The organism is Micromonospora sp. LZ37 (assembly GCF_059359015.1).
Map to the genome: position 1 here is coordinate 335,870 of NZ_JCADBL010000001.1, position 56,145 is coordinate 392,014.

The 56,145-nt window shown below is 73.6% G+C and carries 51 protein-coding genes and 2 pseudogenes (1 of these 53 running past the window's edge); 33 read left to right on the forward strand and 20 right to left on the reverse strand.

Translation table 11 applies throughout. The features are described from left to right. A protein-coding gene (gene glmS / locus AC5L3Z_RS01610; protein ID WP_494838923.1) for a glutamine--fructose-6-phosphate transaminase (isomerizing) crosses the window boundary here: on the forward strand, positions 1 to 1,782 show its 3' portion. It extends 132 nt beyond the left edge of the window; only the last 1,782 of its 1,914 coding nucleotides appear in the window; its start codon lies beyond the left edge, outside the window; it ends in the stop codon at positions 1,780 to 1,782. Positions 1,783 to 1,857: 75 nt separating this feature from the next. Here the strand turns inward: glmS and AC5L3Z_RS01615 are convergent, their stop codons facing one another. Together AC5L3Z_RS01615 and AC5L3Z_RS01620 are read right to left on the reverse strand one after the other, a co-directional pair. Beyond that, the gene (locus AC5L3Z_RS01615) at positions 1,858 to 3,417 is read right to left on the reverse strand and encodes an alpha/beta hydrolase (protein ID WP_494838924.1); all 1,560 of its coding nucleotides are present in this window, start codon (positions 3,415 to 3,417) and stop codon (positions 1,858 to 1,860) included. Continuing rightward, on the reverse strand, positions 3,414 to 3,710 hold the full coding sequence (locus tag AC5L3Z_RS01620) for a type VII secretion target (protein WP_494838925.1): 297 nt from the start codon (positions 3,708 to 3,710) through the stop codon (positions 3,414 to 3,416). Before AC5L3Z_RS01620 ends, AC5L3Z_RS01615 begins: the two co-directional genes overlap by 4 nt. 174 nt (positions 3,711 to 3,884) lie before the next feature. Here AC5L3Z_RS01620 and AC5L3Z_RS01625 point away from each other — a divergent pair, with 174 nt between their 5' ends. From AC5L3Z_RS01625 to ung, 7 genes are all read left to right on the forward strand, one after another. Then, the gene (locus tag AC5L3Z_RS01625) at positions 3,885 to 4,253 is read left to right on the forward strand and encodes a holo-ACP synthase (protein ID WP_334529490.1); all 369 of its coding nucleotides are present in this window, start codon (positions 3,885 to 3,887) and stop codon (positions 4,251 to 4,253) included. Between the two features lie 57 nt (positions 4,254 to 4,310). Further along, the gene (locus AC5L3Z_RS01630; RefSeq protein WP_494838927.1) at positions 4,311 to 5,783 is read left to right on the forward strand and encodes an NAD(P)H-hydrate dehydratase; all 1,473 of its coding nucleotides are present in this window, start codon (positions 4,311 to 4,313) and stop codon (positions 5,781 to 5,783) included. 83 nt (positions 5,784 to 5,866) lie between these two features. Continuing rightward, positions 5,867 to 6,205 (forward strand): PepSY domain-containing protein, encoded by a 339-nt coding sequence (locus AC5L3Z_RS01635; protein ID WP_494838928.1) that lies wholly within the window; start codon positions 5,867 to 5,869, stop codon positions 6,203 to 6,205. Positions 6,206 to 6,250: 45 nt separating this feature from the next. After that, on the forward strand, positions 6,251 to 7,369 hold the full coding sequence (gene alr / locus AC5L3Z_RS01640; RefSeq protein WP_494838930.1) for an alanine racemase: 1,119 nt from the start codon (positions 6,251 to 6,253) through the stop codon (positions 7,367 to 7,369). A 4-nt stretch (positions 7,370 to 7,373) separates the two neighbouring features. Continuing rightward, complete coding sequence (locus AC5L3Z_RS01645) at positions 7,374 to 8,465, forward strand: alpha/beta fold hydrolase (RefSeq protein ID WP_494838932.1); 1,092 nt, start codon at positions 7,374 to 7,376, stop codon at positions 8,463 to 8,465. Further along, positions 8,462 to 8,944: a tRNA (adenosine(37)-N6)-threonylcarbamoyltransferase complex ATPase subunit type 1 TsaE gene (gene tsaE / locus AC5L3Z_RS01650; RefSeq protein WP_334615361.1), complete on the forward strand. Its 483-nt coding sequence runs from the start codon at positions 8,462 to 8,464 to the stop codon at positions 8,942 to 8,944. The genes AC5L3Z_RS01645 and tsaE overlap by 4 nt, the downstream gene beginning before the upstream one ends. 54 nt (positions 8,945 to 8,998) lie before the next feature. After that, positions 8,999 to 9,700, forward strand: a complete 702-nt coding sequence (ung, locus tag AC5L3Z_RS01655; protein ID WP_494838935.1) for a uracil-DNA glycosylase — start codon at positions 8,999 to 9,001, stop codon at positions 9,698 to 9,700. Between the two features lie 56 nt (positions 9,701 to 9,756). Here ung and AC5L3Z_RS01660 read toward each other — a convergent pair whose 3' ends face one another. After that, complete coding sequence (locus AC5L3Z_RS01660; protein ID WP_494838937.1) at positions 9,757 to 10,467, reverse strand: helix-turn-helix domain-containing protein; 711 nt, start codon at positions 10,465 to 10,467, stop codon at positions 9,757 to 9,759. A 206-nt stretch (positions 10,468 to 10,673) separates the two neighbouring features. Here AC5L3Z_RS01660 and tsaB point away from each other — a divergent pair, with 206 nt between their 5' ends. From tsaB to AC5L3Z_RS01680, 4 genes are read left to right on the forward strand one after another with little or no spacing between them, the layout of a single operon-like run. Then, positions 10,674 to 11,351 (forward strand): tRNA (adenosine(37)-N6)-threonylcarbamoyltransferase complex dimerization subunit type 1 TsaB, encoded by a 678-nt coding sequence (tsaB, locus tag AC5L3Z_RS01665; protein ID WP_494838939.1) that lies wholly within the window; start codon positions 10,674 to 10,676, stop codon positions 11,349 to 11,351. Next, complete coding sequence (rimI, locus tag AC5L3Z_RS01670; RefSeq protein ID WP_494838941.1) at positions 11,348 to 11,800, forward strand: ribosomal protein S18-alanine N-acetyltransferase; 453 nt, start codon at positions 11,348 to 11,350, stop codon at positions 11,798 to 11,800. Before tsaB ends, rimI begins: the two co-directional genes overlap by 4 nt. A 6-nt stretch (positions 11,801 to 11,806) precedes the next feature. Continuing rightward, positions 11,807 to 12,853, forward strand: a complete 1,047-nt coding sequence (tsaD, locus tag AC5L3Z_RS01675) for a tRNA (adenosine(37)-N6)-threonylcarbamoyltransferase complex transferase subunit TsaD (RefSeq protein ID WP_494838943.1) — start codon at positions 11,807 to 11,809, stop codon at positions 12,851 to 12,853. 23 nt (positions 12,854 to 12,876) lie between these two features. Continuing rightward, positions 12,877 to 13,131, forward strand: a complete 255-nt coding sequence (locus AC5L3Z_RS01680) for a hypothetical protein (RefSeq protein ID WP_494839574.1) — start codon at positions 12,877 to 12,879, stop codon at positions 13,129 to 13,131. Between the two features lie 50 nt (positions 13,132 to 13,181). Here AC5L3Z_RS01680 and AC5L3Z_RS01685 read toward each other — a convergent pair whose 3' ends face one another. From AC5L3Z_RS01685 to AC5L3Z_RS01720, 8 genes are all read right to left on the reverse strand, one after another. Further along, positions 13,182 to 13,919, reverse strand: coding sequence for a DUF4142 domain-containing protein (locus tag AC5L3Z_RS01685; protein ID WP_494838944.1), 738 nt, complete (start codon positions 13,917 to 13,919; stop codon positions 13,182 to 13,184). Between the two features lie 157 nt (positions 13,920 to 14,076). After that, complete coding sequence (locus AC5L3Z_RS01690; RefSeq protein WP_494838945.1) at positions 14,077 to 14,370, reverse strand: DUF1707 SHOCT-like domain-containing protein; 294 nt, start codon at positions 14,368 to 14,370, stop codon at positions 14,077 to 14,079. 44 nt (positions 14,371 to 14,414) lie between these two features. Continuing rightward, positions 14,415 to 15,596, reverse strand: a complete 1,182-nt coding sequence (locus AC5L3Z_RS01695) for an ROK family protein (RefSeq protein ID WP_334529522.1) — start codon at positions 15,594 to 15,596, stop codon at positions 14,415 to 14,417. Between the two features lie 44 nt (positions 15,597 to 15,640). After that, complete coding sequence (locus AC5L3Z_RS01700; RefSeq protein WP_334529525.1) at positions 15,641 to 16,900, reverse strand: sugar ABC transporter permease; 1,260 nt, start codon at positions 16,898 to 16,900, stop codon at positions 15,641 to 15,643. Continuing rightward, positions 16,897 to 17,718: an ATP-binding cassette domain-containing protein gene (locus AC5L3Z_RS01705; RefSeq protein ID WP_494838947.1), complete on the reverse strand. Its 822-nt coding sequence runs from the start codon at positions 17,716 to 17,718 to the stop codon at positions 16,897 to 16,899. The genes AC5L3Z_RS01700 and AC5L3Z_RS01705 overlap by 4 nt, the downstream gene beginning before the upstream one ends. 119 nt (positions 17,719 to 17,837) lie before the next feature. Continuing rightward, the gene (locus AC5L3Z_RS01710; RefSeq protein ID WP_494838949.1) at positions 17,838 to 18,938 is read right to left on the reverse strand and encodes a sugar ABC transporter substrate-binding protein; all 1,101 of its coding nucleotides are present in this window, start codon (positions 18,936 to 18,938) and stop codon (positions 17,838 to 17,840) included. Positions 18,939 to 19,197: 259 nt separating this feature from the next. Then, entirely contained in the window at positions 19,198 to 19,680 is a 483-nt protein-coding gene (ybaK, locus tag AC5L3Z_RS01715; RefSeq protein WP_494838951.1) for a Cys-tRNA(Pro) deacylase, read from the reverse strand. A gap of 37 nt (positions 19,681 to 19,717) precedes the next feature. Then, entirely contained in the window at positions 19,718 to 20,938 is a 1,221-nt protein-coding gene (locus AC5L3Z_RS01720) for a THUMP-like domain-containing protein (protein ID WP_494838952.1), read from the reverse strand. A 356-nt stretch (positions 20,939 to 21,294) separates the two neighbouring features. Between AC5L3Z_RS01720 and groES the strand changes: the two genes are divergently transcribed. The 3 genes from groES (at position 21,295) to AC5L3Z_RS01735 (ending at position 25,137) form a co-directional block, all read left to right on the forward strand. Next, complete coding sequence (groES, locus tag AC5L3Z_RS01725) at positions 21,295 to 21,609, forward strand: co-chaperone GroES (protein ID WP_018222648.1); 315 nt, start codon at positions 21,295 to 21,297, stop codon at positions 21,607 to 21,609. 70 nt (positions 21,610 to 21,679) lie between these two features. Then, positions 21,680 to 23,326 carry a chaperonin GroEL gene (gene groL, locus AC5L3Z_RS01730; RefSeq protein WP_494838954.1) on the forward strand — a complete coding sequence of 549 codons (1,647 nt, stop codon included), beginning with the start codon at positions 21,680 to 21,682 and terminating at the stop codon, positions 23,324 to 23,326. 137 nt (positions 23,327 to 23,463) lie between these two features. Beyond that, positions 23,464 to 25,137, forward strand: coding sequence for a molybdopterin-dependent oxidoreductase (locus tag AC5L3Z_RS01735; RefSeq protein ID WP_494838956.1), 1,674 nt, complete (start codon positions 23,464 to 23,466; stop codon positions 25,135 to 25,137). A gap of 150 nt (positions 25,138 to 25,287) precedes the next feature. Here AC5L3Z_RS01735 and AC5L3Z_RS01740 read toward each other — a convergent pair whose 3' ends face one another. Next, positions 25,288 to 25,671 carry a WhiB family transcriptional regulator gene (locus AC5L3Z_RS01740; protein WP_334529555.1) on the reverse strand — a complete coding sequence of 128 codons (384 nt, stop codon included), beginning with the start codon at positions 25,669 to 25,671 and terminating at the stop codon, positions 25,288 to 25,290. A gap of 254 nt (positions 25,672 to 25,925) precedes the next feature. Between AC5L3Z_RS01740 and AC5L3Z_RS01745 the strand changes: the two genes are divergently transcribed. Continuing rightward, positions 25,926 to 26,750, forward strand: coding sequence for a helix-turn-helix transcriptional regulator (locus tag AC5L3Z_RS01745; RefSeq protein ID WP_494838958.1), 825 nt, complete (start codon positions 25,926 to 25,928; stop codon positions 26,748 to 26,750). A gap of 26 nt (positions 26,751 to 26,776) precedes the next feature. Here the strand turns inward: AC5L3Z_RS01745 and AC5L3Z_RS01750 are convergent, their stop codons facing one another. After that, on the reverse strand, positions 26,777 to 27,187 hold the full coding sequence (locus tag AC5L3Z_RS01750; protein ID WP_494838959.1) for a DUF5319 domain-containing protein: 411 nt from the start codon (positions 27,185 to 27,187) through the stop codon (positions 26,777 to 26,779). A gap of 194 nt (positions 27,188 to 27,381) precedes the next feature. On the opposite strand from AC5L3Z_RS01750, the gene guaB reads away from it, so the two are divergent. The 4 genes from guaB (at position 27,382) to AC5L3Z_RS01770 (ending at position 33,114) form a co-directional block, all read left to right on the forward strand. Further along, a complete protein-coding gene (gene guaB, locus AC5L3Z_RS01755) occupies positions 27,382 to 28,944 on the forward strand; it encodes an IMP dehydrogenase (protein WP_334529562.1) in 1,563 nt (520 codons plus the stop codon). Between the two features lie 27 nt (positions 28,945 to 28,971). After that, positions 28,972 to 30,090, forward strand: a complete 1,119-nt coding sequence (locus tag AC5L3Z_RS01760; protein ID WP_494838960.1) for a GuaB3 family IMP dehydrogenase-related protein — start codon at positions 28,972 to 28,974, stop codon at positions 30,088 to 30,090. A 48-nt stretch (positions 30,091 to 30,138) separates the two neighbouring features. Continuing rightward, positions 30,139 to 31,551 (forward strand): M1 family metallopeptidase, encoded by a 1,413-nt coding sequence (locus AC5L3Z_RS01765; protein ID WP_494838962.1) that lies wholly within the window; start codon positions 30,139 to 30,141, stop codon positions 31,549 to 31,551. A gap of 150 nt (positions 31,552 to 31,701) precedes the next feature. Further along, positions 31,702 to 33,114 (forward strand): M1 family metallopeptidase, encoded by a 1,413-nt coding sequence (locus AC5L3Z_RS01770; RefSeq protein WP_494839575.1) that lies wholly within the window; start codon positions 31,702 to 31,704, stop codon positions 33,112 to 33,114. 4 nt (positions 33,115 to 33,118) lie between these two features. Here the strand turns inward: AC5L3Z_RS01770 and AC5L3Z_RS01775 are convergent, their stop codons facing one another. After that, complete coding sequence (locus AC5L3Z_RS01775) at positions 33,119 to 34,231, reverse strand: LCP family protein (RefSeq protein WP_494838964.1); 1,113 nt, start codon at positions 34,229 to 34,231, stop codon at positions 33,119 to 33,121. Positions 34,232 to 34,367: 136 nt separating this feature from the next. Between AC5L3Z_RS01775 and AC5L3Z_RS01780 the strand changes: the two genes are divergently transcribed. Then, complete coding sequence (locus AC5L3Z_RS01780) at positions 34,368 to 36,065, forward strand: FAD-dependent oxidoreductase (RefSeq protein ID WP_494838966.1); 1,698 nt, start codon at positions 34,368 to 34,370, stop codon at positions 36,063 to 36,065. On the opposite strand, the gene AC5L3Z_RS01785 is transcribed toward AC5L3Z_RS01780, so the two are convergent. After that, positions 36,062 to 36,340, reverse strand: a complete 279-nt coding sequence (locus AC5L3Z_RS01785) for a hypothetical protein (RefSeq protein WP_494838967.1) — start codon at positions 36,338 to 36,340, stop codon at positions 36,062 to 36,064. The genes AC5L3Z_RS01780 and AC5L3Z_RS01785 overlap by 4 nt on opposite strands. Positions 36,341 to 36,533: 193 nt before the next feature. Here AC5L3Z_RS01785 and guaA point away from each other — a divergent pair, with 193 nt between their 5' ends. Continuing rightward, a complete protein-coding gene (gene guaA / locus AC5L3Z_RS01790) occupies positions 36,534 to 38,090 on the forward strand; it encodes a glutamine-hydrolyzing GMP synthase (protein ID WP_494838969.1) in 1,557 nt (518 codons plus the stop codon). 130 nt (positions 38,091 to 38,220) lie between these two features. On the opposite strand, the pseudogene AC5L3Z_RS01795 reads toward guaA, so the two are convergent. After that, positions 38,221 to 38,505, reverse strand: a pseudogene (locus AC5L3Z_RS01795) (PspC domain-containing protein); the annotation flags it as partial. Between the two features lie 144 nt (positions 38,506 to 38,649). Between AC5L3Z_RS01795 and AC5L3Z_RS01800 the strand changes: the two are divergent. From AC5L3Z_RS01800 to AC5L3Z_RS01810, 3 genes are all read left to right on the forward strand, one after another. Continuing rightward, complete coding sequence (locus tag AC5L3Z_RS01800) at positions 38,650 to 39,597, forward strand: NUDIX hydrolase (protein ID WP_494838971.1); 948 nt, start codon at positions 38,650 to 38,652, stop codon at positions 39,595 to 39,597. Positions 39,598 to 39,707: 110 nt separating this feature from the next. After that, the gene (locus AC5L3Z_RS01805; RefSeq protein ID WP_494838972.1) at positions 39,708 to 40,616 is read left to right on the forward strand and encodes an NUDIX hydrolase; all 909 of its coding nucleotides are present in this window, start codon (positions 39,708 to 39,710) and stop codon (positions 40,614 to 40,616) included. Between the two features lie 348 nt (positions 40,617 to 40,964). Further along, complete coding sequence (locus AC5L3Z_RS01810; protein ID WP_494838974.1) at positions 40,965 to 41,891, forward strand: CDP-alcohol phosphatidyltransferase family protein; 927 nt, start codon at positions 40,965 to 40,967, stop codon at positions 41,889 to 41,891. 60 nt (positions 41,892 to 41,951) lie between these two features. Here AC5L3Z_RS01810 and AC5L3Z_RS01815 read toward each other — a convergent pair whose 3' ends face one another. From AC5L3Z_RS01815 to AC5L3Z_RS01825, 3 genes and pseudogenes are all read right to left on the reverse strand, one after another. After that, complete coding sequence (locus tag AC5L3Z_RS01815; protein ID WP_494838975.1) at positions 41,952 to 43,199, reverse strand: phosphatidylserine decarboxylase; 1,248 nt, start codon at positions 43,197 to 43,199, stop codon at positions 41,952 to 41,954. A 582-nt stretch (positions 43,200 to 43,781) separates the two neighbouring features. Beyond that, a pseudogene (locus AC5L3Z_RS01820) lies at positions 43,782 to 44,015 on the reverse strand (hypothetical protein); the annotation flags it as partial. After that, positions 44,012 to 45,595, reverse strand: a complete 1,584-nt coding sequence (locus tag AC5L3Z_RS01825) for a PspC domain-containing protein (RefSeq protein WP_494838977.1) — start codon at positions 45,593 to 45,595, stop codon at positions 44,012 to 44,014. The gene AC5L3Z_RS01825 and the pseudogene AC5L3Z_RS01820, both read right to left, overlap by 4 nt. A 198-nt stretch (positions 45,596 to 45,793) precedes the next feature. On the opposite strand from AC5L3Z_RS01825, the gene AC5L3Z_RS01830 reads away from it, so the two are divergent. The 8 genes from AC5L3Z_RS01830 to AC5L3Z_RS01865 all read left to right on the forward strand — a co-directional run bounded on the left by AC5L3Z_RS01830 (position 45,794) and on the right by AC5L3Z_RS01865 (position 55,544). Continuing rightward, complete coding sequence (locus AC5L3Z_RS01830; RefSeq protein WP_494838978.1) at positions 45,794 to 47,032, forward strand: PspC domain-containing protein; 1,239 nt, start codon at positions 45,794 to 45,796, stop codon at positions 47,030 to 47,032. Then, the gene (locus AC5L3Z_RS01835; RefSeq protein ID WP_494838980.1) at positions 47,032 to 47,718 is read left to right on the forward strand and encodes a response regulator; all 687 of its coding nucleotides are present in this window, start codon (positions 47,032 to 47,034) and stop codon (positions 47,716 to 47,718) included. Before AC5L3Z_RS01830 ends, AC5L3Z_RS01835 begins: the two co-directional genes overlap by 1 nt. Before the next feature lie 179 nt (positions 47,719 to 47,897). After that, entirely contained in the window at positions 47,898 to 49,073 is a 1,176-nt protein-coding gene (locus AC5L3Z_RS01840) for a thioester domain-containing protein (protein ID WP_494838981.1), read from the forward strand. Positions 49,074 to 49,797: 724 nt separating this feature from the next. Then, positions 49,798 to 51,438 (forward strand): peptide ABC transporter substrate-binding protein, encoded by a 1,641-nt coding sequence (locus tag AC5L3Z_RS01845; protein ID WP_494838982.1) that lies wholly within the window; start codon positions 49,798 to 49,800, stop codon positions 51,436 to 51,438. Between the two features lie 148 nt (positions 51,439 to 51,586). Further along, positions 51,587 to 52,513 carry an ABC transporter permease gene (locus AC5L3Z_RS01850; RefSeq protein WP_494838983.1) on the forward strand — a complete coding sequence of 309 codons (927 nt, stop codon included), beginning with the start codon at positions 51,587 to 51,589 and terminating at the stop codon, positions 52,511 to 52,513. Continuing rightward, positions 52,506 to 53,483 carry an ABC transporter permease gene (locus AC5L3Z_RS01855; protein ID WP_494838984.1) on the forward strand — a complete coding sequence of 326 codons (978 nt, stop codon included), beginning with the start codon at positions 52,506 to 52,508 and terminating at the stop codon, positions 53,481 to 53,483. The genes AC5L3Z_RS01850 and AC5L3Z_RS01855 overlap by 8 nt, the downstream gene beginning before the upstream one ends. Before the next feature lie 26 nt (positions 53,484 to 53,509). After that, a complete protein-coding gene (locus AC5L3Z_RS01860; RefSeq protein ID WP_494838985.1) occupies positions 53,510 to 54,538 on the forward strand; it encodes an ABC transporter ATP-binding protein in 1,029 nt (342 codons plus the stop codon). Then, on the forward strand, positions 54,531 to 55,544 hold the full coding sequence (locus AC5L3Z_RS01865; protein ID WP_494838986.1) for an ABC transporter ATP-binding protein: 1,014 nt from the start codon (positions 54,531 to 54,533) through the stop codon (positions 55,542 to 55,544). Before AC5L3Z_RS01860 ends, AC5L3Z_RS01865 begins: the two co-directional genes overlap by 8 nt. Before the next feature lie 146 nt (positions 55,545 to 55,690). Here AC5L3Z_RS01865 and AC5L3Z_RS01870 read toward each other — a convergent pair whose 3' ends face one another. After that, complete coding sequence (locus tag AC5L3Z_RS01870; protein WP_494838987.1) at positions 55,691 to 56,068, reverse strand: chorismate mutase; 378 nt, start codon at positions 56,066 to 56,068, stop codon at positions 55,691 to 55,693. Positions 56,069 to 56,145 lie beyond the last annotated feature (77 nt).

The following is a 56,145-nucleotide window of genomic DNA, read 5'->3' on the forward strand; positions in this document are numbered from 1 at the left end:
GAGAAGAAGGCCGGCAAGCTGGCCAACCTGGAGAAGGTCCTCTCCGAGCGCGCCGCCAGCAACCCCGAGGACTGCGCCGCCAGCCCGATCGGCATCGGCGACGGCACCACCGGCATCGGGCACACCCGCTGGGCCACCCACGGCGGCCCGACCGACCGCAACGCCCACCCCCACCTGGCCCCTGACGGCCGGGTCGCCGTGATCCACAACGGCATCATCGAGAACTTCGCCAAGCTCCGCACCGAGCTGGAGGAGAACGGCGTCCAGTTCACCAGCGACACCGACACCGAGTGCGCCGCCCACCTGCTCTCCGCCGCGCTGGCCGACCTGCGCTCCGCCGGCGAGGTCGACAGCCCGCAGTTGCTCGCCTCCGCGATGCGGGTGGTCTGCCAGCGGCTGGAAGGGGCCTTCACCCTGCTCGCCGTCGACGCCGGCATCCCCGGCGCGGTGGTCGGCGCCCGGCGCAACTCGCCGCTGGTGGTCGGCCGGGGCGACGGCGAGAACTACCTCGCCAGCGACGTGGCCGCGTTCATCGAGCACACCCGCGAGGCCGTCGAGCTCGGCCAGGACCAGATCGTGCTGATCACCGGCGAGAGCATCGAGATCACCGACTTCGCCGGGCACCCCGCCGCCGGCAAGGACTTCCACATCGACTGGGACTCCTCCGCCGCGGAGAAGGGCGGCTACGACTGGTTCATGCTCAAGGAGATCGAGGAGCAGCCGCAGGCGATCGCCGACACGCTGCTCGGCCGGCTCACCGAGACCGGTGAGATCGCCCTCGACGAGGTCCGCCTCAGCGACCAGGACCTGCGCGACGTCGACAAGATCTTCATCGTGGCCTGCGGCACCTCCTACCACGCCGGCCTGGTCGCCAAGTACGCCATCGAGCACTGGACCCGGATCCCCTGCGAGGTGGAGCTGGCCAGCGAGTTCCGCTACCGCGACCCGGTCCTCGACCGGTCCACGCTGATCGTGGTGATCTCGCAGTCCGGCGAGACCATGGACACCCTGATGGCGCTGCGGCACGCCAAGGAGCAGAAGGCCCGCGTGCTGGCCATCTGCAACACCAACGGCTCGACCATCCCGCGTGAGTCCGACGCCGTCCTCTACACCCACGGCGGGCCGGAGATCGCGGTCGCCTCCACCAAGGCGTTCCTCACCCAGGTGGTCGCCTGCTACCTGATCGGCCTGCACCTGGCCCAGGTGCGCGGGATCAAGTTCGCCGACGAGGTCGGCGCGGTGGTCGCGCAGCTCCAGGAGATGCCGGGCAAGCTGCGCGAGCTGCTCGACCGGATCGAGCCGGTACGCGAGCTGGCCCGCGAGCTGAAGTCCGAGCCGACCGTGCTCTTCATCGGCCGGCACGTCGGCTATCCGGTGGCCCTGGAGGGCGCGCTGAAGCTCAAGGAGTTGGCGTACATGCACGCCGAGGGCTTCGCCGCCGGGGAGCTGAAGCACGGCCCGATCTCGCTGATCGACAAGGGCACCCCGGTGATCTGCGTGGTGCCCTCGCCGGTGGGTCGCGGCATGCTGCACGACAAGGTCGTCTCCAACATCCAGGAGGTGCGGGCCCGGGGCGCCCGCACCATCGTGATCGCGGAGGAGGGCGACCAGGCCGTCGTCCGCTACGCCGACCACCTGATCTACGTGCCGCGGACGCCGACCCTGCTCGCCCCGCTGGTCACCACCGTGCCGTTGCAGGTGCTGGCCGCCGAGATCGCCGCCGCCCGGGGCCACGACGTGGACCAGCCCCGCAACCTGGCGAAGTCGGTCACCGTCGAGTAGGTCGCGCCCCAGCTCCCCCGGGCTCCGCCCGCCGCGTCGGTGGCGGGTGGGGCCCGTCCGTCTCCGGGCGGGAGCTCACCGGCCCAGCACGATCCGGGCCATCCCGTCCAGCGCCGGGTTGCCGGGCTCCCAGTAGCCGGTGTGGCCGTACCGGCCGCTGGGGAAGGTGCGGCCGCCGAAGCCCGGATCGCTCGGATCGTGCCCGAACCACAGCTCATGGTCGGACGGGCGGAGCAGCGAGACGGCCGTGGCCAACGGGGACGCCGCGAGCACCGCCCGGCCGGCCAGCTGCCCGAGCGGCTCGACCAACCGGATCACGTCGTCCGGTGCGGTGCTGGACCAGACCTGCCCGGGCGGCACGCGCAAAGCCTCGGCCCGGTCCACCCCGACGCCGGGTGAACCGACGAAGACCAGCGCGTCCGCGCCGAGCCCGTGATCCCGGGCCGCGGCGCCCACCACCACCGACCCGTAGCTGTGCCCCAGCACCGTCTGCCGGGCCGGCGGGCCCTCGTGGGTGGCGCGCAGCCCCTCCTGAAAGCGGTGCAGCGCCGGGGCGGCGTCCGTGGCCTGGGTGGAGCGGGCCGCCTCGGGCAGGAAGTCCGGCGCGTCGTAGTCCAGCCAGAGGACCGCCGCCGTCTCCTCGCCGGGGGCTATCGTGGCGCACCGGGCGAGCACCCGCCCGGCCCGGCTCAGCTCGCCCGGCGCGTCGCCGAGGTCGGCGGTCATCCCCGGCACGTACGTCAGCACCCGGTCGGCCCGGTCCGGGTTGCCCAGCGCGACGATCGCCCGCCCGTCGCCCGTCCGGTCCAGCCCCAGCAGGTACGGCCGGGGCGTCCGCTCCGCCGCCAGCCGCCCGGCGAGCGCGTCCACGCCGCCGAGGTGCTCCTCGACCCGGCGCAGGGCGGCCAGCTCCCACGCCCCGCGCGGGGAGCGGTCCAGCAGCTCCCGCCGCTCGGCGAGCAGCGACTCCCGGTGCCCGGCCAGCAGCAACCGGTTCGCCTGGTCGCGGGCCGCGACCGGCACCCCGTCGAGGCGGCCGACCAGCCCCGACTCGTGCACCGTCAGCCAGCGCCGCTGTGCCGGGGTGAGCCCCGCCCACCAGGCCCGGACCGTCGCCGGGTCGGCCTCGGCGGCCGGCCGCCCGGGCGGCGGTGGCTCCGACCAGCCGGCCCGGGCGGCGGCGGAGAGCTCGTCCAGCCGGGCGGCCGCCTCCCGGTCGGCCGCGTCGGCCAGCGCCAACGCGTCCCGCAGCGCCGCGGCCACCTGGTCCGCCGCCGCCGAACCGGCGCCGGCCGCCCCGCCGCGCCGGTCGATCTCCACCCCGCTCCGGTCGGCCAGCGCCACCGCGTCGGCGAGCCGGGCCTTCGCCACCCGCAGCCGGCTGGCGAACTCGGCGAGCACCTGGTCGGTCTCCAGCACGGCCGGTAGCAGCCCGGCCAGCTCGTCGCGGAACGCGCCGAGTCGCCCGTCGGCGGCCGTGGCGGCCCCACCCGACCAGCCGTCGCGCAGGGCCGCCGCTCGCTCACCCAACCCGGCCCGGCGCCGCTCGACCGGGTCGGTCAGCCCGCCCCAGGCCGTCGCGGCCCCGGCCCACGCGCCCGGTGAGGCGCCCCAGAGCTGCGCGTACCCGGTCATCGCGGCACGGCGGTCAGCCGGCCGGCGGCCCGCTCGTCCACCGCCTCGTACTCCTGGGCGGCCGTGCGCAGCCCGGCGGCGGCCTCGGCGACCCGGGCGCCCAGCGCGCCGTGCCAGGCGTGCACCGCCGACTCCAGCCGGACCAGGGCGGTGGCGGCCCGCCACCCGGGCGCCGCCACCACCAGCCCCGGCACGCCGGCCACCCCGTGCGCCAGCCGGTACGCCTCGTCGGCGAGCCCGCCCGCGACCCCGCGCAGCACCCCCGGTCGCACCTCGAACGGTTCGTCGTACATCCCCGCGCCCCTCCCGCCCGCCACCTCGACGCCGCCGACGGTAGGCGGCGCCACCCGCGGCGGACAGGCCCTGTGGACAGCCGGCGGTGGTCGTACCCGAGGGTTTTCCACAGGCATTGCCCACAGCGTGGCCGGCGGCTAATCTGCCGCCTCGGCCGCCGGTAGGGTGAGCTGGTGATCGTCGCGGTCGGCATCGACGTCGTGCTGGTGGACCGGTTCGCCCGGGCCCTGGCCCGGACGCCGCTGCTCGCCGACCGGCTCTTCACCGAGGCGGAGCGGTACACCCGGTCCGGCAACCCCCGGTCCCGGGAGTCGATGGCCGCCCGGTTCGCCGCGAAGGAGGCGGTGGCCAAGGCGCTCGGCGCCCCGGCCGGGTTGAGCTGGCACGACTGCGAGATCGTGCCCGACCCGGACGGCCGGCCCTGGCTGACCGTCTCCGGCACGGTGGCCGCCGCCGCCGCCGAACGCGGGATCAACCGCTGGCACCTCTCGCTGTCCCACGACGGCGGGATCGCGTCGGCCATGGTGGTCGCCGAACGGTGATCCCACCGGGCGGGTCGACCGGCGCCGCCCGCAGGTGAGGGGAAGGACGGGGTCGGCATGAAACCGGTGTGGCGGGTCGCGGACGTCCGCGCGGCGGAGGCCGGCCTGATGGCCACGCTCCCGCCGGGCACGCTGATGCAACGGGCCGCCGCCGGGCTGGCCCGCCGCTGCGCGCTGCTGCTGGCCGACCGGGGCGGGGTGTACGGCTCCCGGGTCCTGCTGCTGGTCGGCACCGGCGACAACGGCGGCGACGCCCTGTACGCCGGGGCGCTGCTGGCCCGGCGCGGCGCCGCCGTGTCGGCGCTGCTGGTGACCCCCGGCCGGGCGCACGCCGAGGGGCTGGCGGCCCTGCGTGCCGCGGGCGGCCGGCTGGTCGACCGACCCCCGGCCATGGTGGACCTGGTGCTCGACGGCATCGTCGGGATCGGCGGCACCGGTGGGCTGCGGGAGACCGCCGAGCAGCTCGCGGCCAGCCTGGTGCGGTACTGCGGGCGCGACGGCACGCGGGCGACGGTGGTGGCGGTGGACGTGCCGAGCGGGGTGGCGGTGGACACCGGGCACGTGCCGCTGACCGCCTCCGGTCGCCCCAGCGCGGTGCGCGCCGACGTGACGGTGGCCTTCGGCGCGCTCAAGCCCGCCCTGGTGGTCGGACCGGCCGCCGTCCTCGCCGGGCACGTCGAGCTGGTCGACATCGGGTTGGCGCCGTGGCTGCGCGGGTCACCGGCGCTGCGGGTGACCGAGTGGTCGGACGTCGTCGAGTGGTGGCCGCGGCTCGGCGCCGCCTCGGAGAAGTACACCCGGGGCGTGGTGGGGGTGGCGACCGGGTCGGCGACGTACCCGGGCGCGGCGGTGCTCTCCGTCGGTGGCGCGCTGGCCGGTCCGACCGGCATGGTCCGCTACGCCGGTGGGGCCCGCGCGGAGGTGCTGCACCAGCATCCGTCGGCGATCGCCACCTCCCGCGTCGCCGACGCCGGCCGGGTGCAGGCCTGGGTCTGCGGCTCCGGGCTCGGCACCGGCGAGGAGGCCGCCGCCGAGCTGCGGGCGGTGCTCGCCGCCCCGGTGCCGGTGGTGCTCGACGCGGACGCCCTCACCCTGCTGGTGGACGGTTCCCTCGCCGGCCGGCTGCGCGACCGGGACGCGCCGATCGTCATTACCCCGCACGACCGGGAGTTCGCCCGGCTCTGCGGGGAGCAGCCCGGCGCGGACCGGGTCTCCGCCGCGCTGCGGCTGGCCGCCTGGATGAACGCGACGGTGCTGCTCAAGGGGGACCGGACGGTGGTCGGCACGCCGGACGGGCGGGCGTACGTCAACCCGACCGGCACCGCCGCGCTGGCCACCGGGGGGACCGGCGACGTGCTCGCCGGGCTGCTCGGCTCGCTGCTCGCCGCCGGCCTGGCGCCGGAGCGGGCGGCGGCGGCCGCCGCGTACCTGCACGGGTCGGCCGGGCGGGAGGCGGCCCGGGGCGGGCCGGTGACCGCGTCCGACGTGGCGGCCGCGCTGCGCCCGGTGGTGGCCCCGCTGTTCCGTTGAACCGGGGCGGGGCCGGGGCCGTACTCCCCGGCGTGCGGTGCGTCGGGCGACGCTGCCGGCCGCACGCGTACCGAGGAGGAACCATGCGCAGAGCGCTCCTGCTGAGCGTCGCCGTCGGCGGCATGCTGCTGGCCGGGACCGCCGTCGCCACGGCGAAGGACGGCCGGGACCGGGTGGCCACCCCGCCCGGCGGGGCCGCCTTCGAGCTGCGGATCGACCCGGAGCTGGACGCCCGGTTCGGCCCCCGGCCGGTGAACGCCGTCCGGGCCGCGGAGATCGTCACCGCCCGGTTCGGCGGCCAGGTGACCCGGGCCGAGCTGGACGAGGAGAACGGCCGGCCGATCTGGGAGATGACGTTGCGCGGGGCGCGGGTCGGTGAGGTCGACGTCGACGCGATCGACGGGACCGTGTCCGGCGGCTGAGGCCGGAGCGCCGTCCTGTGATCACCCGGCAAGTAGGCTGGGCGCATGTGGCAGGCCGAGGTGCGCGTCGATCTGGACGCGATCCGTGACAACGTGGCCCGGCTCCGGGCGGGCACCAGCGCCGAACTGATGGCGGTGGTGAAGGCCGACGGGTACGGCCACGGCATGGTCCCGTCGGCCCGTGCCGCGCTGGACGCCGGTGCCGACTGGCTCGGGGTCTGCACGCTGGACGAGGCGTTGACCCTGCGGAGGGCCGGGATCACCGCGCCCGTGCTGGCCTGGCTGCTCGCCCCCGGGCTGCCGCTGCACGAGGGCGTCGCGGCCGGGGTGGACCTGGCCGCCGCCAGCCTGCCGCAGCTGGCCGAGATGGTGGAGGCGGCCCGCCGCGCGGACCGGCCGGTCCGGCTGCACCTCAAGATCGACACCGGGTTGTCGCGGGGCGGGGCCACCGTCGCGGACTGGCCGACCCTGCTGGAGGCCGCCGCGAAGGCCCAGGCCGACGGCCTGGTCGAGGTGGTCGGCGTGTGGAGCCACTTCGTGTACGCGGACCTGCCCGGCCACCCCACCACCGACCGGCAGCTGGCGGTCTTCCACGAGGGCCTGGCCATGGCCGAGCGGGCCGGCCTGCGTCCGCGCTACCGGCACCTGGCCAACTCGGCCGCCACGCTGACCCGCCCCGACACCCACTTCGACCTGGTCCGCCCGGGCATCGCCACGTACGGCCTCTCGCCGGTGGCCGGTGACACGTTCGGGTTGCGCCCGGCGATGACCGCCCGGGCCCGGGTGATGCTGGCCAAGCGGGTCCCGGCCGACACCGGCGTCTCGTACGGGCACACCTACCGCACCGACGGCGAGGCGAACCTGGCCGTGGTCCCGCTCGGCTACGCCGACGGGGTGCCCCGGCACGCCTCGAACGTCGGCCCGGTGCAGCTCGCCGGGAAGCGCCGGACCATCTCCGGCCGGGTCTGCATGGACCAGTTCGTGCTGGACTGCGGCGACGACCCGGTGGCCGCCGGGGACGTGGCCACCCTCTTCGGCGACGGTGCGGACGGCGCGCCCACCGCGGACGACTGGGCCGAGGCCGTCGGCACCATCAACTACGAGATCGTCACCCGGTTCGGCGGGGTGCGGGTGCCCCGGGTCTACGACGGCGAGCGGAGCTGACGCCGTGACGCAGCGCTTCCGGATCCCCCGGCCGCGGACCGCCGCCGGACGGATCGCCGGGGTGGTCGGCGCCGCGGTCGGCGTCGCCGCCGCCGGGCTCGCCGCCGGCGTCGCCACCGAGCGCACCCTGGTGCGCCGGCTCAAGGCCGACCCCACCGACCGGTACGCGCACGAGGTCTTCGGCGCGCAGCGGTACGACGAGTCGTACCGGCTGGAGATGCCGGACGGCACCGACATCCACGTCGAGGTGGTGGAGCCGACCCGCCCGGTCCCGGGCAACCCGACCGTGGTGCTGGTGCACGGCTTCTGCCTGGACATGGGGACGTTCCACTTCCAGCGCAAGCTGCTCGCCGAGCGCGGCGAGCACCGCGTCGTCGCGTACGACCAGCCCGGTCACGGCCGGTCGGGCCGCCTGGAGACCGGCGAGTACGACCTCGCGGCGCTGGGCCGGACCCTGCGCCGGGTGATCGACCGGGCCGCCCCGGAGGGGCCGCTGGTGCTGGTCGGGCACTCGATGGGCGGGATGACCATCATGGCCTTCGCCGAGCTGTACCCGGAGATGTTCGGCGACCGCGTGGTCGGCACGGTGCTGATGGCCACCTCGGGGGGGCTGCTGGCCGAGACCAGGCTGGTCGCCCCGGCACTGCTGGGTCGGGTCGGCGCGCCGGTGCTGTACATGGTCAGCAACGCCACCCGGTACGGCGGCACGGTGATCGACAAGGCTCGCAAGTCCACCACGAACGTCGCCTGGCTGCTCACCCGCAAGTACGGCTTCGGCACCCCCAAGCCGAGCCCGGCCCTGGTGTCGTACGTCGAGCAGATGAACTCGCGGACCTCTGCCGACACCGTCACCCGTTACCTGCGTACCCTCGCCACCCACTCCCGGTTCCCGGCGCTGGCCGCGCTGAGCGGCACGCCGGTGCTGGTGGTCGTGGGGGACAAGGACATGATCACACCGGTCACCCATTCGGAGGAGATCGTCCGCCGGCTGCCGCACGCCGAGTACGTGAAGATCCACGACAGTGGGCACGTGGTGATGCTGGAGCACGCCGACGAGGTCAACGCGGCGCTGGAGCACTTCCTGGAGTCGTTGTGAACGTCACCGTCACGCTGCCCACGGTCGAGGAGACCCACGCGTTCGGCCGCCGGCTGGCCGGGGTGCTGCGCGCCGGTGACCTGCTGTTGCTCACCGGCCCGCTGGGCGCCGGCAAGACCGCGCTCACCCAGGGCATCGGCGCCGGGCTCGGGGTGCGTGGCGAGATCACCTCGCCGACCTTCGTGATCGCCCGGGTGCACCGGCCCGATCCGGCCCGGGGCGGCACGGTGGGGCTGGTGCACGCCGACGCGTACCGGCTGGGGGACGCGGCCGACCCCCGCGCCGAGATCGACGACCTCGACCTGGACGCCTCGGTGGACGACTCGGTGACCGTGGTCGAGTGGGGCGAGGGGCTGGTCGAGCAGCTCGTCGACGCCCACCTGCGGGTCCGCATCGACCGGCGGGACGACGACAGCCGGACCGTCGAGCTGGAGCCGGTCGGGGGCGACTGGGCGCACCGCCTGGCGGGGCTGGGCTGAACGCTGTCGTACCGGCTGCCTAGAGTGCCCGGGACCGACTGCGAAAGGTTGCCGATGTCCGACGCCGCCCCCACCCTCGACCTGCTGGCGCTGCTGCCGGAGGCCTGGCGTGCCGTGCTCACCCCGCACCTCGATCCGGCCCGCACCGCGGCGCTGGCCGAATTCGTCGCCCACGAGTACGCCACCCAGACCGTCTTCCCGCCGGTCGAGGACCTCTTCTCCGCCTACCGGCTCTGCGGGCCGCGGGAGACCCGGGTGCTGATCCTCGGTCAGGACCCGTACCACCGGGCCGGGCAGGCGCACGGGCTGAGCTTCAGCGTGCGCGAGGGGGTGACGGTGCCGCCGTCGCTGCGCAACGTCTTCAAGGAGCTGGGCGAGGACCTGGGCGTGCCGAAGCCGCGCAGCGGCAACCTCGACGGCTGGGCGGCCCAGGGCGTGCTGCTGCTCAACGCGGTGCTCACCGTCCGCCAGGCCACCCCCGGCTCGCACGGCAACAAGGGGTGGGAGGAGTTCACCGACGCCACCATCCGCGCCCTGGACGCGATGGAGGAGCGGGTCGTCTTCCTGCTCTGGGGTGGGTACGCCCGCAAGAAGGCGGCCCTGGTCACCAACCCCCGGCACGTGGTGCTGGAGGCCGGCCACCCCAGTCCGATGAACCCGCGCGGCTTCCTCGGCAGCCGCCCGTTCAGCGCCGCCAACAAGGCTCTCGCCGACGCCGGCCTGCCCACGATCGACTGGGAGCGTTCCGCCGGCTGACCCGGCTGGCCCGCTGGCTCCGGCTGGCCCCGGCTGGTCCGTCCGGCCCGGGGCGCTCAGCTCGCCGGTCCGCTGCTGGCCTGCTGTTGTCGGTGGCGGCGCAGCAGGTCGGCGGCGCGCGGGTCGCTGATCTCCACCGCGACCAGCGGCACCACCCGGTAGCTCCGCTCCCCGTGCCGCACCTCGATCGCCTCCGGCAACTCGTCGCACATCCGGGCCCGGACGTCACCGGCCACGGTCCGCCAGAGGTGCTCGCCCGGTTCCTCCGGCTCCAGCCTCAGGTAGCCGAACTCGCGCCACTGCGCGTTCCAGCGCTGGGCGTAGCCGTCGGTCAGCCACTGGGTGAACCGCGCCGAGTCCGCCCACCGGACAGCGATCTCCACCTCGGTCACCGGCACCGGTGCGCCCTGCAGGAGCGCGGCCGAGCCGCCGGCCAGGACGTGGGGGAGGTCGCCGAGCCGGGCCACGACCGCGTCGATGCCGGCCTGGTCGATCCGGTCGGCCAGCGACTGCCCGGCGAGCGCCTCGATCCGGGCGTCGAGGTGCGCGTCCAGCGGCTCGACGGCGACGGTGAGCTGGGCGCCCATGGCGTCGAGCAGCTGTTCCAGCAGCTCGACGCTCGGGCTGCGGTCACCGCTCTCCACCCGGGCCACCATCGCCTGGCTCACCCCGGCGAGACGGGCCAGCTCCCGCTGGGTCAGCCGGCGCGCCTCGCGCTCGCGCCGGACGACGGTGCCGAGGACGGTGACCAGGCGGGAGGAGGGCATCCCCGGATGGTGGGCCATCTCTGTGTGAGCGCGATACCTGAGAGGCATATTGATGACTCAGAGGTATCACTGTCGCGGAGGTCATGCTTCCCAGCGGTGTAACGCCGCGTAATCCCCGTCCCGCGCGCCCCGCCGGGCCCCGCCCCGCCGGGCGTGGACGGGGTGTGACCGGAGGTGACCGGGAGGGGCGGCTAGGCTGGCATACCGTGCTCGTACTGGTGGTGGACTCCTCGACCCCGGCGGTGACCGCCGCGCTGGTGGAGGTCTCGGCGGACGGGGTCGCGGCACGGGCGCTCCGGTGCACGGTCGACGCCCGCGCCCACGGCGAATTGCTCGCCCCGCAGGTGGACGCGGTGCTCGCCGACGTCGACGCGCGGCCGCGTGACCTCGCCGCCATCGTCGCCGGGCTCGGCCCCGGCCCGTTCACCGGGCTGCGGGTCGGCCTGGTCACCGCCGCGACGATGGGCCAGGTGCTCGGCGTCCCCACGTACGGCGTCTGCTCCCTCGACGGCCTGGGCCATCCGGTGGCGGCCGGCGAGCCGGTCCTGGTGGCCAGCGACGCCCGCCGCAAGGAGGTCTACTGGGCCGTCTACGACGGCGCCGGGGAGCGGATCGCCGGGCCGAACGTCGACAGCCCGGCGATCGCCGCCGAGCGGGCCCGCGACCTGCGGGTCACCACGGCGGTCGGCGACGGCGCCCAGAAGTACGCCGACGTGCTCGGCCTGCCGGTGCGGGTCGAGCCGCGCTACCCGGACGCCACCGCGCTGGCGGCGCTGGCCGCCGAGCGGATCCGGTCCGGCGCCCCCTCCGAGGCGCTCACCCCGCTCTACCTGCGCCGGCCGGACGCCGTGGCCGCCACGGCCCGCAAGCCGGTCCTGCCGTGAGCGGCGGGGCACGGTTGGCGCGGTTCCGCTGGTGGCACATCGACGAGGTGCTGCCGATCGAGGCGGACCTCTTCGGCGTCGAGCAGTGGTCCCCGGCGATGTTCTGGAACGAACTGGCGAACGGACACCACTACCGGGTGGCCCTCGACGACGACGGGACGCTGCTCGGCTACGCCGGGCTGGCCGTCCAACCCGACGAGGCGTGGGTGCAGAACATCGCCGTCCGCCGGGACGCCCAGCGGCGCGGTGTCGGTCGTGCCCTGCTCGAGGAGCTGCTCGCCGAGGCGGCCCGGCGCGGTGCCCGCAGCGTCCTGCTGGAGGTCGCGGCGGACAACGTCCCCGCCCAGAAGCTCTACGCGGCGTACGGCTTCGAGCCGATCGGCGTACGCCGCGGCTACTACCAACCGAGCAACACCGACGCGCTGGTCATGCGGCGCGACGAGGACTGAGGAGCCATGGCTGACGAACCCCTGATCCTCGGCATCGAGACCTCCTGCGACGAGACCGGCGTCGGCATCGTCCGCGGGCACACCCTGCTGGCCGACGCGCTCGCCTCCAGCGTCGAGCAGCACGCCCGGTTCGGCGGCGTGGTGCCCGAGGTGGCCAGCCGCGCCCACCTCGAAGCCATCGTGCCGACCATGCAACGGGCGCTGCGCGAGGCCGGGGTGACGATCGCCGACATCGACGCCATCGCGGTCACCTCCGGCCCCGGCCTGGCCGGCGCCCTGCTGGTCGGGGTCGCCGCCGCCAAGGGCTACGCGCTGGCCGCCGAGAAGCCGGTGTACGGGGTGAACCACCTCGCGGCGCACGTCGCCGTGGACACCCTCGAACACGGCCCGCTGCCCGAACCGGCGATCGCGATGCTGGTCTCCGGCGGGCACTCCTCGCTGCTGCTCGTCGACGACCTGGCCCGCGGCGTCACCCCGCTCGGCGCCACCATCGACGACGCCGCGGGCGAGGCGTTCGACAAGGTGGCCCGGCTGCTCGGGCTGCCCTTCCCCGGCGGGCCGTACATCGACCGGGAGGCCCGGGCCGGAGATCCGGCGTCGATCGGTTTCCCGCGCGGGCTCACCGCCGCCAAGGACCTCGCCGCGCACCGCTACGACTTCTCGTTCTCCGGCCTGAAGACCGCGGTGGCGCGGTGGGTGGAGGCCCGGCAGCGGGCCGGCGAGCCGGTGCCGGTGGCCGACGTCGCCGCGTCCTTCCAGGAGGCGGTCTGCGACGTGCTCACCGCCAAGGCGCTCGCCGCCTGCCGCGCCAACGGCATCGAGACGCTGGTCATCGGCGGGGGAGTGGCGGCCAACTCGCGGTTGCGGGCGATGGCCGAGCAGCGCGCCGAGAAGTACGGCATCCGGGTCCGGGTGCCCCGGCCGAAGCTCTGCACCGACAACGGCGCGATGGTCGCCGCGCTCGGCGCGCACCTGGTCGCGGCCGGGGTGGCGCCGAGCCGGCTGGACCTGCCGGCCGACTCGGCGATGCCGCTGACCACGGTCAGCGTGTGACGGCGGCGGAAGGGACCAGCGACGTGATCGTGCGGATGTGGGAGGCGCGCGCCGAGCCCTACGGCTTCGCCGAACTGATCACCTGGGTCTGTGACACGGCGCTGCCCGAGTTCGAGCACGACCCGTTGCACCTGTCCAGCGAGGTCTTCTCCTCCACCGACCACCGGGTGGTGGTGATCTCCAAGTGGCGGAGCAGTCCCCGGCCGCTGCCCGAGCCGCCGGCCATGCTGGTCGCCCGCCCTCCGCACTCCTGGGACTTCACCCAGGTCGACCGCTGACCACGACGGGCCGGGAGCCTCCGCTCCCGGCCCGTCGTGGGGTGTCGGGGTCAGCTGCGGCGCATGATGCGCCAGGTGGCGACGCCGCCGGTGCCGAGCGCGAGGAGGAAGACCGCCCAGACCACGGTGGTGCTGATCGCGACCGAGGGGGCCGGGGCGCCGGCCTTCGCGGCGGCGATCAGCGAGTCGCTCTGGGCGGCCGGGATGGCGGCCGGCGGCAGCTGCTGCCAGCGGACCAGCCCGGTGCTCTCCAGCATCGACATGTGGTCGTTGACGAACTTGTTGGCCTCGTCGGCCAGCTTGCGGACCGTCGCGTCCCGGGTGCTGGCCCGGACCGCCCCGATCACCGGGTAGATCTTGCCATGCGCCACCCGCAGCCGGGTCACGAAGATCTGGTCGAACTGGGCGCCGGTGGCCTCCTGCATCTCGGAGAGCCACCCCTTCTGCTCGCTGGTGGGGTCGGTGGGCAGGGTGGCGCCCAGCTTGTTGGCTGCGTCGACCACCAGCTGGTCCAGCACGCCGTGCTGCCGGGCGATCTCCGCGCCGATCTCCCGTACCCGGGCGGACTGGCCCCGCTCGGCGGCCATCTGCCCGGCGGGCATCTCCCACAGGCCGGCCAACCGGACCCCGTTGAGCAGCGTCATGTCGGCGGCGTTCATCTGATTTCCGGGGGCGGCGACGGCGGCGCCGGGCAGGACGGTGAACCCCGCCACCAGCGCGATGAGGAGCACCGCCATCCGGTGGATCCGGTGCCCCTGCCGACGACGTGCGGATTCCAGCGGTGCCATGCTGCGGTGCCTCCTCGCCTCGGGCGGTACGCGTGACGCCGGGCAGCGGATCCGCCGGCTGCCCGTCCGTCCACTGGTACGGATCACCCGCCGAAAGAGTTCACCGATCCGGGCCAGCCACTGACCGAGGACTCAGCGCGCGAGGTGGCTCGGCCGATCAGCGGGTCAGCGCCATGAAGAGGCCGAGCAGCAGCAGGGTGGCCGCGGCGACGGCGAAGAGCAGCAGCAGCTCCCGGCGCCCGGACCCGTCGACGTCCGCCCCGTCCAGTCGGTCCGGTGCCGGCAGGTCCCGGGTGAGCGCGGCCAGGTCGCCGAGGGTGCGCGCGGTCCAGACCCCGGCCACCCGCTCGGAGAACTCGTCCAGGCTCAGCCGCCCCGCGGCGGTGTGCCGTTGCAGCTCGGCGACCATCTGGTGCCGGTCGTCGTCGGAGGCGCGCAGCTGGACGTCCACGTGCGACAGCGTACGCAGCGGGCGGCGGCGGCGGGACCGGCCGGTCAGCCGACGTCGAGCGGGTCGGCGAGGAGCCGTTCGAAGGCCAGCTCGGCCGCGCCGATCAGCGCCGCGTCCTCACCGAGCTTGGGGGTGCGCAGCCGGACGTGCTCCAGGCAGGCGGGCAGCCCGACCGAGTTGAGCCGGCTCCGGACCTGCGCCGCGGCGGCCAGGTAGAGGTCGCGCATCGTGCCGCCGAAGATGACCATCTCCGGGTTGAAGATGTTGACCAGGTTGGCGACGCCGAAGCCGAGCCAGTCGCCGGCCTGGCGTACCGCGGTCTGGGCCCGGGCGTCGCCGCGGTCGGCGGCGTCGAAGACGGCCAGCAGCGCCTCCCGGCCGCGGGCGTGGGACCGGCCGGCGGCCCGCAGCAGCGCGTGCTCGCCGATCTCGGTCTCCCAGCAGCCGCGCGAGCCGCACTCGCAGGGCTCGCCGTCGCGGACCACCACCATGTGCCCGACCTCGCCGCTGTAGCCGCCGTGGCCGGTCAGCCGGCGCCCGCCGGCGATGATGCCGGCCCCGACGCCGACGTCGCCGTACAGGTAGATCACGTTGTCGCAGCCGGCGGCGACCCCCCGGGCGTGCTCGGCGAAAGCGGCCACGTCCGCCACGTTGCCCACCGTCACCGGTACGTCGATGCGGAGTTCGTCGGCGAGCGCCGCGCCGATCGGCTGGTCCACCCAGCCGGTGGTCGGACCGAGCCGGACAAGGCCGTCGTCGCGGCGGACCATGCCGCAGACGGCCACCCCGGCGCCGACGCAGATCGAGCCGGCCGGTACGGCCTGGCGCATCTCCTTCAGCGCCGTGGCCAGCAGCGGCGTGGTCTCCCCGGCGTCCAGGCCGCGCGGCCGGTCCAGGTCCCGGCGGTCGAGCACCTCACCGCCGAGACCGATCCGCGCGGCCCGCAGCCGGTCCACCTCGATCGAGTACGCGTACGCGTAGACCCGGGCCGACTCGGGCCGGACGACCAGTGACGGTCGTCCGGCCCGGCCGGTCTCCTTCGGCGTCCCCTCGCTGACCAGCCCGGCGCCGGCCAGGTCGGCGGTCAGCGCGCCGATGGTGCTGCGGTTGAGCCCGAGCGTGGTGGTGAGTTCCGCGCGGGTGGTGGCGCCGTGCACGTGCACGTGACGGAGCAGCGCCCCCAGGTTCTGCCGCCGGATCTCCTCCTGGCTCGGTCCTGTCCGCATCGTTCCGGTACCCCGCGTCCCCGCTGGTCGGCGTGTGCCGTCGGTCAACGGGTGCCGGTGGCCGCGGAGCGGCGGCGGGACAGCGCGTCGACGCTGGCCGCGAGGAGCAGCACCACACCGGTGACCACGTACTTGACTCCCGAGCTGTACCCCATCAGGCCCATGCCGTTGTCGATGACGGCGACCACCGCGCCACCGAGCACGGCGTCGAGGACGCGGCCCTTGCCACCGAAGAGGCTGGTGCCACCGATCACCGCCGCGCCCACGGCGTAGAGCAGCACGTTGCTGCCGCCGGTGTTCGGGTCGACCGAGTTGGCCCGGCTGGCCGCGACGATGCCGCCGATGGCGGCCATCGAGGAGCAGATCACGAAGACCGAGATGCGGATCCGGTCGACGTTGATGCCGGCGCGGCGGGCCGCCTCCTTGTTGCCGCCGACCGCGTAGACGTGCCGGCCGTAGCTGGTGCGCTGGAGCACGAAGGTCCAGAGGATCAGCAGGAGCGCGATGATGGGCACCACGATGGGCACGCCCTTGAGCGAGGTGACCAGGACGTTGCGGCTGCGCTCGAGGTTGAGGATGTAGACGGCGGCGCCGAGGATCAGCGCGAGGGTGCCGATCCGGGCGAGGACCACCGCGATCGGGTCGGTGAGCAGCCCCCGGGTGGCCCGCTTGCGGTGCCGGAGCAGCTGCACGGCGGCGTACCCGCCGACCGCGACGGCCACCAGCAGCCAGCCGAGGACCGGCGAGAGGTTGCGGTTGGCGATGGCGACCAGGGTGTCGTCCCGGATCGAGATGTTCGCGCCGTCGTCCATCAGCATCAGCACGATGCCCTGGAAGGCGAGGAACCCGGCGAGGGTGACCACGAAGGACGGGATGCCGACCTTGGCGACCAGCACGCCGAGCGTCGTGCCGATGACCACGCCGGTGACGATCGCGGCGAGCACCGCCACGTACCAGGGGTAGCCGAGCACGGTGGCGACGTTGGCCAGGATGGCCGCGCAGACCCCGCTGGCGAAGCCGGCGGAGAGGTCGATCTCGCCGAGCAGCAGGACGAAGACCAGGCCCATCGCGATCAGGGTGACCGCCGCGCCCTGGGTGAACAGGTTGGCGAAGTTGCCGGCGGAGAGGAACGACGGCCGCATGATCGCGAAGACCGTGCAGAGCACGGCCAGACCGAGCACCGCGGGGAGCGCGCCGATGTCGCCGCCGCGTACCCGGCTCACGTAGTTGCGGACGTGGCTGCCGACCGTGGCCGCGGGCGCGACGGCGGCCGGGCCTTCCTTCTTGACGGCGGTGGTGGTCATCGGACGGCTCCCGAGGTGGTGTCGGTGGACCCCGCGGCGTGACCGGCGCTGCCGGTACCCGCCTCGGCGAGGCCGAGGGCGCCGGAGCGGCCGGCGGTGATCAGCTCGACCACCTGCGAGTGGGTGATGTCAGTGGTCTTCACCTGGGCGACCATCTGGCCGAGGTAGAGCGCGGCGATCCGGTCGGAGACGGCGAAGACGTCGTTCATGTTGTGCGAGATGAGCACCACGGCCAGGCCCTTGTCGGCGAGCCGGCGGACCAGCTCCAGCACCTGGGCGGTCTGCGCGACGCCGAGGGCGGCGGTCGGTTCGTCGAGGATGACCAGCTTGCTGTTCCAGAGCACCGCCTTGGCGATCGCCACGGTCTGGCGCTGGCCGCCGGAGAGGCTGGAGACGTGCTGCCGCAGCGACTTCACGGTGCGGACGCTGAGCCCGGCGAGGGTCTCGGCGGCCATCTGCTCCATGGTCGGCTCGTCGAGCACGAGTCCGCTGCGCTTCTCCCGGCCGAGGAACATGTTCTGCACGATGTCGAGGTTGTCGCAGAGCGCGAGGTCCTGGTAGACGACCTCGATGCCGAGCGCGGCGGCGTCCCGGGGGCTGTTGATGGTCACCGGCTTGCCCTCGAAGAGGAACTCGCCGCCGTCGGTCGGGTAGATGCCGCTGATGCACTTGACCAGGGTCGACTTGCCGGCGCCGTTGTCACCGACGAGCGCGGTCACCTCGCCGGGGTGGGCGGCGAAGGCGACGTCGCGGAGTACCTGGACGGGACCGAAGCTCTTGTCGATCCCGCGTAGTTCCAGCAGGGGGGTCGCGGACACGGGGGTCTCCTTTGCGCGGAGGGGAGATCTCGGACCCGTCCGGTGGCGGGACGCCGCCCGGCACGGTTGTCACCGTGCCGGGCGGCGTCGCCTGTGGAGCGGGGTGGGAACGGTACGGGTCAGCTGATGCCGGCGTCGGCGCAGAGCTTGGCGTACGTCCCGGTGCAGAGCTCGTCCTTGGTCACGAAGCCGTCGGCCACGACGTCCTTGACGTTCTCCTTGTAGATGGCCTTCGGGGTGAGCAGCACGGCGGCGACGTCGCGGCCACCCTCCGGGTCCTTGACCGTCTGACCGGTCTCCTTCTTCTCGCCCTTGGCGACCGCGATGGCCAGGTCGGAGGCGGCCTTCGCCTCCTCCTTGATCGCCTTGTAGACGGTCATGCACTGGTCACCGGCGAGGATGTTCTGCAGGCCCTGCGGGGTGGCGTCCTGCCCGGTCACCGGGACCTTGCCGTTGAGCTTGTTCTTCTTGAGCACCGAGATGGCCGCGTTGCCGAGGCCGTCGTTGGCGGCCAGGACACCGTCGATCTTGCCGCCGGCCTTGGTCAGCTGCTGCTCGAAGATCGTGGCGGCCTGGGTGTTGTCCCAGTCCGGCACCGAGTCGTCGGCGACCTTGGTGTACTCCTTGGCGTCGACCTTCGGCTTGAGGATCGAGTCGTAGCCGTTCTTGAACAGGGTGGCGTTGTTGTCGGTCGGCGAGCCGTTGAGGTAGCTGATCGCCGGGTTCTTGACGCCCTTGTCGGTCAGGCACTTGGCCAGACCCTCGCCCTGGAGCTTGCCGACGGCCTCGTTGTCGAAGCTGACGTAGTACTGCGCCGAGCCGCCCAGCGTGAGCCGGTCGTAGTCGATGGTGGCGACGCCCTGCGACTTGGCCTTGTCGAGCACGGCCTTGCCGGTGCCGGAGTCCAGGTTGACGATCATCAGGGCGGTGACGCCGTTGGTGATCATCTGGTCGGCGATGGTCTGGAAGGCGTTCTTGTCGCCCTGCGCGTTCTGGATGTCGTAGTCGACGCTGGCGGCCTTGAAGGCCTCCTCCAGGAACTTGCGGTCCGCGCCCTCCCAGCGGGCGGAGGACTTGCTGTCCGGCAGGATCACGCCGATCTTCGGCTTCTTTTCGGTGGAGCCGCCGGCCTGGCCGGTGCCGGAGTCGTCACCGCAGGCGGCCATGCTGCCGGTGGCCAGCAGGCCCACGGCGGCGAAGGTGAGGAAGCCCTTGCGCATCTGCACGGGTCCTTTCGGGGGTGGGGGAGTAGTTGCTTTTGTTGTGCCCGGCAACGTATTCCCGTTCACGTTCCGCGCGCAAGCCTGCCGAGGTCAGAAGTTTGTTGGCGGCAGTAACAATTCAGCAACGCGGTTGTCACGCGCCGGACACCCACCCAGGAAGCGCTCTCTCGGACCCGACCGGAAGCGCCTGCGCCGAGCGCCGACCGGCACCCGCGACGCGCCCGTTCCGCGGCCGACCGAGCGGGGCGGGCCCGGGTCAGGAGCCGGCGGCCAGCCTCGCCGTGACCGCCCCGGTGAGCGCCACCAGGTCGGTCGGGGAGAGCTCGACCTGGAGCCCGCGCCGGCCGGCCGAGACGTAGACGGTCCCGTACGCCAGCGCGGAGGAGTCGAGCACCGTCGGCAGTCGCCTGCGCTGGCCCAGCGGGCTGATCCCACCCCGGACGTAGCCGGTGGCCCGCTCGGCGACCGCGCGGTCGGCCATGGTGGCCCGCTTGCCGCCGGTCGCCGCCGCCAACGCCTTGAGGTCCAGCTCGCCGGTGACCGGCACGACCGCCACGGTCAACCCGCCGTCGACCTCGGTGACCAGCGACTTGAACACCCGCTCCGGCGGCACCCCGAGCGCCGCCGCGACCAGCGCGCCGTAGTTCGGCGCCTCCGGGGACACGTCGTACGGATGGGTCCGGTGGGTGATCTTCCGCTTGGTCAGCAGCGCCGTCGCCGGAGTGCCCCGTCCCGCCATGACGGCCACGCTAACCCGGACCGTCCCGGTGGGCGACTCAGCTCGCCACCGGACGGCAGAGCAGCACCGTCGGCGCCCCGGCGACCCGGGTCAGCACCAGGCTCGCCCCGGCGCCGCCGGCCAGCCTCAGGTCGCGGCGCAGCTTCTCCGGCTCCAGCGCCGACCCCCGCTTGAGGATCTCCACCCGGCCCACGCCCCGCTCGCGCAGCAGGGCCCGCAGCCGCTTGAGCGAGAAGGGGAGCACGTCGGTCACCTCCAGGCAGCGGCCGAACGGCGTCGCGGCCGGAGCGTCGGTGTAGACGTAGGCGATGCTCGGGTCGGCGAGGGTGCCGCCGAGGTCGGCGGCGAGCTCCGCGACCAGGTGGGCCCGGACCACCGCGGAGTCGGGATCCAGCAGGTAGCGCCGGACCGGCCCGACCGGCGCCTCGGCGTCGCCGGAGCCGGTCAGCTGATGACCGGAGACCTCCCGGGTGCCGGCGGCGTCGACCGGGGGGCCCTCCCTCAGCAGGGTGGCGCGGCGGGGGGTCTCGGCGAGGCGGCCGCACCAGAGGGCCGCCTCGACCAGGTCACCGTCCACGCTCACCCATTCCGCCTCGGCGCCGGCCGGGATGAGCGCGTGGTCCAGGCCGGGAGCGACCTTCACCACGGTGTGCGGCACCCGCTCGGCGAGGCCGGTGACGAAGTCCCAGGGCGGGGAGTAGGACTTCGGGTCGAAGATCCGCCGCCCGGTGCCGGCCCGGCGCCGGGCCGGGTCGCAGAAGACCCCGTCCACCCGGGCCACGTCGAAGGCCGTCGCGTCGCCGCACTCCACGGTGAACAGCTCGGCCAGCCCCGCGGCCTCGGCGTTCGCCGCGGCCATCGCGGCGGTCACCGGGTCGGCCTCCACCCCGTACACCCGGATGCCGGCGCGGGCGGCGGCGAGCGCGTCCGCGCCGAGGCCGCAACCCAGGTCGGCGAGGCTGCGCACCCCGGCGGCGCGCAGGCGGGCGGCGCGCCGGTCCGCGACCACCCGCCGGGTGGCCTGCTCCAGCCCGGCCCGGGTGAAGAACATGCCGGCCGCCGCCGGGCCGAACTTGCCGACCGCGCGGCGGCGCAGCTCGGCCTGGGTGAGCGCGGCGGCGGCCAGCCCGGCCGGCAGTCCGGCGGAGCGGAGCGCGGCCGCCGCGGTCAGCGGGTCGCCGCCGGCCACCTCGGCCGCCGCCGCGAGCGCGGCCGACCCCGCGGGGGTACGCAGCGCGCCGAACTGGTCGAGATCCACCCGCCCATTCTCCCGCCCCGTTCCGCGTCACCGCCCCGGCCCCTCCGGCGGCGCCCGGCGCGGTTCGCGGCAGGTCGCGGTGTCCCGCCGTGGGTGTCCCCGCGACATGCCGCGAACGGCGGTCGACCACGACCGCGCGGCGCGACGCGCTGGCACTCTCCTTGACGGAGTGCTAGCCGAGGAATAACCTGCGATTAGCACTCTCGCCCTGAGGGTGCCAGCTCCCGGGCCGTGAGGCGCGGGCGCGCACGCCAGGCGGACCGGCACCCGCGACGACGGCCCCGCCAGGTGGCATGTGGCAGATTGACGCCGGCCGGCCTCGCTGGCCGGCAACGAAACCAGTACCCCAGGAGGGTATGCCCGTGACTACCGCGACCAAGGTTGCGATCAAGCCGCTCGAGGACCGCATCGTGGTCCAGGCGAACGAGGCTGAGACCACCACGGCGTCGGGCATCGTGATTCCCGACACCGCCAAGGAGAAGCCGCAGGAGGGCACCGTCCTCGCTGTCGGCCCGGGCCGGATCGACGACAAGGGCAACCGCGTGCCGATCGACGTCAAGGTCGGCGACACCGTCCTCTACTCGAAGTACGGCGGCACCGAGGTCAAGTACGCCGGCGAGGAGTACCTGGTGCTCTCCGCCCGCGACGTCCTCGCGGTCATCGAGAAGTAAGCAACCGATCAGTGTCGCTGCCCCGGTCCGGCTCGCCGGGCCGGGGCAGCGGCGCTTCGAAGGGACATTCATGGCGAAGATCCTGAGCTTCTCGGACGACGCCCGACACCTGCTGGAGCACGGTGTCAACGCCCTCGCGGACGCGGTCAAGGTCACCCTCGGCCCGCGCGGGCGCAACGTCGTCCTGGACAAGAAATTCGGTGCGCCCACGATCACCAACGATGGTGTGACCATCGCCAAGGAGATCGAGCTCACCAACCCCTACGAGAACCTCGGCGCGCAGCTGGTCAAGGAGGTGGCGACCAAGACCAACGACGTCGCCGGCGACGGGACCACCACCGCGACCGTGCTGGCCCAGGCGATGGTCCGCGAGGGCCTGCGCAACGTGACCGCCGGGGCCAGCCCGTCCGGTCTCAAGCGCGGCATCGACGCGGCGGCCGCCAAGGTCTCCGAGGCGCTGCTCGACCGGGCCGTCGAGGTGGCCGACAAGGAGTCGATCGCGCACGTGGCGACGATCTCCGCGCAGGACGCCACCATCGGCGAGCTGATCGCCGAGGCGATGGAGCGGGTCGGCCGCGACGGTGTCATCACCGTCGAGGAGGGCTCCGCGCTCACCACCGAGCTGGAGGTGACCGAGGGTCTCCAGTTCGACAAGGGCTTCATCTCGCCGAACTTCGTCACCGACGTGGAGTCGCAGGAGTCGGTCCTGGAGGACGCGTACGTCCTCATCACCACGCAGAAGATCTCGTCGATCGAGGAGCTGCTGCCGCTGCTGGAGAAGGTCCTCCAGAACAGCAAGCCGCTGCTGATCATCGCCGAGGACGTCGACGGCCAGGCGCTGTCCACGCTGGTGGTCAACTCGATCCGCAAGACCCTCAAGGTCTGCGCGGTGAAGGCCCCCGGCTTCGGCGACCGTCGCAAGGCGATGCTCCAGGACATGGCGATCCTGACCGGCGCCGAGCTGGTCGCCCCGGAGCTGGGCTACAAGCTCGACCAGGTCGGCCTGGAGGTGCTCGGCACCGCCCGCCGCGTCGTGGTCGACAAGGAGAACACCACCGTCGTCGACGGTGGCGGCCAGGCCTCCGAGGTCGCCGACCGGGTCGCGCAGATCCGCAAGGAGATCGAGGCCTCGGACTCCGAGTGGGACCGGGAGAAGCTGGCCGAGCGGCTGGCCAAGCTCTCGGGCGGCATCGCGGTCATCAAGGTGGGCGCGGCGACCGAGGTCGAGATGAAGGAGCGCAAGCACCGCATCGAGGACGCCATCGCCGCGACCAAGGCCGCGGTCGAGGAGGGTACGGTCCCCGGCGGCGGCGCCGCCCTGGCCCAGATCCTCCCGGTGCTCGACGACCACCTCGGCTTCACCGGTGACGACAAGACGGGCGTGTCGATCGTGCGCAAGGCGCTGGTCGAGCCGCTGCGTTGGATCGCCCAGAACGCCGGCCACGACGGCTACGTGGTGGTGCAGAAGGTCGCCGGCCAGGAGTGGGGCAAGGGCCTCGACGCCGCCACCGGCCAGTACGTCGACCTGGTCAAGTCCGGCATCATCGACCCGGTGAAGGTGACCCGCAACGCGGTCACCAACGCCGCCTCGATCGCCGGCCTGCTGCTCACCACGGAGAGCCTCGTGGTGGAGAAGCCGGAGAAGGCCGAGCCGGCCGCCGCCGGTGGCCACGGCCACGGCCACGGTCACGGCCACCAGCACGGCCCGGGTTTCTGACCCACGCCGCAGGCAAGGTCAGGGCGCGCCGTCTCCGCGACGGCGCGCCCTGACCCGTCTCCGGGCCGTCGGCCAGATGGATTACGGAACGCTGACGGTGTTGGCGGTCCGCCCGTTTGATCGACAACACTGGTCCGATGAGCAGCACCCCCCGCGGCCTCGCCGCGCTGGCCGGTATCACCGCCGCCGCCGTCGCGATCGGCGCGGCGGAGCCGGTGGCGGTCCTCACCGGTCCCCGGTCCGCGCCGCTGATCGCGGTGGGCGGGCTGGTCGTCGACCTCGTACCCGAGCCGCTCAAGCAGTTCGCCATCGCCGTCTTCGGGACGTACGACAAGGTCGCCCTGCTGGTCGGGACGGCCCTGCTGCTCGCCGCGTTCGCCGCGCTCCTGGGCGTGCTCGCCGTACGCCGGCTCTGGATCGGGCTGGCCGGCATCGCCGCCTTCGCCGACCTCGGGGTGGCCGCCGCGCTGACCCGGGCCGGCGCGGACGTCGCCGACGCGCTGCCCTCGCTGGTCGGGGCGGGCCTGGGCGCGGCGGTGCTCCGGGCCTTCCTCGCCGGCCCGTTGCAGCTCGACCCGTGGCCGTGGACCCCACCCACGCCGCCGGCCACCACTGTCGACACTCCGCCGCCCACCGGCCCGCCCACGCCCGCCGCTGTCCCGCCCGTCGCCCAGCCGGCCGGTGCCGCTGCCGTTCCGCCCGCGGACCAGCCGGCCCGGGGCGGTGAGCCGACGACCCCCGACCCGGAGTCGCGGCGCCGCTTCCTGCGGGGCGTGGGCGCGCTCGCCGGCGCCGCCACCGTGGCCGGGCTGGGCGGGCACTGGCTCGCCGGGCGGCGCGGCGTGTCGGCGGCCCGGCAGGCGGTGGCGCTGCCCACGCCGTCCTCGCTGGCGCCGGCCGTGCCGGCGGGCGCGGACCTGCCCCTGGCGCAGCTCGCCCCGTACACGACGCCGACCAGCGGCTTCTACCGGATCGACACGGCCCTGGTGGTGCCGCAGGTGGACCCGGAGACGTGGCGGCTGCGCATCCACGGGCGGGTACGCAACCCGATCGAGCTGAGCTTCGCCGACCTGCTGGCCCGGCCGATGGTGGAGCGGTACGTCACCCTGGCCTGCGTCTCCAACGAGGTGGGTGGGGACCTGATCGGCAACGCGCGCTGGCTGGGCGTACCCATCAAGGAGCTGCTGGACGAGGCGGAGCCGGACGAGGGCGCGGACCAGGTGGTCGGCCGGTCGGTCGACGGCTGGACCTGCGGCACCCCGACCGCGGTGCTGCGCGACGGGCGGGACGCGCTGCTGGCGGTCGGCATGAACGGCGAGCCGCTGCCGGTCGCGCACGGCTTCCCGGTCCGGATGGTCGTGCCGGGCCTCTACGGCTACGTGTCCGCCTGCAAGTGGGTGACCGAGCTGGAGCTGACCAGCTTCGCCGACTTCGACGCGTACTGGGTGCCCCGGGGCTGGTCGGCGCAGGGGCCGATCAAGACGCAGTCCCGGATCGACACGCCCCGCCCGCGCAACCGGATCACGGCCGGCGCGGTGACGGTCGCCGGGGTGGCCTGGGCGCAGCACCGCGGCGTCAGCCGGGTGGAGGTACGCGTCGACGACGGCCCGTGGCAGGAGGCGACGCTCGCCCCGGCGGTGTCGGTGGACACCTGGGTGCAGTGGTCGTGGCACTGGACCGCCACCCCGGGGGAGCACACCCTCCAGGTGCGGGCGACGGACAGCTCCGGGGAGACCCAGACGGGCCGACGCCGGCCGGTCGAGCCCGACGGCGCCACCGGTTGGCACAGGGTGAAGGTGACGGTCCGCTGAACCGGCTCGAGTCGTCCACGTCATCGGCTCGAAAGGCATCGCACCGGCCACGCCGGTCCGGCCCCGACGCTCCGCGGACGTGGTCGCCGGGTGGGGTGGACAGCGCGACGCCGCGCCCCGGAGGTGGGGCGCGGCGTCGGCGAGGGTCGGTCAGGCGATCTTGCGCTGGTCCGGCACGGCGGACTTGTGCGGGCGGCCCAGCCGGGCCTCCAGCCGGGCGATGTCGACCCGGGTCTGCCGGCGGTCGGCCAGGTCCTCCCAGCCGAGGGCGAGCAGGCGCAGCCGCTCCGACTCGCTGAAGCCGCCCCAGACGCCGTACGGCTCGCGGACGGCGAGGGCGTGTGCCGCGCACTCGGCCCGGACCGGGCAGGCGCGGCAGACGGACTTGGCGCCCATCTCGCGGCGCAGCCGGGACGACCCGCGCTCGCCGTCGGGGTGGAAGAACTGGGCGCTGTCCCGGCCCCGGCAGGCGCCGAGACGCTGCCAGTCCCACAGGTCGACGATGGGTCCGGGCAATCTGCGTACGTTCGACATCAGCACCCCTCCTCCCGCGCGGAACCGCGGAGATCCTCTGTGAACCGGTGTCCGTGCGGCGGTCCGCGCAGGCGCACCGTTCCGGCTTGAACGCCTCGGTACCCGGGCTTTCCCCGACTCACACGTCTGTGATCGAAAACCTCGGACAACTCGCGGCATATGCCCCAGATGTCGGAAAAGTTCGGAGGATTGCCCGGAACCCCCTCCCGGGCCGAGCCCGTCGTGGTCTGCTCGTGACCGGAGAGGAGACCACAGTGCGTACCGTTCTCGTATGCGTTCGGACACCGCTCGCCGCGCAGCAGTTGACTTCCGCGGCGGCCCGTCTCGGGTTGGCGGCGGTCGTGCGGACAGCCGTCTCCGATCCCGAGGTGATGCTGCGGCTCGCCGAGCGTCCCGTCGACGTGGTGCTGGCCGACACGGCCCTCACCCGCCCCGACAGCGCCGGCTTCGTCCGCCGGGTGCTGGCGCGCGCGCCGCAGGCCGCCGTGCTGCTGCTCGGCGCCGAGGAGTCCGAGGCGGCGGCGGCGAGCATCAGCGCCGGCGCCCGGGGGCTGATCCAGGGCGCCGACCACGACCTGACCAGCGCGGTGGCCAAGGCCCTGCTGCTGCTCTCGGCACCCGGCAGGGCGGCCCGGCACCGGGTGACCGACCCGGTGCGGGACACCGCCGCGGTCGGCGCGCCACCCCGGCCGGTCGCCGGCCGTCCCCCGGCCGGCCCGGCGACCACCTGGTCCGCCGGCCCGGCCGAGACGCCCGGCGGAGGGCCGTCGGTGGTGCCGGTGCAGCGCGGTGACGACGAGGCGGAGCCGGAGGCCGCCGAGCCCGAGACCCCGCCGCCGCCGGGTCGGCGCGGCGCGCCCGGGGCGCGCGGCGGGCGGACCCCGGTCGGGCTGACCGAGCGGGAACTCCAGGTGCTGCTCGGCATGGCCGAGGGGAAGAGCAACGCGGAGATCGGGCGGGAGTTGTTCGTCTCCGAGGACACGGTCAAGACGCACGCCCGCCGGCTGTTCCGCAAGCTCGGCGCCCGGGACCGGGCGCACGCGGTGGCCGCCGGCTTCCGGGCCGGCCTGGTGGCCTGACCGTCCGCTGCCGGGTGCGACCAGCCTCAGCCGTCGGCGGAGCTGTCGTCCTCGGCGGTCTCGGTCAGCGTGTCGTGCACCCCGTCGGCGTATCCCCGGGCGTAGTCCCAGGTGACGTAGTGGTCCGGGTCGGGGTCGTAGGCCGGCTCGTGCACCCGGGGGCGGCCCGAGCTGAGCAGGTGCCGCAGGTTGCCCCGGAGCAGGTCCCAGTCGAAGTAGTGCGGCTCGCGGCAGTCCTCGCACTCGATGACCAGCCCGCGGACCCCGATCGGGGCCAGCAGGGCCTGGTAGATCTCCAGGTCGGCCAGATCCTCCAGCACGTCCTGGCGCTCGACCTCGGTCAGCGGGTCGAGCGCGGCGTCCTCGCCCGGGTCGTGCAGGTCCGCGGCCGGATCGGCCGGGTCGCCGTTGAACGGGTCGATGGGCTCGTCGTGCACCCCCTCACCGTAGACCCAACCCCGTCGGGGCGCGTGCCCCCGGGCGTCGCTGTGGCACCGCCTACCCGCGCCGCCGCCGCCGGAGCCCGCCCAGCTCAATGGGTACGATGGACCGACGCGGCGTCACCCCGGCGTGCGCCGGTGCCCGCGCGCCACCTCGCTGAAGCCCGTCCGAGCAGCTCAGGGGAGCAATCGTGGAGAATTCGCCCAGCACCGACCAGCTGACCGGAGCCGTGCCCGGCGAGGTCGGCGGTCACCTGCCGGAGCTGCCGGCCGGCTCGGCGCGGATCGTGCCGCTCGGGCTGACCTTCGACGACGTGCTGCTCCAGCCGGGCGAGTCGGACGTGGTACCCAGCCGGGTCAACACCCGGACGAAGCTCACCCGCAACGTCGAGCTGACCGTGCCGCTGCTCTCCAGCGCGATGGACACCGTCACCGAGGCGCGGATGGCGATCGCGATGGCCCGCCAGGGCGGCATCGGCGTGCTGCACCGCAACCTCTCCCTGGAGGACCAGGCGCTCCAGGTCGACCTGGTCAAGCGCTCCGAGTCCGGCATGATCACCAACCCGGTGACCGCCAGCCCGGACGACACCCTCCGCGAGGTCGACGAGCTCTGCGGCCGCTACCGCATCTCCGGCGTGCCGGTGGTGGACGGCGACGGCCAGCTGGTCGGCATCGTCACCAACCGCGACATGCGCTTCGTCTCCGAGCCGGACACCCCGGTCCACGAGATCATGACCCGGACGCCGCTGGTCACCGCGCCGGTCGGGGTGAGCAAGGACGACGCCCTCGACCTGCTGCGCCGGCACAAGGTGGAGAAGCTGCCGATCGTCGACGACTCGGGCCGGCTGCGCGGGCTGATCACCGTCAAGGACTTCACCAAGAGCGAGCAGTACCCGAACGCCACCAAGGACGACGCCGGCCGGCTCCGGGTCGCCGCCGCGGTCGGGGTGGGCGAGGACGCGTACAAGCGGGCCCGCACCCTGGTCGACGCGGGCGTCGACGTGATCATCGTGGACACCGCGCACGGTCACCAGCGGGCCGTGCTGGACATGGTGCGCCGGCTCAAGAAGGACGTGACCATCGACATCGTCGGCGGCAACGTCGCCACCTACGCCGGGGCGAAGGCGCTGGTGGACGCCGGTGCCGACGGCGTCAAGGTGGGTGTCGGCCCGGGCGCGATCTGCACCACCCGGATCGTCGCCGGGGTGGGCGTACCGCAGATCACCGCGATCATGGAGGCGGCCCGGGCCGCCCGGCCAGCCGGTGTCCCGGTCATCGGCGACGGCGGCATCCAGTACTCCGGCGACATCGCCAAGGCGCTGGTCGCCGGCGCCGACACGGTGATGCTCGGCAGCCTGCTGGCCGGCTGCGAGGAGAGCCCCGGCGAGCTGATCTTCATCAACGGCAAGCAGTACAAGGCCTACCGGGGCATGGGCTCGCTCGGCGCCATGCAGTCCCGCGGCCAGGCCAAGTCCTACTCCAAGGACCGCTACTTCCAGCAGGACGTGCTCGCCGAGGACAAGCTCGTCCCCGAGGGCGTCGAGGGCCAGGTGCCCTACCGGGGGCCGCTCTCCGCGGTCGCCCACCAGCTCATCGGCGGGCTGCGGGCCGCGATGGGGTACGTCGGCGCGGAGAGCATCCCCGAGCTGCACCGCCGTGGCCAGCTCATCCGGATCACCGCGGCCGGGCTCAAGGAGAGCCACCCGCACGACATCCAGATGACCGTCGAGGCGCCCAACTACCACTCCCGCTGACCATCCCCCAACCACCTGGAGTCCCCCATGCGTGACGTGGTCGAGATCGGGCTGGGCAAGACCGCGCAGCGCGGTTACCACCTGGACGACATCGCCATCGTGCCGAGCCGCCGGACCCGGGACGTCGACGACGTCTCCACCAGCTGGCAGCTCGACGCGTACCAGTTCGACATCCCCTGCGTCGGACACCCGTCGGACGCCACCATGAGCCCGGCCTCGGCGGTGCGGCTCGGCCAGCTCGGCGGCCTCGGCGTACTCAACGTCGAGGGGCTCTGGACCCGGTACGAGAACCCGAGCAAGATCCTGGAGGAGCTGGCCGGCCTCGACGAGGACGCCCGGGCCACCAAGCGGCTCCAGGAGGTCTACGCCGAGCCGATCCGGCCCGACCTGATCGCCGAGCGGGTCCGCGAGCTGCGCGCCGGCGGCGGCACGGTCGCCGTCCGGGTCTCCCCGCAGCACACCCTGGCGCTGGCCCCGGTGATCCTGGACGCCGGCGTGGACATCCTCGTCATCCAGGGCACCATCGTCTCGGCCGAGCACGTCTCGACCACCGACGAGCCGCTGAACCTCAAGGAGTTCATCGCCGACCTCGACCTGCCGGTGGTCGTCGGCGGCTGCACCGACTACAAGACGGCGCTGCACCTGATGCGCACCGGCGCGGCCGGTGTGATCGTCGGCATCGGCGGCGACGACTGGTCCACCACCGAGTCGGTGCTCGGCATCCGGGTGCCGATGGCCACCGCGATCGCCGACGCCGCCGCGGCCCGCCGCGACTACCTGGACGAGACCGGCGGCCGGTACGTGCACCTGATCGCCGACGGCGACATACAGACCTCCGGCGACATCGCCAAGGCGCTCGGCTGCGGCGCGGACGCGGTGATGCTCGGCGAGGCGCTGTCGCTCTGCGAGGAGGCGCCCGCGGGTGGCGCCTGGTGGCACTCGGCCGCCAGCCACCCGTCCCTGCCGCGCGGCGCGTTCGAGGTGGCCGGCGAGCCGCTCGGGGAGATGGAGCGGCTGCTCTTCGGCCCGGCCGACGAGCCGGACGGCCAGCTCAACCTCTTCGGCGGGCTGCGCCGGGCGATGGCCAAGTGCGGCTACCGCGACCTCAAGGAGTTCCAGAAGGTCGGCCTGGTCCTGGACCGCTGACCTCGACGAACCGCTCCGACGCACCGGCCGGGCCGATAGGCTCGGCCGGTGCGTCGTTCTCCCGCCCGGCTCCGGCCGGCGCTCGCCGTGGCCGTCGCGGCGGCGGTGGTCCTGGTCGGTTGCACCGGGCCGGACGACGACCGCGACGGCTTCCGGCCCGGGGCGGCCGACGCCGGTGACCCGTACGTCCCCGGCCGGGGCAACGGCGGCTACGACGTCTCGGCCTACCGGCTCCGGGTGCGCTACGACCCGGCGAGCGACCGGCTGGCCGGCCGGGCCTCCGTCACCGCCACCGCCACCGCCGCGCTGTCCCGGTTCAACCTGGACCTGGTCGGCTTGGACGTCTCCCGGGTCACCGTCTCCGGGGCGGCGGCTCAGCACCGCCGCGACGGCGACGAGCTGGTGGTCACCCCGCCGCGCGGCCTGCCGCGCGGCACCGGGTTCACCGTGGACGTCGACTACGGCGGGACACCCACCTCGGTGGCCGACACCATGCTGGGCAGCGGTGGCTGGCTGCACACCGCCGACGGCGCGATCGCCCTCGGCCAGCCCGACTCGGCGGCCACCTGGTTCCCGGTCAACGACCACCCCTCCGACAAGGCGACCTACGACGTCGAGGTGACCGTCCCGGACGGACTCGCCGCGCTGGGCAACGGGGTGCCCGGGCCGAAGGCCGCCCGGGACGGCTGGACGACCTGGCGGTGGACGGAGTCCTCCCCGATGGCCAGCTACCTGAGCACCCTGGTGATCGGGCGGTACCGGGTCCGGACCGGCACCCACGCCGGCAGGCCGATGGTCACCGCGGTGGCGGCGGCCCTCCCGGTGGACGGTCCGCAGGCCCGGTCGCTCGCCCGCACCGGCGCGATCGCCGACTTCCTGGCCGAGCGCTTCGGGCCGTACCCGTTCGGGTCGTACGGCGGCATCGCGGTCGCCGACGAACGGATCGGGTACGCGTTGGAGACGCAGTCCCGGCCGGTCTACGGGCCCGGCTTCTTCCGCGGCGGCCGGCCGAACGAGTCGGTGGTCGTGCACGAGCTGGCCCACCAGTGGTTCGGTGACAGCGTCACGCCGGCCCGGTGGAGCGACATCTGGCTCAGCGAGGGCTTCGCCACGTACGCCGAGTGGCTCTGGGAGGAGCACGGCGGCGGCCGCAGCGCGCAGCGGAACTTCGAGCTCCGGTACGCCGCGACCGACTGGTCGAAGCCGTCGGTGGACCCGGGCCGGGCGGCGATGTTCGGTGACGCCGTCTACCAGCGCGGCGCGCTCGCCGTCCACGCGCTGCGGCGCGCCCTCGGCGACGAGACCTTCTTCCGCCTGCTGCGCGGCTGGACCGCCGAGCGGCGCGACGGCACGGTGACCACCGCCGACTTCGTCGGGTACGCCGAGCGGACCGCCGGCCGGTCGCTGGGTCCGTTCCTCGACGCCTGGCTGGTCGGCGCGAGCGCCCCCGCCCTGCCGTGACGGTGTCGTGACCGTCGATCGGTAGGCTGCCCTCCGCGACCGGCCTCAATGGGCGGTCGGCGGTGGCGGCACGGGGTCTCCACCGGCACGGGGGAGGAAAGCACGATGAGAGTGGGACGGCGAAGTCTGTCGACGGGTGTCGCGGTGCTGATGGCCGGGACCGTCGGGGTGGCCGGTTGCGAGTCGGACCGGTCGGGGTCGACGCCTTCGGGGAGCGCCGCTGCGACCCCGTCGCGGAACTTCCAGCCGGGGGCGGCGGGGGTGGGCGACGCCTACTTCCCGAGCTACGGCAACGGCGGGTACGACGTGAGCGGCTACACCGTCAAGGTCCGCTACGACCCGGCCAAGGACCAGCTCACCGGCGTCACCACGGTGAAGGCCGCCGCGACCGGGGACCTGAAGTCGTTCAACCTGGACCTGGCCGGTCTCACCGTGACCGCGGTGACGGTGGACGGCGCCCCGGCCACCCACGTGCGGGAGAAGAACGAGCTGGTGGTGACCCCGGCCAAGGGGCTCGCCACGGGCGCCGCCTTCGTCGCCGAGGTCAGCTACGAGGGGGTGCCGAAGCCGCTGAAGAACGAGGCGCTCGGCGAGGGGGGCTGGTTCCACACCTCCGACGGGGCGATCGCCCTGGGCCAGCCGGAGTCGGCCAGCACCTGGATGCCGGTCAACGACCACCCCTCGGACAAGGCCACCTACGACTTCGAGATCACCGTTCCCGACGGCCTGACCGCGGTCAGCAACGGGCTGCTGCGTGGCAAGGCCGCCAAGGACGGCTGGACCACCTGGAGGTGGAGCGAGGCGGCGCCGATGGCCAGCTACCTCAGCACGGTGGTGATCGGGAAGTTCCGGACGAACACCGGCTTCCACAAGGGACGGTCGGTCTTCAACGCGGTCAGCACGAAGGTGCCGAAGGGTGCCGCGGACGACTCGATCCTCCAGACCCTCAAGATCGCGGACTACCTGGAGAGCCTCTTCGGCCCGTACCCGTTCGCGACGTACGGCGGGGTGGTCGTCTCGGACAAGCGCATCGGCTACGCGCTGGAGACGCAGAGCCGGCCGGTCTACTCCGCCGGCTTCTTCCGCCGGGGTGAGAACACCGCGGTGGTGACGCACGAACTGGCGCACCAGTGGTTCGGCAACAGCGTGGCGCTGACGAAGTGGCAGGACATCTGGCTCAACGAGGGTCTCGCCTCGTACGCCGAGTGGCTCTGGGCGGAGCACACCGACGAGTACACCGCGAAGCAGGCGTTCGACATCCGCTACGCGCGGGTGCCCGCCGAGGTCTGGCGTACCCCGCCGGGCAAGCCGGGGGCGAAGAAGCTGTTCAGCGAGTCGGTCTACCAGCGGGGTGCGATGACCGTGCACGCGCTGCGGGTCGCGGTCGGCGACAAGGCGTTCTTCGAGATCCTCAAGACCTGGGCGACGGAGAAGCGCAACGCCAACGCGACCACCGAGGAGTTCGTGGCGCTGGCCGAGCGGATCTCCGGCAAGCAGCTCGACAAGCTCTTCGACGCCTGGCTGTACGGCACGAAGAAGCCGGCCGCGCCGAAGAAGCTCTGACGCGTCACCTCCGGACCCGCAGCTCGGGGTGGGCGGCGAGGTACGTCTCGGCGTCGCCCGCCTTGAGCGCGGTGAGGAAGTCCCGTCCGACCTTCTTGAGCTGCTCGCCCCGGTAGCCGCTGCCCCTGCCGACACCCGCGCCGGGCAGCCCGACCAGGGTGATCCGGTCCGCCGGCAGCCCACCCAGCGCGTACGCGAGGTCCACGATGCGGGGTCCGCCGGCGTAGAGCAGGGTGTCGCCGAGCGCCGCGGTGATCTGCTCGACCCGGTCCGGCTGTCGGGCCAGCCCCTCGTCGAGGATGCTGCGCGCCATCGCCTTCAGCAGTTGCTGCTGGTGGCGCTGCCGGGCGTAGTCGCCCCCGGTGATGTACCGCTGGCGCGCGTAGTCGAGCGCCTGCCAGCCGTTGAGGTGCCGCTCGCCCTGCTCGTAGACCATCTGCGGCCCGGTGTAGCCCCCCGGTGCGGGGTCCCGGTGCCGGCCGTCGGGCCGCCGGTGCAGCGAGACCACCCGCTGGTCGATGTAGAGGTCCACCCCGCCGAGGGTGTCCACCAGCCGGTCGAAGCCGGTGAAGGTGATGACCGCGCCGGCGTCGACGCGGAGTCCGGTGTAGCCGCTGACCGTGCCGCGCAGCAGTTCGTACCCCTGGGTGGCGCTCGGTTGCTTCGGGCTGCCCGGCACCCGGCTGCCGTAGCTCATCGCGTGGGTGAGCTTCGTCCGTCCGCCCCGGTAGCCGGACTTCGGGAAGGCCGGGATGTCGACGAGCAGGTCGCGGGGGAGGGAGAAGAGGTACGCCCGGTCCAGCCCGGCGGGCACGTGCAGCATCAGCACCGAGTCGGCGTGCGGCTCCCACCCCGGCACGCTGACCCGGGTGTCGATGCCGACCAGCAGCAGGTTGAGCGGACCCTTGACGCCGGTGCCCGGCGGGGCGGTCGGGCTCGGGGCGGCGGTGCCGCCGGGCGGGCCGGTGGTGGCGGCCGGTCCGGGCCGGCGCTCGGGCCCGGGGTCGCCGACCAGCCGGGTGACGACCAGCGCGCCGCCGCCCACCAGGAGGACCGCCACGAGGGCGGCCAGCAGCAGCGCTCGACGCGGCCGCCGCGTTCCTGACCCGCCAGTCATGCTCGTCACCCCCGTCTGCACAACGCTCCGACGGGGGCACCGGGTTGCGTTCGGGGCCGGGCGGATCGGTGGACGCAAGCATGATTGCGGAAAACCGGCACTGGCGCGACGGCTACCCGACGGTAATGATGCGTTCATGCGGTACGACGTGGTCGTCATCGGGTCCGGCTTCGGTGGCAGCGTCACCGCGCTCCGACTGGCGGAGAAGGGCTACACCGTCGGTGTGCTGGAGGCCGGCCGCCGGTTCACCGACGACGAGTTCCCGAAGACCTCCTGGGACGCCCGACGGTTCCTCTGGGCGCCCCGGCTCGGCTGCTACGGCCTGCAACGGATCACCCTGCTGCGCTCGGCCGACCGGAAGGCCGGCGGCGGGGTGATGGTGCTCTCCGGCGCCGGGGTGGGTGGCGGCTCGCTGGTCTACGCCAACACCCTCTACGAGCCGCTGGACGCCTTCTACGACGACCCGCAGTGGCGGGGTGTCACCGACTGGCGCGACGAGCTGGCCCGCCACTACGACCAGGCGAAGCGGATGCTCGGGGTCACCTCGTACCCGGTGCACACCGGGGCGGACCGGGCGATGCGGGCGGTGGCCGAGCGGATGGGGGTGGCGCACACCTTCCACGCCACCCCGGTGGGCGTGCACATCGGCCGTCCGGGGCAGCGGGTGCCCGACCCCTACTTCGGCGGCGCCGGGCCGGAGCGCACCGGGTGCACGCACTGCGGCTCGTGCATGACCGGTTGCCGGCACGGCGCGAAGAACACCCTGGTCAAGAACTACCTCTGGCTGGCCGAGCGGCTCGGCGTCGAGGTGCGTCCGCTGACCACGGTGACCGGCGTGCGGCCCGCCGCCGGCGGCGGGTACGAGGTGAGCACCGTCCGCACCGGCGCGTGGCTGCGCCGGCGACGGCAGGTGATCCACGCCGACCAGGTCGTCTTCGCCGCCGGGGCGCTCGGCACCCAGCGGCTGCTGCACGAGATGCGGGCGAGCGGGGCGCTGCCGGGTCTCTCGGCACGGCTCGGCGAGCTGACCCGGACCAACTCGGAGGCGATCCTCGGGGCGTCGGTGCCCCGCCAGCGGGCCCGGGCCGCGCGGTTGGACTTCACCGAGGGGGTGGCGATCACCAGTTCGTTCCACCCGGACCCGCAGACCCACATCGAGCCGGTCCGCTACGGCCGGGGCTCCAACGCGATGGGGCTGCTCCAGTCGCTGCTGGTCGACGGGGGACCGCACCGCGTCCGGCGCTGGCTGGGCAGCCTGCTGCGGCAGCCGGGCACGGCGGCGCGGATGCTCTCGGTGCGCGGCTGGTCGGAGCGTACGGTGATCGCTCTGGTGATGCAGTCGGTGGACAACTCGTTGACCACCCGGTTCCGGCGCGGCCCGTTCGGCCGGCGGCTGGTCTCCGGGCCGGGGCACGGCGCGCCCAACCCGACCTGGATCCCGGCCGGCAACCGGGCGGTCCGGCTGCTCGCCGAGGAGATCGGCGGCACGCCCGGCGGGGCGCTCACCGAGCCGTTCAACATCCCGATGACCGCGCACATCCTCGGCGGGGCGGTGATCGGCGCCGGCCCGGACGACGGGGTGATCGACCCCTGGCACCGGGTGTACGGCCACCCGGGGCTGCACGTGGTGGACGGCGCGGCGGTCTCGGCCAATCTCGGCGTGAACCCGTCGCTGACCATCACCGCGCAGGCGGAGCGCGCGATGTCCTTCTGGCCGAACAAGGGCGAGGAGGATCCCCGGCCGCCGCTCGGCGCGCCGTACACCCGGCTGCAGCCGGTGCCCCCGCGCCACCCGGCGGTCCCGGCGGACGCCCCGGGCGCGCTGCGCGCCTAGATCAGGGGTTTGCGGAGGATGTGGTTGATCCCGAATTCGGTCTCGCCGTCCCGGGACACCGTGCCCACCACCTCGGACGGCCCGTGCTGCGCGACGAACACCTGCCGGACGGCGGCGAGTTCGCGGAACCTGGCGGGGCTGAAGTGGTCGCACATCCGCTCGATCAGCGTGGCCGGGTAGTCGCGGCTGTTGACCTCGCGCAGGCACCGCGCGACCAGCAGCGCCACGCTCTCGGCGTCCGCGTCGCGGAACCGCCGTACCGTCACCTCGGTCATGCCGCGCCTCTCCGCGCCACCAACGGGTCGGGCCGATGCTAGGTCGCACTCGTCCGGGCCGCTGCCCGGCGGGCGGCCGCGGGCGTCGCGACGGGGACCGGACCGGTGGGTCCGGCGACCCGGGCGCGACGCGGCGCGCGGGGAGTGTGGCCCGTGCCCGGCGTCGGCGTGCCGGTGGGTAGGCTTTCTGCACATGAGCACGCCTCGCCCCGTCCTCGTGGTGGACTTCGGAGCCCAGTACGCCCAGCTCATCGCGCGCCGGGTGCGCGAGGCGAGGGTCTACTCGGAGATCGTCCCGCACTCCATGCCGGTCGCCGAGATGCTGGCGAAGGACCCGGCCGCGATCATCCTGTCCGGCGGCCCGTCCAGCGTCTACGCTCCCGACGCCCCGCAGATCGACGCCGGCGTCTTCACCGCCGACGTGCCGGTCTTCGGTATCTGCTACGGCTTCCAGGCGATGGCTCAGGCGCTCGGCGGCACGGTCGCGCGGACCGGCAACCGGGAGTACGGCGGCACGCCGCTGCGTCCCCGCCTGCTCGACCCCGGCGTCCTGCTGCGTGACCTGCCGGCCGACCTGCCGGTGTGGATGAGCCACGGCGACTGCGTGACCGAGGCCCCGGAGGGCTTCACGGTGACCGCCGAGTCGGCGGGCGCGCCGGTCGCCGCGTTCGAGGATCTGGCCGGTCGCCGCGCCGGCGTGCAGTTCCACCCGGAGGTCGGGCACACCGCGCACGGCCAGGAGATGCTCACCCGCTTCCTGTACGACATCGCGGGCATCGAGCCGACCTGGACGGCGGAGAACATCATCGACGAGCAGGTCGCCCGGATCCGGGCGCAGGTGGGCGACAAGGAGGTCATCTGCGGCCTGAGCGGCGGGGTGGACTCCGCGGTCGCCGCGGCGCTGGTGCACAAGGCGGTCGGCGACCAGCTGACCTGCGTCTTCGTCGACCACGGCCTGTTGCGGGCGGGCGAGGCCGAGCAGGTGGAGAAGGACTACGTCGCGGCCACCGGCATCAAGCTGAAGGTGGTCGACGCGCAGGAGCGGTTCCTCGGCGCGCTGGCCGGGGTCACCGACCCGGAGCAGAAGCGCAAGATCATCGGCCGGGAGTTCATCCGGGTCTTCGAGGCGGCCGCGCGGGAGGTCGCCGCGCACGGCGACGTCGAGTTCCTGGTACAGGGCACGCTCTACCCGGACGTGGTGGAGTCCGGCGGCGGCACCGGCACCGCCAACATCAAGAGTCACCACAACGTCGGCGGCCTGCCGGACGACCTGAAGTTCGCGCTGGTCGAGCCGCTGCGCACGCTCTTCAAGGACGAGGTCCGGGCGCTCGGTCTGGAGCTGGGCCTGCCCGAGGCGATGGTCTGGCGGCACCCGTTCCCCGGCCCCGGCCTGGCCATCCGGATCATCGGCGCGGTCGACCAGGAGCGGCTGGACCTGCTCCGTCGGGCCGACCTGATCGCCCGGGAGGAGCTGACCGCCGCCGGGCTGGACCGGGGGGTCTGGCAGTTCCCGGTGGTGCTCCTGGCCGACGTGCGCAGCGTCGGCGTGCAGGGTGACGGGCGCAGCTACGGGCATCCCGTGGTGCTGCGCCCGGTCTCCAGCGAGGACGCGATGACCGCCGACTGGTCCCGGCTGCCCTACGAGGTGATCGCCCGGATCTCCACCCGGATCACCAACGAGGTCGCCGAGGTCAACCGGGTGGTCCTGGACGTGACCAGCAAGCCGCCGGGCACCATCGAGTGGGAGTGACGCGGGCTCACGCGGCGGGCGGCGTCGGCGGCTGAGGCTGCGGCCGGGTCTCCGGCTGCGGCCGCAGCGGCACGGTCGGGTCCGCTGCCGTGGTGGGCGCCGGCGCCGCGGTCGTGGTGGGCCAGGTGGCGCCGGCCGGCGGCGCCGCCGGTGCCGGCCAGGCGGCCGGGGCGGCCGGGTGCGGCCAGGCGGGCGCGCCCGCCGGCTCCTCCGGCATCAGGAACCACATGATCGGGTACGCCAGCGCGGCGAGTCCGCCGGTGAGCAGGGTCGTCACCGCGAACACCACCCGGACCAGGGTGGGGTCGACGGCGAAGTAGCGGCCGAGGCCGCTGGCGACGCCGGCCACCATCCGGTCGGTGGTGGGTCGGCGGAGCTGCTTGTACGGGGCCTGGGGGGTGCTCGTCGAGGTCATGTCTCCACGGTCCGCCTCCGACGGCCGGCCGACCTCGGTGACCGCCCGGATGCCTACCCTGACCGATCCCTGATGCGCCAGCGCAGAGTCAGGAATCTGACTCTTTTCGATGTTGGCAACCGTGGCCGGGGAGAATTTGGCCCCGTGACCACCTTGCTGGAGCCGCTTCGCAAAATCGCGGCATACGCAGTTTGTGCTGACCCGGCCGGCCGGGTGTTGCTGGTCCGCGCCTCGGAGCGCTCCGGCACCCCCGGAGTGTGGTCGCTGCCCGGTGGGGCGGTCGACCACGGCGAGGACCCGCACCACACCGTCGTCCGGGAGACCGCCGCCGAGACGGGGCTCTCGGTCGCCGTCTCCGGGCTGGAGGACGTCCTCGCCGACATGCGGGCGCTGCCCGAGCGGGGCATCACCATCCACACCGACCGCCTGCTCTACCGGGTCTCCGTCCGGGGCGGCACGCTCGCCGACCGGGTCGACCGCCCGACCGACCTGGCCCGGTGGTACACCCTCGACGAGGCTCGCGAGCTGCCGCTGCGCTCGTTCACCGCCCGCGCCCTGGGCCTGCCGGCCTCCTCGGCCGACATCGTCCCGGACGAGGCCCCGGAGTTCCCCTCCTTCTACGCGGTGCCCGGCCCGGACGGCCTGCACCGCGCCCAGCGGTTCGCCGCGTACGCCGTGGTGACCGACCCCGAGGGCCGGGTGCTGCTGACCCGGGTCTCCGACGGCTACCCGGGCGCGGGCTGCTGGCACCTGCCCGGCGGGGGCACCGACTACGGTGAGCAGCCCGGCGCGGCGCTGATCCGTGAGCTGGTGGAGGAGACCGGCCAGACGGGCCGCCTGGTCGAGCTGCTCGGCGTGGCGAGTCACCGGGACGCCGCCTCGCTCGGCCCGGAGGGCTATCCGATCGACTGGCACGGGGTGCGCGCCTTCTACCGGGTGGTCGTCGACCAGCCGGCGCCGCCCACGGTCGCCGACGTCGGCGGCTCCACCTGCGAGGCGCGGTGGTTCGCCCGCGACGAGCTCACCGCGCTGCCCATCCACCGCCTCACCGAGGTCACCGCCGAGGCCGTGCAGGCCGCCCGCCTCACCTGATCCCCCCGCCCCACTCCGCCGACCATCAGGTCGACGGCCCGGCGCGCCGTGCCGGGGCCCGTTAACCTCATGATCGACGGTGACCGGGGTCGGGGCGGGGAGCGGGACACGTGGAACAGCGGCGGCGGATCGGCGCGTACGGGATCCTGCGGGACGCCGACGGGCGGGTGCTGCTGGCCCGGGGTGGGCCGTCCGGTCCGTACCCGGGGGTGTGGCAGCTGCCCGGCGGCGGCCTGGCGCACGCCGAGCACCCGGCGCACGCGGTGGTCCGCGAGTTCGCCGAGGAGACCGGCCTCGCCGTGCGGGTGACCGGGGTGCGGGCCGCGCTCGCCGACGTCGCCACCTTCCCCGGCGTCGCGGTGCACACCGACCGGCTGATCTTCGACCTCGCCGCGGACGGTGGCCGGTTGCGGCCGGAGCGCGACGGCGGCAGCGACGAGCTGGCCTGGTTCCCGCCCGCCGAGGCGGCGGCGGTGCCGCTGATGCCGTTCACCGCCGAACTGCTCGGCCTGCCCGTCGTCCCACTCCCGCCGGGCCTGCCCCGGCCGCTGCCGGCCGAGTCGACCGTCGGGCCGGTCGCCGACCGCCGGCAGCGGTTCGCCGCGTACGGCCTGGTCACCGACCCGGACGGCCGGGTGCTGCTCACCCTGATCGCGCGGGGCTATCCGGGAGCGGGCCGGTGGCACCTGCCCGGGGGTGGCACGGATCACGGGGAACAGCCGGTCAGCGGCCTGCTCCGCGAGCTGGTGGAGGAGTCCGGGCAGCTCGGCCGGGTGGGCGAGCTGTTGATGGTCGACAATCTGCACAACCCCGCCGCCCTCGGTCCGGAGGGCCGCCCGCTGGACTGGCACGCGGTGCGGGTGGTCTACCGGGTGCTGGTCGACCGGCCGGGCGACCCGATGGTGACCGAGCAGGCCGGGGGATCGACCGAACGGGCGGCCTGGTTCACACCGTCCCAGGTCAGCGCGCTGCGCGTGACCGAGGTCGCGGCCCTGGCAACGGGACGTGCGGTCAGATAGCACACGCACGCCGGGCCGATACTGGCGACCTCCGGTACAGTCGGAAATAGGGGTTGGCGAAGAGAACGGGCGATGATGCCCGGGATGGGAATAAGAGAGCGCTTCGTGCGGTTATAGGCAGATAGAAGTACCGCCGGCAGCTATCGCCAACCACCACCCCGCTGTGCAATGGTGTACTCCGCTTAAACGGCTGCCGGGCCACGAGCGGTCCGGCACGAGACAGCCGGACACCCGCCCCCGAGGGCGGCCAGCCGATCCGGTGATGGAGGAAACGTGCCGAGAGCCCCATGGCGCCGGCGTCGTACGACTGACAGTCCGCGCCCCGCAGGGCGTCGCTGGGCGGGCCGGTTGCGCCGCAGCAGCACCTTCGCCCGCCAGGTACTGCTGGTCCGGGTGGGACGCCGCGACGGCGACCCGCGTGCCGACGCCGACCTGGTGTTCCCCGAGCGTCTGGAGGACACGCCGCGCCGCCACTACGGCTTCGACCGGGCCGGCCGCGCCGGCCGGGCCGACCTCGAGGCCGTCATGCCGGTCAGCCCGGCGCTGGCCCCGAGCTCGCCGGTCGACGACCCGCAGGCGATCTCCATCCCGCTGCTGCCGGGCGAGCGCACCGCCGCCCGCCGGATGAAGTTCGCGCTGGTCAACGCCTGCACCCTGGCCAGCCTGATGCTCGGCATCAACGCCATCTTCATCGCCATGGCCGGCGATGCCCGGCTGGCCGCGATCCTGCTCATCGCCTGCGTGGTCTTCGACGGCCTGGACGGCGCGCTCGCCCGCAAGCTCGGGGTGGCCAGCCCGTTCGGCGCCCAGATGGACTCGCTCGCCGACATGTGCTCGTTCGGCCTGGCCGCGCCGGTGGTGGTCTACGCCTCGCTGGCCGGGTCGGCACCCACCGGGGCCGCCGCCGTGGCCGCCGCCCTCGTCGCGGCCTGCGCCGCGATCCGGCTCGCCCGGTTCAACGTCTCGCCGAAGGACGGCCGGTTCTTCTGCGGCGTACCGACCACGATGGCGGCGGCGGTGCTCGCCCTGACGGTCGCCATCGGGCTGCCGCTACCGGCCGTCGTGCAGATCGCCGGGGTGGCCCTGCTGGCCTTCGCCATGGTGTCCAGCTTCCCGTACGCGAAGCTGGCCCGGCTGGTCAAGCTGCCGCCGTGGGTGTGGTTGGCCCCGGTGATCGGCGCGCTGGTCGACATCCGGCTCACCTTCGCCCTGGTGGTGGTGGGCTACCTGGTCAGCGGTCCGCTGCTCTGGCTGCACCAGCGCCGCACCGCCTGACCCACCCGCACGTACGCAGAAGGGGCGCCGCGACCGCGGCGCCCCTTCTCGCGTCGGTGGTCAGCGCCAGCGGGCGATGACCGTGGCCCCGCCGACGACCTTGTCGCCCGGCCCGACCAGCGGCTCGGCGGCGTCGACCGGCAGGTAGACGTCGGTGCGCGAGCCGAACCGGATCAGGCCGAAGCGCTCGCCCCGGGCCAGCAGCGCCCCGATCGGCGCCCGCTGGACGATCCGCCGGGCGATCAGGCCGGTCCGCTGCGCCACCACGACCGTGCCGTGCTCGGTGTCCAGCACCGTGTACGCGGCCACGTTGTGCTCGGCGTCCGGCTTCATCGCGTTGACGAAGCCACCGTCGGCGACGAAGTAGTCGACCACCTTGCCGGCCACCGGCGCCCGGTTGACGTGCACGTCCAGCACCGACAGGAAGACCGCGATCCGCAGCCACTCGCCGGCGCCGAAGCGCTCGTCGTGCAGCCGCTGCACGGAGAGCACCCGGCCGTCCGCGGCGGCGACCACGGCCGACGGGTCCTCCGGCACGTCCCGCTCCGGGTCGCGGAAGAACGCGGCCACCGGGCCGGCGGCCAGCGCCGGCAGCAGCCAGAGCTTCGACTTGGGCCGGGCCACCCGGGCGACCGCGGCCAGCCCGAGGGCGATGCCGGCCGCCGCCACGCCGTTGGAGTCGATGTGCATGCTGCGGGTCAGCGGGACGCTGGACGGCCGGTGGGCCGGGGCGAGCCGGGCGGCCGACGCCGCGTCGGCCGGGGTGAACCGGAGGTGGTGCACCCGGACCGGCGGCTGGTTGCGCAGCACCAGGTCGTTGCGGACCCCGTGCAGGATGCCCTGCCGGTCCAGCTCGGCGGCGGCGCCGTCGGTGCGGAAGACCGGTGCGGCCACGCTCAGCACCGCACCGTCGCCGAGGTACTTGGCCAGGCCGTCGACGGCGGTGCGGGTCTCCTCGGCGGTGCCGGTGAACGGCTCGGCGGCGATGACCACCTCGGCGGTGTCGGCCTCGGCGAGGGAGTCGACGACGCGGACCCGGTCGGCGACCCAGCGGCCCTGCGCCGCCACGTGCTCGCGCAGCACGCCGGCGTCGGCCGTCCCGGCCGGCACGACGGTGAGCCGGTCACCGGGGAGCAGCGCGTCGATCGCCGCGGCCAGCACCGCGGACTCCGGCGACGCGCCGACCAGGAGGGCGCCCTTCGGGTCGTTGCGCCGGGCGAGTTCGGCGACGAGGGTACGGGCGGCGCGCTCGCCGAGGCGGACCGGACCGGACCGGCCCGAGGTGCGCACGGCGGGGGACTGGGTCATGTCGGGCGGGCTCCTGACGGGGTAGAGGCGGGACCGCCACGGCGACCTGGCCGCCGGCCCCGGGTCGGGGCCCGGCTACCGGAGCGGCCGTGACCGGTGCCGACGGCCCGGCCGGCCGAGGCGGGATCTGCACGGCCAGCATACGAGTCCGCGCCGGAGGTGCGCACCGCCGCGGTCACGCCGGTCGCCGGTGCTCGCCGGTCACCGGCTGCCCCGGACGTCACCGGCCCGGCCGGTGGGGTCGCCGCGGTCCGCCACGGGCTCGTCCTCCGGGTACCGGTAGCGGGCGTCCGCCGGACGGTCCTCGACCGCCTCGGACGGCCGGTCGCCGACCGCCTCCGGGGGGCACTCGTCCGCCTCACCCGTCGGCCGGTACGGGGTCTCCTCGCCGGTTTGGGGCTCGTCGTCGGTCCGGCGCTCCTCGGCCGGTCCCCAGACGGGGGCGAGGGAGCTCTCCGGGCCCTCGAAGTGGACCTCGGGCGCGTCCAGGGCGTGGAACCGGTGGGTGTCCGGGTGCTGGTCGTCCAGCGGGGCGGGCCAGCCGACGGCGGGGTCCGGGGCGTCGGCGGAGCCGCGGTCGTCCCGGTCCGGGCCACCCGGGGCCGGTCCGCGGCCGGCGGTGGGGTCGGCGTGCCGGCCCCAGCGCAGCGCCCCCACCAGGCCGAGCAGCCCGATCAGGAGCAGCCCCCCGGCCAGGAACCAGCCGACCGGCGGCAGGGCGAGCCCGAGCATCCGGGCGAGCAGCCACCAGACGGAGAGCCCGACGAAGATCAGGCCGAAGGCGAGCGAGACGAGATCCGTGCGGTGCGGCTTCACCGGGTCACCTCCAGGTTGCCGCCGTTGACCTGGACGGAGAGGCGCAGCTTGCCGCCGCCGGCACCGTCCGGGCCGAGGTCGGTGACCTCCCGGGTGGGGCCGTCCAGGCCGCCGGAGCGCCGGCCGAAGACGGTGGCGTCCCCGGCGTTGACGTCGGAGACCGCCGTGACGTCGACGTTCGGCGGCACCACCACGGTCGCCTCACCAAAGTTGATCACCACGGAGATCTGGGTGTCCCGTCCGTCGAAGTTCACCGCGCGCAGGTCGAGCGTGGCGTCGCCGAAGCTGTTCTCGTACCGGACGGCGACCTCCCGGTGGTCGGTGGGCGCCCAGGTGACGTTGCCGTCCACCCCGCGGATCCGGTCGTAGGACTCGTCCAGTGTGGCGATCCCGAGCGCGGCCGCGGTCACCAGGCCCAGCGCGATCAGCCAGCGGGCCCGGCCGAACCAGGTGCCGACCAGCAGCCCGAGGCCGATGGTGGCCAGCGCCGCCGCGAAGTAGCCGGCCGCGCCGACCGGGAAGACGTCCAGCAGGTCGAGGATCGCCACCACGCCCAGGGCCAGGAAGATCAGGGAGAAGGTCGCCGCGCCGAGCGCGGACCGCTCGCGCGGCCGCTTCGGGCGCTTGACCGGCGGCGGTGGCGGCGGGGGCGGCGGAGGCGAGGCGGCGTACGGCCCGCGCGGCGCGAACGGCGCCCGGTAGCCGCCGGCCGCCGGCGCCGCGACCGGCGGCACCAAGGGTACGGAAAGCGGTGCGCCCGTCGTCGCCTGCGCTCCGACGGTGGCCGGCCAGACCGGCGCCGGGGCGGACGGCCGGTCCGCCGGGGCGGGGAGGCCGGTCGGCGCCGGGGACCACGCGGGCAGCTCGGCGGTGCGGTCCAGTGGCGCCGGGACGGGCAGCGGGGCGACGGCCGGCGGGACCGGGTCGGGCGCGGGCGCGAAGAGGCCGGGTGCCGGGTAGCTGACCGGCGGCACCGGGCCGGGCGGGGTGGCCGCCGGGGCCGGCGGGCCGCCGTCCGGGGCCGGCACGCCGCCGGGCCGGCCGTCCCGGTTGAGCAGGAGCGCGCCGCCGATGAGGATCGCCGTGCCGAGCAGGACGGCCCGGAACGCGTCCGTGACGATGTAGCCGAAGCTGACCGCGACCAGGATGCTCAGCACGATCACGGTGACCGGGGACATGCTGGACCGCCCCCGGCCGAGCATCGACTCCACCGGTGAGGCGCTGTCGCCCTCGCCCGGGATGACCAGCCAGGCGGCGACGTAGACCAGGATGCCCACCCCGCCGAAGAAGCCGAGCACGGCGAGGATCACCCGCCACAGCACCGGGTCGGTGTTGGTGGCCCGGCCGATGGCGGCGCAGACGCCGGCCAGGTAGCGGCCGTCGCGGGGACGGACCAGGCCGTACCGTGAGGTGAAGCTGGCCCCGCCGGACGGTGCTGGGGCGGCGTACCCCCCGGGTGGCGGCGGCGCGGCGTCGCCACCGGCGGGCGACGCCGACCAGGCCGGGCCGGCGGGGGCGGGCGGTGGCCCGGCCGACCCGCCCGCGCCGGGGCGGTGCGGCTGGGCAGCTTCCTCGGTCATGCCTCGATCCTGCTGCGTCGTCCGCCCGAGCGTCCTCAGGACCCGACCCTGACCCCACCCTGAGATCCGCCGGGGACGAATGTCGGGGGCGTCCCCGTGGTCGGGGACGCGGGCCGCGTGTGACGATCGGACCCGACGCCGGTACGCACCGGTGCCGTCCACCCCACCCTCCGTGACAGGGGAGCCGACATCAGCACCGTGATCCAGCCGCCCCGCCTCTACCGGGCGCCCGAGCGGCGGCTGGCCGCCGGCGTGGCGGCCGGCATCGCGGACCACCTCGGCATCTCGGTGCTGCGGGTACGGGTCGCCTTCATGGTCCTGCTCGGGCTCAGCGGGTTGGGGCTGCTGCTCTACGCCGCCTTCTGGGCGGTGGTCCCGCTGCGCCCCGGTGACACCACCGTGCCGCCCCGGCGGGACCTCGGCCAGCTGCTGCCCTTCGTGGCGATAGGGCTGGGCGTGCTGCTGCTCCAGGTGCTGGTCTTCGACTCGGTGGGCGCGGCGGGCACCGCCGGCTGGCTGGTGGCGATCATCGCGGTGGGCGCCGGGGTGATCTGGCACCAGTCCGCGCCGGAGCGCCGCCGGCAGTGGGGCGACTCGATGCCGGTGCCGTGGCTGGGCGCAGTGGTGGAGGAGAGCGACCGCCGGGCGTTCGTGCTCCGCTTCGTCGGCGGCGGGGTGCTGGTCGCGGTCGGCATCATCGGTGTCGCGGCGGTCTACTCGCCGGTGCAGAACTTCGACGCCGTGGTCAACGGCGTGATCTTCGCGCTGGTCGGCCTGGCCGGGGTCGGCGTGGTGGCCGCCCCGGTGGTGTGGCGGACGTACAACCAGCTCCGCTCGGAGCGGGAGGGGCGGATCCGGGAGCAGGAGCGCGCCGAACTGGCGGCGATGGTGCACGACCAGGTGCTGCACACCCTCGCCCTGATCCAGCGCAACGCCACCGACGTCAAGACGGTGCAGCGGTTGGCGCGGGGGCAGGAGCGGTCGCTGCGCAACTGGCTCTACAAGCCCACCGCCTCGCCGACCGAGCGCTTCGCCGCCGCGCTGGAGCAGGCCGCCGCCGAGGTGGAGGACACCTTCGCGATCACCGTCGAGGCGGTGGTGGTGGGAGACCGGGAGACCGACGAGCGGGTCGGGGCCCTGGTGGCGGCGGCCCGGGAGGCCCTGGTGAACGCCGCCCGGCACGCCGGGGTGCAGACCGTGTCGCTCTACGCCGAGGTGGAGCCGGAGCAGGTGAGCGTCTTCGTCCGGGACCGGGGCAAGGGCTTCGACCCGGATACGGTGGAGGATCACCGGCACGGCGTCCGCGGGTCGATCGTCGGGCGGATGAAGCGGCACGGCGGTCGGGCCGAGATCCGGTCCGGGCCGGGGGAGGGGACCGAGGTCCGGCTGATCCTGCCGATCACCGGCAACGGTTCCACGGCGGAGAGGGACAGATGATGGCGGAGCAGTCGATGGAACCGGTGGCGGAGGCGGGCGCGCGGAGCGGGCAGCTGCGGGTGTTCCTCGTCGACGACCACGCCATGTTCCGGGCCGGCGTCCGGGCCGAGCTGGGCGCGCACGTCGAGGTGGTCGGGGAGGCCAGCACGGTGGCCGAGGCGGTCAGCCGGATCGCCGCGACCGGGCCGGACGTGGTGCTGCTCGACGTGCACATGCCCGACGGCGGTGGGCGGGCGGTGCTGGACGCGATGCGGCGTACCCACCCGCAGGTCAAGTTCCTGGCGCTCAGCGTCTCGGACGCGGCCGAGGACGTGATCGGGCTGATCCGGGCCGGGGCCCGCGGGTACGTCACCAAGACCATTTCCCCGGACGAGCTGACCGCCGCGATCCGTCGGGTCGCCGACGGGGACGCCGTGTTCAGCCCGCGGCTGGCCGGGTTCGTGCTGGACGCCTTCGCGGCCCGCCCGGACGCCCCGGTCGCCGACCCGGAGCTGGACCAGCTCACCAACCGGGAGCGGGAGGTGCTGCGCCTGCTGGCCCGCGGGTACGCGTACAAGGAAATCGCCAAGGAGCTGTTCATCTCGATCAAGACGGTCGAGACGCACGTGTCGAACGTGCTGCGCAAGCTCCAGATGTCCAATCGGTACGAGTTGTCCCGCTGGGCGGCGGACCGGCGCCTGGTCTGAGTCCGCCGCAATCCGGACGCAAGGCCTGACAGACCCCAGGGGCTGACAAGAGATCAGTTCGTGTCGCATAATGCCCCGTCGCGTTCCCGCGAGCGGGTGGTGCGAAACCCCGCGGGAACGGCGACTGATGCCGGCCCGCCGGGAGCGGGCCCACCCCTGGGGAGAGGTGCACGAATCTGATGTTCGGACAACGTGGACGGCGCTGGGCGGGGATCGCCACGGCGCTGGTCGCCGGTGGCGCGATGGTGCTCGGGACGGCCGCTCCGGCCGCCGCCGAGGAGCCGACGAAGGGCGTCGCGCGGGCGGTGGAGGGCACCGGCGTGGTGTTGAAGCTGGCCGGGAAGACGCTGCCCACCTCCGCGCTGGCGCTGGAGCTGAAGGACGGCACCGTGCCGGTCTTCTGCATCGACTTCCACACCCCGGTGGCGCGCAACGGTGAGTACACCGAGGGCACCTGGGGCCAGTCGGAGGTGAAGAACCTCGGCCGGGTGCAGTGGGTGCTCACCCACGGCTACCCGAACGCCGAGCGCGCCGAGCTGCTGGCCCGGGCCGGGGTCACCCTGCCGGACGGGTTGGCGGAGAAGCGCCGGGACACCCTGCTCTACTTCGGCACCCAGACCGCCGTCTGGCACTTCAGCGACGGCGTCGAGCTGGGCGACTGGGAGCAGGGCCTGACCACGGCCGCCGAGTACGAGGTGATCGAGAAGATCCACGACTACCTGGTGAAGAACGCGACCGACCAGCCGGAGCCGAAGGCCGAGCTGACCCTCGACCCGGCGGCCGGCGCGAGCGCCACCGCCGGCGGCCGGGCCGGCCCCTTCACGGTCAAGGGCCCGGCGGGCGACATCGCGGTGCGGGTCTCCGGCGGCAGCGCCGTCGACGCCGAGGGCAAGCCGGTCACCACGACCACCAACGGTGCGCGGTTCTGGCTGACCTCCGCCGACGCCGGCAAGGTCACCGTGACTGTTTCCGCCCAGGATTCGGTCTCCTTCGGCCGGGTCTTCCTCTTCTCCGGCGGCAAGGACGCCAAGCAGAAGCTGATCCTCGGTGGCAGCGCCGGGTCCACCGTGACCGCCAGGGCCGCCGCCGACTTCGCCGCCGCCCCGACCACCCCGGCGGCCACCCCGTCGACCCCGTCGGCGTCCCCGTCGCCGGCCACGCCGGTCGAGTCGGCCTCGCCGTCGACCCCGGTCGAGAGCCCGGCGCCGTCCACCTCGCCGGCGAGCAGCGGCGGTGGCCTGCCGCTGACCGGTTCGCCGATCGCCGCCGCCGCCCTGGCCGGGGTGGCGCTGCTCGCCTTCGGCGCGGTCGCCGTGCTCCTGGTCCGCCGCCGTCGGGTGCGCTTCACCGCCTGACCCGTTCGTCCCGGCTCCGGCCCCGGCACCCGCGCGGTGCCGGGGCCGGCTGCGTCGGTGGGATCGGAGCGGGGTGTCCGGCCCGGATCAGGCCGGTGGTCGTCCCGCCCGGAGGATCCGCGTGGGTTGCCGGCGTCGTCCCTGGTGAGAATCAGGTACCGGACCTCGGCGCTCTCCTCCACCCGGCCGGCGATGGTGCCCGCGCAGCCGAGACCGGCATCCTCCGGATGGGCGAAAACGGCCGCCGCCCGGTGGACGTCCCGGGGTGCCCGGAACGGCGGCGGGTGAGCCCGCCGGACCTCGCGCCGGGGTGACGAGTCGATGTGGCGATGTACTGTCGTACCTGCTCAGAGCGGTGCGACCGGGGCACTTCATGATCTTTTCTCAAGTATCGGCGACGTGGCGACCAACTAACGTCTTGATAACGGCACCTTCACGGAACCGGCCGATCAGTGTCACAGTGGCAGCACCTCACCCTTGGCGCGAGGCACCCCGCATGTTCCGCCGACCACGACGTCGCTTCTGAGAGCGGCCCGTGGTGGTCGAGCCTGCGTGGCGTCCCGCGCGAGGGGTGCGGCCGCCCGGCGAATCGGCACCCCAGGGGTGTCCCGATCTCTCTGCGGTGAAACCGGTGATCCGTGTCACAGGAGCACCGGAGGCGTCACCCCCATACGTGCGTGAAACCCACGACGGTTCCAGGTTCAGAAAGAGGAGGCCCCTCGGAATGAGAGTCTCGAAGCGGGCGACCGGCGCCCTCGCGGTCGGCGTTGCCGCCGCGCTGGTCGCCACCGGTTGCTCGAGCAGCGAGGGTGGCGACGGCGACGCCGCCGCGACCAAGGACGGCGCGATCACCGTTCACGGTGTCCAGCCGGAGAACCCGCTGGTGCCGGCGAACACCACCGAGACCGGTGGCGGCAAGATCATCGACACCCTGTGGACCGGTCTGGTCGAGTACCCGAACGACGGTGGGGCCCCGCGCAACGCGCTGGCCGAGTCCATCGAGACCAAGGACTCGAAGGTCTTCACCATCAAGATCAAGAAGGGTACCAAGTTCCACGACGGTACCGAGGTGAAGGCGAAGAACTTCGTCGACGCCTGGAACTGGGCCGCCTACACGCCGAGCGGCGCCGCGAACGGCAGCTTCTTCTCCGACATCGCCGGCTACGCCGACGTCACCTCCGAGGACCCGGACGCCGACGGCCCGCAGAAGGCTCCGGAGCCGAAGGCCAAGACGATGTCCGGCCTGAAGGTCGTCGACGAGCAGACCTTCGAGGTCACCCTCTCCGCGCCGACCGCGGTCTTCCCGACCAAGCTCGGCTACAGCGCCTTCATGCCGCTGCCGGACGCGTTCTTCACCCAGACGCCCGCGGACTTCGGCAAGAAGCCGATCGGCAACGGCCCGGTGAAGTTCGTGGCTTGGGAGGACAACGTCCAGATCAAGCTCACCCGCTTCGAGGACTACAGCCTGCGCGACAAGGTGAAGGTCAAGGACGTCACCTTCAAGCTCTACCAGAGCGAGGACGCGGCCTACGCCGACCTGCTCTCGAACAACCTGGACTTCATGGAGGTCCTCCCCACCGCGGCGCTGGCCGGCGACAAGTGGAAGACGGACCTGGGCGAGCGCGCCCGCTCGACGGTCACCCCGACGACGGCCTTCATCGCCTTCCCGATCTACGACAAGCGCTTCCAGAACCCGAAGCTGCGCAAGGCCGTGTCGCTGTCGATCAACCGGCAGGACATCTCGGACAAGATCTTCTTCGGCACCCGCAAGCCGGCTGACAGCTGGGCCAACCCGCTGACCCCGGGCGCGCCGGCCGGCAACTGCACCGTCTGCAAGTTCGACCCCACGCAGGCCAAGCAGCTGCTCCAGGAGGCCGGTGGCTTCCAGGGCGAGATGGTCTTCTACTACAACGCCGACTCCAGCCACAAGGACTGGATGGAGGCCGTCGCGCAGCAGGTCAAGACCAACCTCGGCATCCAGGCTCGCGCCGAGGGCGTGCCGACCTTCGCGGTCTTCCGCCAGAACATCAACGCCCACAAGATGACCGGTCCGTACCGTGCCGCCTGGCAGCAGGACTACCCGGACGTCGAGAACTGGGTGAACCCGCTCTACGTCAAGAACGGCTCCTCGAACGACGGTCTGTACAGCAACCCCGAGGTCGACGCCATGGCCAAGGCCGCCAGCGGCGCCCCGAGCCTCGAGGCCTCGCACCAGCAGTTCGCCGAGGTCCTCAAGAAGGTCGACGCCGACGTGCCGACCATTCCGGTCTACTTCTACGGACAGCAGTCCGGCTTCTCGGAGAAGATCAAGAAGCTTGAGCTGACCAACGTCGGCGAGCTGGACCTCTCCTCGGTCGAGCTCTGATCCGTACGATCTGACCCCGGGTCGGGCTCGCCACATCCGGTGGGCCCGACCCGGGGCCGTTCCGCGAGCGGGTGCTACAACATCCTCCCTCGCACTTGTCTCCATCGTGTCGGCCGTCCGACGCGCCCCCTGTCTGGAGGACCACCCCATGGGCCGTTATCTGGTGAGACGGCTGCTCCAACTCGTGCCGGTGTTTCTCGGCACGACGTTCCTGATCTACTGGCTCGTCTGGTCCGTGCCCGGTGACCCGTTCGCCGGCAAGTGCGGCGAGCGGCGCTGCCCGCCCGAGTACGTCGCCGTGCTGACCGAGAAGTACAACCTCGACGAGAACGTCTTCGTCCAGTACTTCGCGTACATGAAGAACCTCCTCCAGGGGGACTTCGGTACGACGTACAGCGGTCGGTCGATCAACGACATCATCGCGACGGCGTACCCGAACACGCTGAAGCTGGCCCTCGTCGCCCTGGCGATCGAGGCGATCATCGGCCTCACCGCGGGTGTGCTCAGCGGCCTGCGCCGCAACGGCTTCCTGGACAACCTGGTCCTGGTCTCGTCGCTCTTCCTGATCGCGCTGCCGGTCTTCGTCGTGGGCTTCGTGCTCCAGTGGACGTTCGGCGTGCAGTGGGGCATCGTCAGGGCGACCGTCTCTTCGGAGATGCCGTTCTCCGAGTTGATCATCCCCGGCTTCGTGCTGGGCAGCGCCTCGATGGCGTACATCGCCCGGGTGGCGCGGACGAGCATCGCCGAGAACCGGCGGGCCGACTACGTGCGCACCGCGATCGCCAAGGGTCTGCCGATGCGCCGGGTGGTCGGGGTGCACCTGCTGCGCAACTCGCTGATCCCGGTGGTCACCCTGCTCGGCACCGACCTCGGCGCCCTGATGGGTGGCGCGATCATCACCGAGGGCATCTTCGGCATCAACGGGATCGGTCGACAGGTCTACCGGTCGATCGTCACCAAGGAGAGCGCTACCGTTGTCTCCATCGTGGTCGTGCTGGTGCTGGTCTACCTGCTGATGAACCTGCTGGTCGACCTGCTCTACGCCGCCCTGGACCCGAGGATCCGTTATGAGTGACCCGTCTGCCGCGTCGATCGTCAGCACCCCCCGGCCGGAGCAGCCGACCGAGATCGGTGCCCCCACCAACGCCGGGCTGCCGGAGAGCGCCCGCAAGGAGAAGCCGCGCGGCCTGCTGGGCGACGCCTGGCGCGATCTGCGCCGCAAGCCGCTCTTCTGGATCTCCTCCGCGTTCATTGTCCTTTTTGTGGTGATGGCCGCCTTCCCGTCGCTCTTCACCTCGGGTGACGCCGTCAACGGCTCGCTCTCGCGCAGCCTCGGAAAGCCCTCGTCGGAGGCCCTCTTCGGCTACGACGTGCAGGGCCGGGACGTCTTCGCCCGGACGATCTACGGCGCCCGCGCCTCGATTCTGGTGGCGTTGCTCTCCGTCATCGGCACCATGCTGGTCGGCGGGACGATGGGCATCATCTCCGGCTACCGGGGTGGCTGGGTGGACGCGCTGCTCTCCCGGATCGCCGACGTCTTCTTCGGCCTGCCGTTCGTGCTCGGTGCCATCGTGATCCTGACCACCTTCAACGGGTCGGGCACCAGCAACAGCGTGTGGCAGATCGAGGGGCTGGTCATCGCGTCCCTGGTCGTGCTGAGCTGGCCGGTCGTGATGCGGCTGATGCGCTCCTCGGTGCTGGCCACCAAGCAGGCGGACTACATCGTCGCCGCCCGGGCGCTCGGCGCGGGCACCGGCCGGATCATCCTGAAGCACCTGCTGCCCAACTCTCTGGCGCCGCTGCTGGTGTACTCGACGATCATGGTGGGTTCGTTCATCGGTGCCGAGGCGACGCTGTCGTTCCTGGGGGTCGGGCTGAAGAGCCCGGTGGTCTCGTGGGGCATCATGATCAGCGAGGCGCAGAACTACCTCCGGGTCGCGCCCAACCTGCTCTTCTTCCCCGCCGCGTTCCTCGTCACCGCCGTGCTGAGCTTCGTCATGCTCGGTGAGGCCGTCCGCGAGGCCCTCGATCCGAAACTCCGCTAGGGGAGATTGAGTTGTCCGACATTCTCGTGTCCGAGCATTCCGCGCCCGGCGCCGACGGATCCGGCCGCCCGTCCGGCCGGCTGCTGGAGGTCGACGACCTGCGGGTGGAGTTCCGCACCCGGGACGGCGTCGCCAAGGTCATCAACGGAGTCACGTACCACGTCGACGCGGGGGAGACCCTCGCCGTGCTCGGCGAGTCGGGTTCCGGCAAGAGCGTCACCGCGCAGACCATCATGGGCATCCTCGACATGCCGCCCGGGTTCGTCACCGGCGGTCAGGTGCGCTTCCACGGCAAGGACATGCTCACCATGTCCGACGAGGAGCGCCGCCGCATCCGCGGCGAGGGCATCGCGATGATCTTCCAGGACTCGCTCTCCGCGCTGAACCCGGTCTTCACCGTCGGGTTCCAGATCGCCGAGCAGTTCCGCGTCCGCCGCGGCATGAGCCGCGCGGACGCCAAGAAGCGCGCGATCGAGATGCTCGACCAGGTCAAGATCCCGAACGCCAAGGGCCGGTTCAGCAACTACCCGCACCAGTTCTCCGGTGGTATGCGGCAGCGCGCGATGATCGCGATGTCGCTGGCGCTGGACCCCGAGGTGCTGATCGCGGACGAGCCGACCACCGCGCTGGACGTGACCGTGCAGGCCCAGATCATGGACCTGCTCGGTGAGCTCCAGCGGGAGCGGCGGATGGGCCTGATCCTGATCACCCACGACCTCGGCGTGGTCGCCGACGTCGCGGACCGGATCGCGGTCATGTACGCGGGCCGGATCGTCGAGGAAGCCGACGTGTACGACCTGTACGCCAAGCCGGCGCACCCGTACACCCTCGGCCTGCTCGACTCGATCCCGCGGATGGACGAGAAGGGGCAGGAGCTCCGGACCATCAAGGGCCTCCCGCCGAACCTGATGAACATCCCGCCGGGCTGCCCGTTCAACCCGCGCTGCCCGATGGCGCAGCCGGTGTGCCGGGAGAAGGTCCCCCCGCTGCTGCAGATCGGCGCCGGTCGGGCCAGCGCCTGCCACTTCGCCGAGGAGCTGGTGAACCGTGACTGAGAACATCCTCGAGGTCCGTGACCTGGTCAAGCACTACCCGGTCACCCAGGGCATCGTGTTCAAGAAGACCGTCGGTCACGTCAAGGCCGTCGACGGCGTCTCGTTCGAGCTGAAGGCCGGCGAGACCCTGGGCGTGGTGGGCGAGTCCGGTTGCGGCAAGTCGACGCTGGCCCGGGTGCTGATGAACCTGGAGAAGCCGACCGCCGGCAACGTGCTCTACAAGGGCCAGGACATCTCCAAGCTGTCCGGCGGTGCGCTGCGTCGGCTGCGCCGGCAGATCCAGCTGGTCATGCAGGACCCGTACACGTCGCTGAACCCGCGGATGACGGTCGGCGACCTGATCGGCGAGCCGTTCGAGATCCACCCGGAGGTGGCGCCGAAGGGCAGCCGCCGGGACAAGGTCAAGGAACTGCTCGACCTGGTGGGCCTCAACCCGGAGCACATCAACCGGTATCCGCACCAGTTCTCCGGCGGCCAGCGTCAGCGCATCGGCATCGCCCGGGCGCTCGCCCTGCGGCCCGAGATCATCGTCTGCGACGAGCCGGTCTCGGCCCTGGACGTCTCGATCCAGGCGCAGGTGATGAACCTGCTGGAGAAGCTCCAGGCGGAGTTCGGCCTGTCGTACATCTTCATCGCCCACGACCTGTCGGTCGTGCGTCACCTCTCCGACCGGGTCGCGGTGATGTACCTGGGTAAGATGGTGGAGGTCGGCACCGAGGACGAGATCTACGAGCGGCCGACCCACCCGTACACCCAGGCGCTGCTCTCGGCGGTGCCGGTGCCGGACCCGACGCTGCGGGAGAACAAGGCGATCATCCGGCTCACCGGTGACGTCCCCTCCCCGGTCAGCCCGCCCTCGGGCTGCCGGTTCCGCACCCGCTGCTGGAAGGCGCAGGACGTCTGCGCCGAGCAGGTGCCGCTGCTGGAGATCCGGCCGGGCTCGGACCACACGAGCGCCTGCCACTTCGCGGAGAAGCGGGAGATCGTCGCCACCCACGGCGCGTGACACCCTCCGGACCGCCTGCCGTCGTCGACCCGACGCCGGCAGGCGGTTCGGCGTATCCGGGCGGGTCGCCCGCGCCGGCGCCGACCCGTACGACGGTGGCCGGGCGGGTCAGGCCCGTCGGGGGCCGCCTCCGGTCGGCGTACGCCTCACAGCGGTCCGCGCCCGGCGCGGAGCAGCAGCAGCGCCAGCTGGGTGCCGTCGGCCCCCAGCTCCCTGCGGAACCGTTCCAGGATCTCCCGCTCCCGGGAGAGCACCAGCCGGGTGCCGCCGGAGGCCATCCGGGTCGCGCCGACCTGCTGGGAGAGGCCGGCCCGCTCCTGCCACAGCTCGATCAGGGTGCGGTCGATCTCGTCGATCCGCTCCCGGATCGCCACGATCCGTTCGGCGGCGGCCGTGTCCTCGGTGCCGGTCCGGGCCTCCACCGGACGGGCCGGGGCGGCGGGCGTCGCCGCCTGCGGGTCGGAGTCGCCCTCCGGCCGGGACTGCGCCACGCTGCCGCTCTGCTCCGCCACGTCTGTCATCATCGCCGTACCCCTCGGGTGTCGGGCCCGGTGCCCGGATCCCGGGACGAAAAAGCCCCGGGCTCTCCGAGCCCGGGGCT

Bases quoted from the DNA above. Each gene is read 5' to 3' on its own strand.
- AC5L3Z_RS01740 (WP_334529555.1), bottom strand. From the start codon at position 25,671: ATGTCGAACGTACGCAGATTGCCCGGACCCATCGTCGACCTGTGGGAC.
- AC5L3Z_RS01695 (WP_334529522.1), bottom strand. From the start codon at position 15,596: ATGCGGACAGGACCGAGCCAGGAGGAGATCCGGCGGCAGAACCTGGGG.
- AC5L3Z_RS01850 (WP_494838983.1), top strand. From the start codon at position 51,587: ATGGGCCGTTATCTGGTGAGACGGCTGCTCCAACTCGTGCCGGTGTTT.
- AC5L3Z_RS01785 (WP_494838967.1), bottom strand. From the start codon at position 36,340: ATGACCGAGGTGACGGTACGGCGGTTCCGCGACGCGGACGCCGAGAGC.
- AC5L3Z_RS01630 (WP_494838927.1), top strand. From the start codon at position 4,311: ATGAAACCGGTGTGGCGGGTCGCGGACGTCCGCGCGGCGGAGGCCGGC.
- AC5L3Z_RS01635 (WP_494838928.1), top strand. From the start codon at position 5,867: ATGCGCAGAGCGCTCCTGCTGAGCGTCGCCGTCGGCGGCATGCTGCTG.
- AC5L3Z_RS01845 (WP_494838982.1), top strand. From the start codon at position 49,798: ATGAGAGTCTCGAAGCGGGCGACCGGCGCCCTCGCGGTCGGCGTTGCC.
- AC5L3Z_RS01700 (WP_334529525.1), bottom strand. From the start codon at position 16,900: ATGACCACCACCGCCGTCAAGAAGGAAGGCCCGGCCGCCGTCGCGCCC.
- groES (WP_018222648.1), top strand. From the start codon at position 21,295: ATGCCCGTGACTACCGCGACCAAGGTTGCGATCAAGCCGCTCGAGGAC.
- AC5L3Z_RS01855 (WP_494838984.1), top strand. From the start codon at position 52,506: ATGAGTGACCCGTCTGCCGCGTCGATCGTCAGCACCCCCCGGCCGGAG.
- AC5L3Z_RS01770 (WP_494839575.1), top strand. From the start codon at position 31,702: ATGGCCGGGACCGTCGGGGTGGCCGGTTGCGAGTCGGACCGGTCGGGG.
- AC5L3Z_RS01760 (WP_494838960.1), top strand. From the start codon at position 28,972: ATGCGTGACGTGGTCGAGATCGGGCTGGGCAAGACCGCGCAGCGCGGT.
- tsaD (WP_494838943.1), top strand. From the start codon at position 11,807: ATGGCTGACGAACCCCTGATCCTCGGCATCGAGACCTCCTGCGACGAG.
- groL (WP_494838954.1), top strand. From the start codon at position 21,680: ATGGCGAAGATCCTGAGCTTCTCGGACGACGCCCGACACCTGCTGGAG.
- alr (WP_494838930.1), top strand. From the start codon at position 6,251: ATGTGGCAGGCCGAGGTGCGCGTCGATCTGGACGCGATCCGTGACAAC.
- ybaK (WP_494838951.1), bottom strand. From the start codon at position 19,680: ATGGCGGGACGGGGCACTCCGGCGACGGCGCTGCTGACCAAGCGGAAG.
- AC5L3Z_RS01710 (WP_494838949.1), bottom strand. From the start codon at position 18,938: ATGCGCAAGGGCTTCCTCACCTTCGCCGCCGTGGGCCTGCTGGCCACC.
- AC5L3Z_RS01840 (WP_494838981.1), top strand. From the start codon at position 47,898: ATGTTCGGACAACGTGGACGGCGCTGGGCGGGGATCGCCACGGCGCTG.
- AC5L3Z_RS01685 (WP_494838944.1), bottom strand. From the start codon at position 13,919: ATGGCACCGCTGGAATCCGCACGTCGTCGGCAGGGGCACCGGATCCAC.
- AC5L3Z_RS01780 (WP_494838966.1), top strand. From the start codon at position 34,368: ATGCGGTACGACGTGGTCGTCATCGGGTCCGGCTTCGGTGGCAGCGTC.
- AC5L3Z_RS01735 (WP_494838956.1), top strand. From the start codon at position 23,464: ATGAGCAGCACCCCCCGCGGCCTCGCCGCGCTGGCCGGTATCACCGCC.
- AC5L3Z_RS01775 (WP_494838964.1), bottom strand. From the start codon at position 34,231: ATGACTGGCGGGTCAGGAACGCGGCGGCCGCGTCGAGCGCTGCTGCTG.
- AC5L3Z_RS01835 (WP_494838980.1), top strand. From the start codon at position 47,032: ATGGCGGAGCAGTCGATGGAACCGGTGGCGGAGGCGGGCGCGCGGAGC.
- ung (WP_494838935.1), top strand. From the start codon at position 8,999: ATGTCCGACGCCGCCCCCACCCTCGACCTGCTGGCGCTGCTGCCGGAG.
- AC5L3Z_RS01870 (WP_494838987.1), bottom strand. From the start codon at position 56,068: ATGATGACAGACGTGGCGGAGCAGAGCGGCAGCGTGGCGCAGTCCCGG.
- AC5L3Z_RS01815 (WP_494838975.1), bottom strand. From the start codon at position 43,199: ATGACCCAGTCCCCCGCCGTGCGCACCTCGGGCCGGTCCGGTCCGGTC.
- guaA (WP_494838969.1), top strand. From the start codon at position 36,534: ATGAGCACGCCTCGCCCCGTCCTCGTGGTGGACTTCGGAGCCCAGTAC.
- AC5L3Z_RS01615 (WP_494838924.1), bottom strand. From the start codon at position 3,417: ATGACCGGGTACGCGCAGCTCTGGGGCGCCTCACCGGGCGCGTGGGCC.
- AC5L3Z_RS01620 (WP_494838925.1), bottom strand. From the start codon at position 3,710: ATGTACGACGAACCGTTCGAGGTGCGACCGGGGGTGCTGCGCGGGGTC.
- AC5L3Z_RS01825 (WP_494838977.1), bottom strand. From the start codon at position 45,595: ATGACCGAGGAAGCTGCCCAGCCGCACCGCCCCGGCGCGGGCGGGTCG.
- AC5L3Z_RS01660 (WP_494838937.1), bottom strand. From the start codon at position 10,467: ATGCCCTCCTCCCGCCTGGTCACCGTCCTCGGCACCGTCGTCCGGCGC.